Consider the following 57,165-nt stretch of genomic DNA (forward strand, 5'->3'; position numbering starts at 1 on the left):
GGTCGACTTCGGCGAACGCGAGCTGGCCGTCCTGGTCGAGGACGACGGACGCGGCAGCACCGACGAGAAGCTGACCGCCGGCGGCGCGGACGGTCTGGGCCACGGCCTGATCGGCATGCGCGAACGGGTCGGCATGGTCAGCGGAAGCCTCGACGTGGGCCCCCGCCCCGGCGGCGGCTTCCGCATCCGCGCCATCCTCCCGCTCAAGGCCGCACACTGACCCACCGCCCCCCCTTTAGGAGCCACCTTGACCATCCGCGTGATGCTCGTCGACGACCAGGAACTGCTGCGCACCGGCTTCCGGATGATCCTCCAGTCGCAGGGCGACATCGAGATCGCCGCCGAGGCGGGCGACGGTGTGCAGGCCCTGGAGCTGCTGCGGCACACGCCGGTGGACGTGATCCTGATGGACGTACGGATGCCCCGCCTGGACGGGGTGCAGGCGACCCGCCGGATCTGCCTGGCCGAGGACGGCAGCCCGCTGCCGAACGCCCCGCACGTGCTCATCCTCACCACCTTCGACCTGGACGAGTACGCCTTCGCCGCGCTCAAGGCCGGGGCCAGCGGCTTCCTGCTCAAGGACGTCCCGCCGACCGAGCTGGTGGCCGCGATCCGCGCGGTGCACGGCGGCGACGCGGTGGTCGCCCCGACCACCACCCGCCGGATGATCGACCGCTTCGCCGAGGTGCTGCCCACCCCGCACAGCGCGCCCGGCTCGGACGTCCTCGGCCCGCTGACCGAGCGCGAGCGGGAGGTGTTCCTGCTGGTCGCCCAGGGGTTGTCGAACGGCGAGATCGCGGCCCGGCTGGTGCTCTCCGAGGCCACCGTGAAGACCCACGTCGGCCGGATCCTGGCCAAGCTCGGGCTGCGCGACCGGGTCCAGGCCGTGGTGCTGGCGTACGAGGCCGGGCTGATCCGGGCCGGGGCGGCGGACTGACGCGCCCGTACACTGGGGCGGTACGTCCGGTACCCGCAGGTGGACTGGAACGGATGATCAGGGACAAAGCGTGAGCGAGCGCAGCGAGCGAATCATCGAAAGGCGCGCGTGGGCGAATGCCCCTGCCGAGCGCAGCGAGGCGGGCGCATGAGCGAGCGCAGCGAGGCGGGCGCATGAGCGAGCGCAGCGAGCGAATCATCGAAAGGCGCGCGTGGGCGAATGCCCCTGCCGAGCGCAGCGAGGCGGGCGCATGAGCGACTTCGCTGGCTTCGGCGAGTTCGCCCCGCTCGCCGACGGCCTCGGCGACCCGAGCGACCCCGGCAACCGACCGGCCAGGCTGGCCGTCGGCGTGGTCGGCACCGGCCGGGTCGGCCCCGCGCTGGGCGCCGCGCTGCAGCTCGCCGGGCACACCGTGGTCGCCGCCTCCGGGGTCTCCGCCGCCTCCCGCCGCCGCGCCGAGTCGCTGCTGCCGGGTGTGCGGATCGTCACCCCGCCGCAGGTCATGGCCGCCGCCGACCTGGTCCTGCTGACCGTGCCGGACGACGCGCTGGCCGACCTGGTGACCGGCCTCGCCGCCACCGGTGCCGTCCGCCCCGGACAACTGCTGGTGCACACCTCCGGCGCGCACGGCGTCGGCATCCTGGAGCCCGCCACCCGGGCCGGGGCGCTGCCGCTGGCCCTGCACCCGGCGATGACCTTCACCGGCACCTCCGTCGACCTGGCCCGGCTGGCCGGCTGCCCGTTCGGCGTGACCGCCCCCGAGGAGCTGCGGCCGGTCGCCGAGGCCCTGGTGGTGGAGATGGGCGGCGAGCCCGAATGGGTGCCCGAGGAGGTCCGCCCGCTCTACCACACCGCCCTCGCGCACGGCGCGAACCACCTGGTCACCCTCGTCGCCCAGGCGATGGACCTGCTGCGCACGGCCGGCGTCGCCGAGCCCGGCCGGATGCTCGGCCCGTTGCTCGGCGCGGCCCTGGACAACAGCCTGCGCTCCGGCGACGCGGCCCTCACCGGCCCGGTCGCCCGGGGCGACGCGGGCACCGTACGGCGTCACCTGGCGCAGCTCAGTACGGTGTCCCCGGACATCCCGGCGGCCTACCGGGCGATGGCCCGCGCCACCGCGCAGCGGGCGCTCGCCAACGGGACGATCGACGAAACGTCGGCGGCGGAGCTGCTGGACGTACTGAACGAGGAGAAGCCTGATGGCACGCGGTAAGCAGCCGAGCAAGCCCCAGCGGACGCCGAAGGTCCACCGGGCCGTCGTCACCCGCACCGTGGACGACTTCGAGGCCGCGTTCTGGCCGGACGAGCAGCCGGTGGACAACGCCGTCGTGATGACCATGGGCGCGCTGCACGAGGGCCACGCCGCGCTGATCCGGGCCGCCCGCAAGCAGGTCGGCCGGGAGGGCCGGGTCGCGGTGACGGTCTTCGTCAACCCGCTGCAGTTCGGCCCGTCCGAGGACCTGGACCGCTACCCGCGCACCCTCGACGACGACGTGCGGCTGGCCGAGGAGAACGGCGCCGACGTGGTCTTCGCGCCCTCCGTCGAGGAGGTCTACCCGAACGGCGAGCCGCAGGTGCGCCTGGCGGCCGGCCCGATGGGCGAGCGCTTCGAGGGCGCCACCCGCCCCGGCCACTTCGACGGCGTGCTGACCGTGGTCGCCAAGCTGCTGCACATCACCGACCCGGACTTCGCCTTCTTCGGCGAGAAGGACGCCCAGCAGCTGGCGGTCATCCAGCGGATGGTCGCCGACCTGGACTTCGACGTCGAGATCGTCGGCGTGCCGACCGTCCGCGAGGAGGACGGCCTGGCGCTGTCCTCGCGCAACCGCTACCTCTCCGAGGAGGAGCGCACCCGCGCCCTCGCCCTGTCCAAGGCCCTGTTCGCCGGCCGGGACGTCGCCGCGCAGGGCCCGAAGGCCGTGCGCGAGGCGGCCGCGGCTGTCCTGGACGGCGCCGAAGGTGTCACCCTTGACTACCTCGCGCTGATCGACCCGCACGACTTCTCGGAGGCGGCGGACGACTTCCAGGGCACGGCGGTGCTGGCCGTCGCCGCGAAGGTGGGCTCGACCCGCCTGATCGACAACGTCCACGTCATCTGCCGCTAGGCGGATGCCCGTCCAGCACGGAACCGTTCGCTGAACCGGTAGCAAGAACCCCTTCTAGGCATGCACTCACTGGAGGCGTGACCCCATGCTCCGCACCATGCTCAAGTCCAAGATCCACCGGGCCACCGTGACCCAGGCCGACCTGCACTACGTCGGCTCCGTCACGGTGGACGAGGACCTGCTCGACGCCGCCGACCTGCTCCCCGGCGAGCTGGTCCACATCGTCGACATCAACAACGGCGCCCGGCTGGAGACCTACACCATCGCCGGCCCGCGCGGCACCGGCGTGATCGGCATCAACGGCGCCGCCGCCCGTCTGGTCCACCCCGGCGACCTGGTCATACTCATCGCCTACGGGCAGATGGACACGGCCGAGGCCAAGGGCTACGAGCCGAAGATCGTCTTCGTGGACGAGCACAACCGGATCACCGGCCTGGGCGGCGACCCCGCCGAGGCCCAGGAGGGCACCGGACTGCTCCGCGGTGACCAGGCGTACGGTGGCGACGGCGCGGCCGCCGCGGCCACGCGCTGAAGGAGCCGCTGAGCCATGTCCGTTACGCATCGCCTCACCGCCCCGACCCCCGGTTGGACCGCCACCACCGACGTGGTCGTGGTCGGCTCCGGGGTGGCCGGTCTCACCGTCGCCCTCAACGTCCGCAAAGCCGGCCTGCGGGCCATGGTGGTCACCAAGGCGATGCTGGACGAGGGCTCGACCCGCTGGGCCCAGGGCGGCGTCGCCGCCGCCCTGGGCGAGGGGGACACCCCCGAGCAGCACCTCGACGACACCCTGGTGGCCGGCGCTGGCGTCTGCGACGAGGAGGCCGTCCGCACCCTGGTCACCGAGGGCCCGGACGCCGTCCGCCGGCTGATCGCCGCCGGCGCCCTGTTCGACCGGGGCGAGGACGGCGAGGTCCTGCTGACCCGCGAGGGCGGCCACCACCGCCGCCGGATCGTCCACGCGGGCGGGGACGCGACCGGCGCCGAGATATCGCGCGCCCTGGTCGCCGCCGTCCGCACCGACCCGGACATCGAGCTGATCGAGCACGCGCTCGTCCTCGACCTGCTGACCGACGCCGACGGCCACGCCGCCGGGCTGACCCTGCACGTGATGGGCGAGGGCCAGCGCGACGGGGTCGGCGCCGTCCGGGCCCGCGCGGTGGTGCTCGCCACCGGCGGCATGGGCCAGGTGTTCTCCGCCACCACCAACCCGGCGGTCTCCACCGGCGACGGCGTGGCCCTGGCACTGCGGGCCGGCGCCGCCGCCACCGACCTGGAGTTCGTCCAGTTCCACCCCACCGTGCTCTGGCTCGGTCCGGACGCCGAGGGCCAGCAGCCGCTGGTCTCCGAGGCGGTCCGCGGCGAGGGCGCCCACCTGGTCGACGCGGACGGCGTCCGCTTCATGGTCGGGCAGCACGAGCTGGCCGAACTGGCCCCGCGCGACATCGTCGCCAAGGCGATCACCCGGCGCATGCAGGCGCAGGGCGCCGAGCACATGTTCCTGGACGGGCGGCACTTCGGCGCCGAGATGTGGGAGCACCGCTTCCCCACCATCCTGGCCTTCTGCCGCGCGAACGGCATCGACCCGGTCACCGAGCCGATCCCGATCGCCCCGGCCGCCCACTTCGCCTCCGGCGGCATCCGCACCGACCGGCACGGCCGCACCACCGTCCCCGGCCTGTACGCCTGCGGCGAGGTCGCCTGCACCGGGGTGCACGGCGCCAACCGGCTGGCCTCCAACTCGCTGCTGGAGGGCCTGGTCTTCGCCGAGCGGATCGCCGCCGACCTGGCGGAGCTGCACGCCGCCGGCGAGCTGCCCGAGCGCACGGTGGACGTCACCGCGGCGCGGGCCGCCCGGCCGGTGCCGCTGCCGCCGTCCGAGGCCCGGGCCGAGATCCAGCGGCTGATGTCGCGCGGCGCGGGCATCCTGCGCTCCGCCGCGTCGATGGCCGACACCGCCGCCGGGCTGGCCCTGCTCGCCGAGCAGGCCCGCTTCCACGTGGCCGAGGAGAAGCCGGCCGACCCCCGGGTGGAGACCTGGGAGGCCGCCAACCTGCTGCTGGTCGCCACCGCGCTGGTCGCGGCCGCCGCGCAGCGCGAGGAGACCCGCGGCTGCCACTGGCGCGAGGACTTCCCCGAGCGCGACGACGCCCACTGGCGGCGCCACCTGATCACCACCCTGACCGCCTCCGGCGACCCCGTCAGCACCCCTGAGGAGCAGTAGAACCATGACCCACTCCCACGAGGAACTCCCCCTGGCCGACCAGGCCGGCGGCTGCGGCGACGGCTGCGCCTGCGGGGACGGCGAGGGTTACGAGACCGGCCTGGACCCGCAGCTGGCCGAGCTGCTGGAGCAGGCCGGACTGGACCCGGTCGAGGTCGAGGACGTCGCCACCCTGGCGCTGGCCGAGGACCTGGCCGGCGGCGAGGACGTCACCTCGGTGGCCACCGTGCCCGCCGACGCCGTCGCGACCGCCGACTTCACCGCCCGCCAGGCCGGCGTGGTGGCCGGTCTGCGGGTCGCCGAGGCGGTCGTCTCGCTGATCTGCGAGGAGGAGTTCGAGGTCGAGCGGCACGTCCAGGACGGCGACCGGGTCGAGGCCGGCCAGGTGCTGCTGTCGGTCCGCTCCCGCACCCGCGACCTACTGACCGCCGAGCGCAGCGCGCTCAACCTGCTCTGCCACCTGTCCGGCATCGCCACCGCGACCCGGGCCTGGGCGGACGCCCTGGAGGGCACCGGCGCGGTGGTCCGGGACACCCGCAAGACCACCCCCGGCCTGCGCGCGCTGGAGAAGTTCGCGGTGCGCTGCGGCGGCGGCGCCAACCACCGGATGGCGCTCTCGGACGCCGCCCTGGTGAAGGACAACCACGTGGTGGCGGCCGGCGGCGTGGCCGAGGCCTTCCGGGCCGTCCGGGCCGCGTACCCGGAGCTGCCGGTCGAGGTCGAGGTGGACGACCTGGAGCAGATCCCGCCGGTGCTGGAGGCCGGTGCGGACCTGATCCTGCTGGACAACTTCACCGTCGAGCAGCTGAAGGAGGCCGTCGCGCTGGTGGCCGGCCGGGCGAAGCTGGAGGCCTCCGGCGGACTGACCCTGGCCAGCGCGCGCGAGGTCGCCCAGACTGGTGTCGACTACCTGGCCGTGGGCGCGCTGACCCACTCCTCGCCGATCCTGGACATCGGCCTGGACCTGCGCGCCTGACCGTCAGGTCGAGAGCAGACCTGTCCCGACTCGCAGAAAGCGCCCCATGCTCCTCACCATCGACGTCGGCAACACCCAGACCACACTCGGCCTGTTCGACGGCGAGGACGTGGTGGAACACTGGCGGATCTCCACCGATCCGCGCCGCACCGCCGATGAACTGGCGGTACTGCTGCAGGGGTTGATGGGCAACCACACCGCGGTCCGGGAGGCCTCGGTGGAGGGCCTGGCGATCTGCTCCTCCGTTCCCGCCGTGCTCCACGAGCTCCGCGAGGTGACCCGCCGCTACTACGGCGACGTCCCCGCGGTGATCGTGGAGCCCGGCGTGAAGACCGGGGTGCACGTCCTGATGGACAACCCCAAGGAGGTCGGCGCGGACCGGATCGTCAACGCGCTGGCCGCCAACCACCTGTACGGCGGCCCGTGCATCGTGGTCGACTTCGGCACCGCGACCACCTTCGACGCCGTCAACGCCCGCGGCGACTACGTCGGCGGGGCGATCGCCCCCGGCATCGAGATCTCGGTCGAGGCGCTCGGCGTCCGGGGCGCCCAGCTGCGCAAGATCGAGCTGGCCCGCCCGCGCAACGTGATCGGCAAGAACACCGTCGAGGGCATGCAGTCCGGCATCCTCTACGGCTTCGCCGGGCAGGTCGACGGCCTGGTCGAGCGGATGGCCCGGGAGCTGGCCAAGGACCCGGACGACGTTCAGGTGATCGCCACCGGCGGCCTCGCGCCGCTGGTCCTCGGCGAGGCCACCACCATCGACGTGCACGAGCCCTGGCTGACGCTGGTCGGCCTGCGCCTGGTGTACGAGCGCAACCGGCCGAGCTGACCCTCCGCCGAGGCCCCAATGGAGGGGAATTCCGCGCGACGTTACCGACAAATCGGATATTCCTCACGTAGTGTCAACCCATGCCTACGCCACACGGATCGCGCGGCGGCATGGCCTTCAGCGCCGACGAAGTCCGCGTGCTGCGCCGAGCCCTCGCCCAAGCCCTGCACCCCGCCGTCCCCGTCCACCTCCAGGAGCCCGACCGAACGGCGTTCGCCGGGCCGGGCGCCGAGCTGTGGGCGGAGGACGTCCAGGACGCCCTGCGCCTGACCGAGGCGATCGACGAGGCCGTCCAGGAGGGCGGCCGACTGCGCGCCTTTCTGCTCGCCGACCTCGGCCGCTACCGCTCCGCCCTGCCCGGCAGCGCTCCCGGCTACCTGGAGCGTCTGGAGGAGGCCGTGGCCGGCGGCTACCTGCCCGGACCCGAGGACCTCACCGCGCTGCGCGGACTGACCCGCCAACCCTGCGGCCACGGCGAACGGGCCCGCCGCTCCCGGTTGGCTGGGCGCTGCCACGCGCTGGCCGAGACCGCCGTCCGCGAACGGCTCGCCCTCACCACCGGGCAGCCGCGCCACCTGGTGGCCGTACCGAACCCCGCCGCACCACCGAGCAGTCACCCCACCCCTGTAGGAGGACGGACCACGATGAGCAGCACCGACTCCCGCGACTCCCGCCCGGAGCAGCCCGCCGCCGCGCAGACCCCGACCCGCCCGCACCGGATGCCCACCCCGGCCGAGCTCTTCGGCCGCCGCCCCAAACCCCCGGCCCACCCCACCACGCCGGCCGACGAGACCCCGGAGGAGACCGAACTCCGCACCGGCACCGGCTGAGCCGACCGCGCCCCCGAGGGGAGACCGCCGCCACGGTCTCCCCTCTCCGGTAATCCGGTCGCGGAGCACGGTGTACGGCTGGCTACCCTTGTGGGGTGAGCGATCAGAGCCTTTTTCCCGCGACCGACGACCTCCCCGAGCAGATGCGCGTCCGGCGCGAGAAGCTGGACCGGCTCCGGGCGGCCGGTGTCGACCCGTACCCGGTCGGATTCCCCCGCACCACCACCATCGCGGACCTGCGTGCCAAGCACCCGGACCTCGAACCCGACACCGCGACCGGTGAGCGGGCCGGCATCACCGGCCGGGTGATCCTCTCCCGCACCGGCGGCAAGCTCTGCTTCGCCACCCTGCGCGACGGCACCGGCGACCTCCAGGTGATGTTCTCCCTGGACAAGCTGGGCGCCGAGCGGCTGGCCGCCTGGAAGTCCGACATCGACCTCGGCGACCAGGTCGGCGTCGAGGGCGAGGTGATCACCTCCAAGCGCGGCGAGCTGTCGGTGATGGTGGACCGCTGGGAGCTCACCGCCAAGTGCCTGCGCCCGCTGCCGGACAAGCACAAGGGCCTGACCGACCCGGAGGCCCGGGTCCGCCAGCGCTACGTCGACCTGATCGTGAACCCCGAGGCCCGGGAGATCCTGCACCTGCGCAGCAAGGTCGTCCGCTCGATCCGCCGCACCTACGAGGACCGCGGCTTCATCGAGGTCGAGACCCCCATGCTGCAGCCGGTGCACGGCGGCGCCAACGCCCGTCCGTTCAAGACGCACATCAACGCGTACGACATCGACCTCTACATGCGCATCGCCCCCGAGCTGTACCTCAAGCGGCTGGTGGTCGGCGGCGCCGAGAAGGTCTTCGAGATCAACCGCAACTTCCGCAACGAGGGCGCGGACGCCACCCACAACCCCGAGTTCACCTCGCTGGAGTCGTACGAGGCCTACGGCGACTACAACACCCAGGCCGAGCTGATCCGCGAGACGATCATCAACGCCGCCCGGGACGCCCTGGGCACCACGGTGATCAAGGGCGTGGACGCCCACGGCGTGGAGCACGAGATCGACCTGGCCGAGCCGTGGGAGGAGGTCAGCGTCTACCCGGGCATCTCCGCCCACCTGGGTGTCGAGGTCACCCCGGAGACCGGCGTCGAGGAACTGCGCAAGCTCGCCACCGACCACGACATCCCGTTCGAGAAGAACTGGGGCCACGGCCAGATCGTGCTGGAGATGGTGGAGCGCCTGCTGGAGGAGAACGCCGTCCGGCCGACCTTCATCAAGGACTACCCGACCGAGGTCTCCCCGCTGACCCGCCAGCACCGCTCGGTCGCCGGCGTGGCCGAGAAGTGGGACCTGGTGATCTTCGGCACCGAGATCGGCACCGCCTACTCCGAGCTGATCGACCCGGTCGAGCAGCGCGCCCGCTTCACCGCGCAGTCCCTGCTGGCGGCCGGCGGCGACGTCGAGGCGATGCAGCTGGACGAGGACTTCCTGCGCGCGCTGGAGTACGCGATGCCCCCGACCGGTGGCCTCGGCCTCGGCGTGGACCGCCTGATCATGCTGCTGACCGGCAAGAACATCCGGGAGACCGTGCTCTTCCCGCTGGTGAAGCCGGAGCCGAAGGCTTCCGTCGCGACGGCGGAGAAGACCGAGGAGGAGTGACCTGATGGACTACGTCAGCGCGATCGTGCCGCCGTTGGTCATGGCGATCGGCTTCGGATTCCTGGTGCGGGCCATCTTCCGCAGCCAGGGCGGGGCCCAGAAGGCCAAGGAAGACATCGACTGATCCCCCGGGGTCGGGGGCCTTCCCGGGGCCTCGGGGGCCTTCCCGGGGCCTTCCCGGGGCCTTCCCCGCGAACGAACCCGCGACTGACACCGTCAGCCGCCGCAGAACGACCCGCGCGCCGCCATTCCCGATTCCCGGGGGTGGCGGCGCGCCGGTTTGGCGCACTTCACAAGATTTGCCCCATTCACTCCCTATCCTGGCCGCACTATGGTCCGGCAACTCGGCGAACTTGAGAACGCCATCATGACCCGGGTGTGGCGGTGGAACCGACCGGTGACGGTTCGCGAGGTTCTCCTGGATCTGCAGTCGGAACGCGAAATCGCGTACACCACGGTGATGACCGTCCTGGACAAGCTGCACAGAAAGGGCTGGCTGCGCCGCGAGCGGGTCGGCCGGGCCTATCGATATGAACCGGTCTCCTCGCGCGAGGCGTACACGGCGGCCCTGATGAACGACGCATGGGCCACCAGTGACAATCCGGCGGCGGCCCTGGTGCACTTCTTCGGCCTGATGTCGCCGGAGCAACGCGAGGCACTCCGGGACGCCTTGCGGGTGGCAGCGTTGTTCCCATCCGATCCAGCAGCAGCTCCGCCCGCCGCGGATTCCGCGGGCGACCCTCCGGATAGCGCCGGACCGGATACCGGGGCGACCGGACCGGGGACGACGCGATAGCGTCCCGCCATGGAGGTCACCATCCGCCGCGCGCGGACCACGGACGTACGGGCCGTACGCGGGCTCATCGACGCCTACTCGCGCGACGGCATTCTGCTCGACAAGCCCACTGTCACACTGTTCGAATCCGTCCAGGAGTTCTGGGTCGCGGAACGCGACGACAACGGCGTGGTGGTGGCGTGCGGTGCCCTGCACGTGATGTGGGAGGACCTCGCCGAGGTCCGCACGCTCGCGGTCGACCCGTCCTGCCGGGGCTTCGGGATCGGGCATCTGCTGCTGGAGAAGCTGGTGCAGACGGCACGCTGGCTCGGCGTCCGTCGGATTTTCTGCCTGACGTTCGAGGTTCCGTTCTTCGCGAAACACGGTTTCGTCGAGATCGGGGAGCTTCAGGAAACCGATGATGGTACGACAGACCCGGCGGCGATCGCTACGGATGTCTATGAAGAACTCCTCCGCTCGTACGATGAAGGTGTCGCGGAGTTCCTTGACCTGGAGCGGGTGAAGCCCAACACACTGGGCAACTCGCGCATGCTGCTGCACCTCTGAGCGGCTCCGTGCCGGTCAAGGGTTTGTGTTTTCCGGAGAAAGGCGCTTTCCTTTCCTTAGGCAATGGGTCGTTTAGCGGAAAGGGAAGCCCGTGGCACAGAGGGTGCAGGTCATTCTTGAAGACGATCTCGAAGGCGGTTCGGCGGACGAGACGGTGACGTTCGCGCTGGACGGCGTTGCCTACGAGATCGACCTGAAGAGCGTCAACGCGGACAAGCTGCGCGGTCTGCTGGCGCCCTACGTGGAGAAGGGTCGCAAGCAGAGCGGCCGACTCGCCGGCTCCCGGCGTCCGGGCCGCAGCGCCGCGGCGCGCCCGTCCGGCAGCGCTCCCGACACCGCGAAGATCCGCGCGTGGGCCAAGGAGCAGGGCATGGAGGTCAACGACCGCGGCCGGGTGCCGAGCAACGTCCGCCAGGCCTACGAAGACGCCAACGCGTCCTGACCCCGGCACCGCCGGCCCGCCGGAGCGGATGCGGGCCCCGGCGACCGCGTACGGCGCCGACGACACACGCGCGGGGCGCGGAGGAGGCTCCTCCGCGCCCCGCGGCGCGTGCCAGGACGGCCGCCGCGCCGCCGCTACCGGGGTCGTCCGGGGCGGCTGGCTCGGGCGGCGGAACAATCACGAGCTGTGCAACGCTGTAGGAGCGAAGCGGTAACGAGGACACCACCGGGATGGCGTACCGGCCCTCCCGGCCGCCGTTGAACCACCGTCACCGCGGCCCGACTTCTCGGCGGCCCGACTTCTCGCCAGGCGAACACCGTCACCGCGGAAACTGCGCGAGAACCGCCTCGATACCGGGTATGAATGCTGATGGACGGGTTCTAGGCCCGTCCAGGGGCAGTATGAGTGACCGGCCGGAGAGGGTCCGGCTCCGCCCCGGCGACTCTTGTTCGCCGATGGCGTAGCGGTTTCCGGTGCATCCGGCCCACTAGTGGGAACACCGATTCCCAGCATCAGGTTGGGATTGGTGTCGGCTGGTCGCGCAGCATCTCGCTCCTCTACCGGGGAGTGAATCCGTGGGCCGCGCCGCTGAGCGGGACTAGCATGCGGAAGGACAGGGCGGGGACGGACCCCGAACTGCCCGACCGCTCTGAGGAGCGATAAACGATGTTCGAGAGGTTCACCGACCGCGCGCGGCGGGTTGTCGTCCTGGCTCAGGAAGAAGCCCGGATGCTCAACCACAACTACATCGGCACCGAGCACATCCTCCTGGGTCTGATCCACGAGGGCGAGGGCGTCGCCGCCAAGGCCCTGGAGAGCCTCGGGATTTCTCTTGAGGCCGTACGCCAGCAGGTCGAGGAGATCATCGGCCAGGGCCAGCAGGCCCCATCCGGTCACATTCCCTTCACCCCCCGGGCCAAGAAGGTCCTGGAGCTGTCGCTCCGGGAGGCCCTGCAGCTCGGCCACAACTACATCGGCACCGAGCACATCCTGCTCGGCCTGATCCGCGAGGGCGAGGGCGTCGCCGCCCAGGTCCTGGTGAAGCTGGGCGCCGACCTCAACCGGGTGCGCCAGCAGGTCATCCAGCTGCTGTCCGGTTACCAGACCGGCGGCGGCAAGGAGTCGGCCACGGCCGGCGGGCCCGCCGAGGGCACCCCGTCGACCTCGCTGGTCCTGGACCAGTTCGGCCGCAACCTCACCCAGGCCGCCCGTGAGGCCAAGCTCGACCCGGTCATCGGGCGCGAGAAGGAGATCGAGCGGGTCATGCAGGTGCTGTCCCGCCGCACCAAGAACAACCCGGTCCTGATCGGTGAGCCCGGCGTCGGCAAGACCGCCGTGGTCGAGGGCCTGGCGCAGGCGATCGTCAAGGGCGAGGTCCCGGAGACGCTCAAGGACAAGCAGCTCTACACGCTGGACCTGGGCGCCCTGGTGGCGGGCTCGCGCTACCGCGGTGACTTCGAGGAGCGCCTGAAGAAGGTGCTCAAGGAGATCCGCACCCGCGGCGACATCATCCTGTTCATCGACGAGCTGCACACCCTGGTCGGCGCGGGCGCCGCCGAGGGCGCCATCGACGCAGCCAGCATCCTCAAGCCGATGCTGGCCCGCGGCGAGCTGCAGACCATCGGTGCCACCACCCTGGACGAGTACCGCAAGCACCTGGAGAAGGACGCCGCGCTGGAGCGCCGCTTCCAGCCGATCCAGGTCGCGGAGCCCTCGCTGCCGCACACCATCGAGATCCTCAAGGGTCTGCGCGACCGCTACGAGGCCCACCACCGGGTCTCCATCACGGACTCCGCCCTGGTCGCCGCCGCCACCCTGGCCGACCGGTACATCTCGGACCGCTTCCTGCCGGACAAGGCGATCGACCTGATCGACGAGGCCGGCTCCCGGATGCGCATCCGCCGGATGACCGCGCCGCCGGACCTGCGCGAGTTCGACGAGAAGATCGCCGACGTGCGCCGCGAGAAGGAGAGCGCGATCGACGCGCAGGACTTCGAGAAGGCCGCGTCCCTGCGTGACGACGAGAAGCAGCTCCTGCAGGCCAAGGCCAAGCGCGAGAAGGAGTGGAAGGCCGGCGACATGGACGTCGTCGCGGAGGTCAACGAGGAGCTCATCGCCGAGGTCCTGGCCACCGCCACCGGCATCCCGGTCTTCAAGCTGACCGAGGAGGAGACGTCCCGTCTGCTCCGCATGGAGGACGAGCTGCACAAGCGCGTCATCGGCCAGAAGGACGCCATCAAGGCGCTCTCCCAGGCCATCCGGCGCACCCGTGCGGGCCTCAAGGACCCGAAGCGCCCCGGCGGTTCGTTCATCTTCGCCGGCCCGTCCGGCGTCGGTAAGACCGAACTGTCCAAGACGCTGGCCGAGTTCCTCTTCGGCGACGAGGACGCGCTGATCGCGCTCGACATGTCCGAGTTCTCCGAGAAGCACACCGTCTCCCGGCTGTTCGGCTCCCCGCCCGGATACGTGGGCTACGAGGAGGGCGGCCAGCTGACCGAGAAGGTCCGCCGCAAGCCGTTCTCGGTCGTCCTCTTCGACGAGGTCGAGAAGGCCCACCCGGACATCTTCAACTCGCTGCTGCAGATCCTGGAGGACGGTCGCCTGACCGACTCCCAGGGCCGCGTGGTCGACTTCAAGAACACCGTCATCATCATGACGACCAACCTCGGCACCCGGGACATCTCCAAGGGCTTCAACCTGGGCTTCGCGGCCACGGGTGACTCCCAGACCGGGTACGAGCGGATGAAGGCGAAGGTCGGCGAGGAGCTCAAGCAGCACTTCCGCCCCGAGTTCCTGAACCGTGTCGACGACATCGTGGTGTTCCACCAGCTGTCCGAGGACGACATCATCCAGATCGTCGACCTGATGATCGCCAAGGTGGACGAGCGGCTCAAGGACAAGGACATGGGCCTGGAGCTCAGCGTCGAGGCCAAGAAGCTGCTGGCCAAGCGCGGCTACGACCCGATCATGGGCGCCCGCCCGCTGCGCCGCACCATCCAGCGCGAGATCGAGGACCACCTCTCCGAGAAGATCCTCTTCGGTGAGCTGCGGGCCGGCCACATCGTCGTCGTCGACGTCGAGGGCGAGGGCAAGGACGCCAAGTTCACCTTCCGAGGTGAGGAGAAGTCGGCCGTCGCGGACACCCCTGCCGCGGTCGCCTCGTCCGGTCCGGACCTGACGAAGTAAGGCAACATTTAACAGACAACCTCACAGCCACCGAGCCCCCGGCGTTCACGCCGGGGGCTCGGTGCGTTCGGGGGCGGACGACCCCGCAGTCGGCGTGGCCCTGGGCGGGCAGCCTGCCGGCCGGTTCGTGCGGGTGCGTCCCATTTCTCAGCAAGCTTTAACCAGGATGCGGTTGACACTTTGTCGACTGATGTGAAGTCGGGGAGGATAGCGCCGTGACCATGTCATGGTCAAGGTCTATCTTTTGCGGCCTCACTTCGGTCAAATGACGTCCACCTGTCTTTCATATTGGTTTACCGGGCCTTGGCCAAGAGTCGGCTCGGTCGGGGAGGACGTCACACCGTTGAAGACCACCAGGAGAACCGCTGCGATCACCACTGCCGCAGCGGTCATAGTCACGCTCGGCGCGGGCCTGTTCCCGAGCGCCGCCGTCGCCGCCGGCTCCGCACCGGCGCCGAGGGACCCCGCTGACGCCGTTCAGTCCGTCAACACCGAGCACAACATCCCGGGTCCGCTGACCGCCAAGGTGGAGGCCGAGCAGAAGGCCGCCACCGAGCAGCTGCTCAACGGCACCGCCCAGGTCGAGCAGCACAACGGCAGCACCAGCGTGAAGCTCGGCAAGGACAAGTACGTGGAGCTCGCCCGCGAGCGCACGGACAAGATCTTCACCATCCTGGTCGACTTCGGCGACCAGGTGGACAACACCACCAAGACACCCGACGGCAAGATCAAGTTCGGCGGCGAGCCCGGCCCGAAGCACAACGAGATCGAGAAGCCGGACCGCGCCACCAACAACTCGACCGCCTGGCAGGCCGACTACAACCAGCAGCACTACCAGGACCTGTACTTCGCCAAGGACAAGCCCTCGCTGAAGACCTTCTACGAGAAGCAGTCCTCGGGCCGCTACTCGGTCGACGGCGTGGTCTCGGACTGGGTCCGGGTGCCGTGGAACGAGGCCCGGTACGGCTCGGACTACTGCGGCTCCAACGTCTGCCCCAGCGCCCAGGACCTGATCCGCGACGCCGTCGACATCTGGTACAAGGACCAGCTGGCGAAGGGTCAGACCAAGGAGCAGATCAAGGCGACGCTGGCCTCGTACGACCAGTGGGACCGCTACGGCTCGCACCACGACGGGAACTTCAACCAGCCCGACGGGTACATCGACCACTTCCAGATCGTGCACGCCGGCGAGGACAAGTCGGCCGGTGGCGGCAAGCAGGGCAACAAGGCCCTGTGGGCGCACCGTTCGTACGCCTACGGCAACCTGAACGGCCAGGCCGGCCCCGACGGCAACAAGCTCGGCGGCGTGCCGGTCGGTGACTCCGGCTTCTGGATCGGCGACTACACGATGCAGCCGGAGAACGGCGGCCTCGGCGTCTTCGCCCACGAGTACGGCCACGACCTCGGTCTGCCGGACCTCTACGACACCGCGGGCAAGGGCATCGACAACTCGGTCGGCTTCTGGTCGCTGATGTCCTCCGGCTCCTGGCTCGGCGAGGGCAAGGACAGCATCGGCGACATGCCGAACGACCTCGACGCCTGGAGCAAGTACAAGCTCGGCTGGCTGAAGGCGGACCACGCCAAGGCCGGCACCGAGTCGACCCACCACATCGGTCCGGTCGAGTACAACAGCAAGCTCCCGCAGGCCCTGATCGTCGACCTGCCGAAGAAGAGCATCACCACCGACATCAACAAGCCGTTCAGCGGCAACACCGAGTGGTGGAGCGGCAGCGCCGACAACCTCAACGTCACGCTGACCCGGGACATCGACCTCACCGGCAAGACCAAGGCCAGCATCAACGCCAAGGCCTGGTACGAGCTGGAGCCGGACTTCGACTACGCCTTCGGCGAGGTCTCCACCGACGGTGGCAAGACCTGGACCGTGGTGGACGGCACCTGGAACGGCGCCGCGCTGCCCAAGGAGAACGGCCGTCCGGCCCTCAGCGGCCTGACCGCTGCCTGGGGCGACCTGTCCTTCCCGCTGGACGCCTACGCCGGCAAGCAGATCAAGTTCCGCTACCACAACACCACCGACGGCGGCCTGCACTACCGCGGTCTGGCGGTGGACGACGTCTCGGTGACCGCCGACGGCGCCACCGTGTTCAGCGACGACGTCGAGAAGGGTGACAACGGCTGGGCGGCCGACGGCTTCACCCGTTTCGGCGGCTCGTACACCAAGGACTACGCGCAGTACTACATCGCGGAGAACCGGCAGTACGTGTCGTTCGACGAGACCCTGAAGACCGGCCCGTACAACTTCGGCTTCGGCACCGCCAAGCCGAACTGGGTCGAGCACTACGCGTACCAGCCCGGTCTGCTGATCTGGTACTGGGACGAGTCGCAGACCGACAACAACGTCAGCGCCCACCCGGGCCAGGGTCTGATCCTCCCGGTCGACTCGCACCCGACCCCGCTGAAGTGGGCCGACGGCACCCTGATGCGTCCACGCATGCAGGGCTTCGACTCCACCTTCGGCTCGCGTCGCGTCCCGGCGCTGACGCTGCACAAGAACGGCGTCGAGACGGTCATCCCGAAGTCCAAGGGCGTCGACGAGTTCTCGGACCTGAAGGAGTACTGGTCCAAGGACAACCCGTACAGCAGCGTGATCGTTCCGAAGACCGGCACCAGCATCGAGGTCGAGAACGAGTCCGCGAACTACCTGGAGACCTGGATCCGGGTCCGCCCGGTCGACAACTGATCGTCCTGACGGTCAGGCCGTGATCGCACGGCTCTGAAGTCTCCACGTCCGGCCCGTCCCCGCGTTCGCGGGGACGGGCCGGACGCTTTCGCCCGGGCGGATCGGACCGGTCGTGGGCGATCCGATCCCGTGATCGTTGCTCCGTCGGATTGAATCTCCGGCGCCACGCTGACTACACGCCGTAGTACCTCGCCCCGTTTGGGACTCCACTCGGTGACGGTTACATCTGAGTGGTCCCCCGCTCAGCACGCGCCCGATCGGGCGCTTCGTGCTGCCCCCCGCACGACCGTGAGGTACGTCGAGCGATGTCCACCGTCCCGCCCGTGGGTCCGGCCCTGCGCCGGCTCGCCGCCCGTACGGCGGCCCAGGCGGCCGCCTGGCAGCCCCGGATCGGCCGTGCCGTCCGCACCCATGCCGCGCCACCGCCGCGCGCGCTCGTCACGCCCCGGCACGCCACCCTGCCGGGCGGCCGGCAGCGGGCCGAGCGCGACCACGCGGTGGTCTCCGCCGGAGCGGCCGCGGTGCTGCTGGCGGGTGTGATGCTGGCGGCCGCGCCGGGCAGCGCCGTGGCGCAGACCGTGCTGCCGACCACGCCGGGCAGTTCGGCCTTCACGGCTCCGCAGGCGTCGGTGCCCGACCCGGGCCTGGTCCAGGTGGCCGGCCCCAGCCCGTACAAGCTGCCCGACGACGGCGCCTCGGCGCAGGCGTTCGTGGCGGTGGCGCCCAATCTGCTGCCGGCCGAGCCGCCGGCCGCCGCTTCAACCCCTGTTCCCGCGCCGGAGCCCGCATCGGCCCCTGCTCCCGCCCCTGCTCCCGCCCCGGAGCCCGCACCGGAGCCGGAGCCCGCACCGGCCCCCGCGCCCGACTGGTCGCCGCCGGTGCCGGACGCGCCGATCAGCAATCCGTACGGGGTGGCCGAATCCGAGTACGCCGCCGGCTACCACACCGGGGTGGACTTCGCCGTCGCCCCGGGCACCCCGGTGCTGGCGGTCGGCGACGCGACCGTGGTCTCGGCCGCCCGGGACGGCGCGTACGGCAAGGAGGTCGTCCTGCGGCTCGTCGACGGGCGCTTCGCGCAGTACGCCCACCTGTCCGCGCTCTCGGTGTCGCCGGGCGACCACGTGTCGGCGGGCGAACGGGTCGGGCTGTCCGGGAACACCGGCAACTCGACCGGGCCGCACCTGCACTTCGAGATCCGCACCCGCAACCGCTACGGCGCGGTGGTCAACCCGATCGCCTATCTCTCCGAGCGCGGCGTCACGGCGTTCTGACCGGGGATCAGCCGCTGGCCCGGGCCGGGTGGCTGATCCGGCCGCCGATCTCCAGCGCGACCGTCCGGGCGGCCTCCAGCGCCTCGTCCAGGTCGGCCACCGGCACCTTCTCGCCCCACACGTTCTCGGCGTGACCGCAGTCCTTGCTGTCCTGCTGGAGCAGGAACATCGACGAGTGGATGGTGAACAGCGTCATCGCGGCGCGCAGCCGGTCCTGAAAGCTCGCCTCCGGCCCGTGCACCAGCTGCATCATGGTGATGATCCGCTCCCGGAAGGCCAGTCCGGCCGGGGACTCCCGCAGCGCGGGCTGGTTCTCGTGGAAGAAGCGCAGCAGCGGGGCCCGCTCGGCCATCCCGTCCGCGAAGCGGCGGATCAGCTCGTCGCGCGTCTGCGGGCTCCAGGCCTGCTTCCGGCCCCACTCGATGGTCTCGTCGATGGGCGCGGCCATCCGCTCGACGATGCCCAGGACGATGTCGTCCTTGGTCTTGAAGTGGTAGTAGAGCGCGGCCTTGGTGACGCCCAGGCGGTCGGCGATCTCGCGCAGTGAGGTCTGCTCGTAGCCCTGCTCGGAGAAGAGCTCCAACGACACCTCGATGATGCGAGCCCGGGTGTCGCTGCGGGGGCTGTGCGGAGTGCCCATGGCCTGCCTCATGACTGCGTCGGTGACTGCTGCGGACCCCAGGGTGGCGTCCGCCCCGGGCCCATTCTCCCTGCCCAGGCGGCCGTTCGGAAAACTGGCTTGACGACCGGCTAGGAAACAACTTACCGTGCCGACGATCGATAAACTAGCCGGGCGACAAGTAAGTGAGCCGCCGCACGGCGCGACGCTCGTCCGAACCACCCCTCCGGGAGACCCCACCCCATGTCACAGTCCAAGACCGCCGGCCCGGTACCGGAGGACAAGACGGCCGAGGAGGAGCAGCCGCGGTCGCCCCGCGAGATCCGCCTCGTGATGGTCGGCTTGGTCGTCACGATGCTGCTGGCCATGCTCGACAACCTGATCGTCGGCACCGCGATGCCGACCATCGTCGGTGACCTCGGCGGTGCCGAACACCTGTCCTGGGTGGTCACCGCGTACACCCTGGCCACCGCCGCCTCCACCCCGATCTGGGGCAAGCTCGGCGACCTGTACGGCCGCAAGGGCACCTTCCTCACCTCGATCGTGATCTTCCTGGTGGGCTCGGCGCTGTCGGGCCTGTCCCAGAACATGAACGAGCTGATCGGCTTCCGCGCCCTGCAGGGCCTGGGCGCCGGCGGTCTGATGGTCGGCGTCATGTCGATCATGGGCGCGCTCGTCCCGCCGCGCGACCGCGGCAAGTACCAGGGCATGTTCGCCGCGGTGATGGCCCTGGCCACCATCGGCGGCCCGCTGGTCGGCGGCTTCATCACCGACCACCTGAGCTGGCACTGGACCTTCTACATCAACCTGCCGCTCGGTGTGATCGCGCTCGCCGTGGTCGTCGTCACCCTGAAGCTGCCGAAGGTCCGCAACACCGCCCGGATCGACTACCTGGGCGCGATCCTGCTCACCGCCGGCATCACCTCGCTCGTACTGATCACCACCTGGGGCGGCCAGCAGTACGCCTGGGGCTCCAAGGAGATCCTCGGCCTGGCCGCGCTCGCCGCCGCCTCGCTGATCGCCTTCTGCTACGTGGAGCAGCGGGTCGAGGAGCCGATGCTGCCGCTGACCCTGTTCAAGAACCTGAACTTCACCCTGGTCTCGATCATCGGCTTCGTCGTCGGCTTCGTGATGTTCGGCTCGACCGTCTTCCTGCCGCTCTACCAGCAGATCGTCCAGGGTGCCTCGGCGACCAACTCCGGCCTGCTGCTGATGCCGATGATGTTCGGCATGCTGGTCGTCTCGCTGGTGGTCGGCCAGGCCGTCACCAAGACCGGCAAGTACCGGATCTTCCCGATCATCGGCACCCTCGTGATGACCGGCGGCCTGATCCTGCTCTCCACCATGGGCACCGAGACCAGCAGCTTCACCTCGGCCTGCTGGATGATCGTTCTCGGCGCCGGCATGGGCTTCCTGATGCAGATCACCATGCTGGTCGCGCAGAACAGCGTCGAGCTCAAGGACATGGGCGTGGCCAGCTCCACCGCCACCCTGTTCCGCACCATCGGCGGCTCCTTCGGTGTCGCGCTGTTCGGCGCGCTGTTCAACAACCGGGTGAAGGACACCATGGGCGAGCTGCTGGCCGGGAAGCCGACCCCCCCGGGCGGCATGAAGGACCCGGGTCAGACCAGCCCGGCCGAGCTGCGCAAGCTGCCCGACTACATCCAGGACGCCTACCACCACGCGGTGTCCAACGGCATGCACACCGTCTTCCTGTGGGGCGCCGGGGTGGCCGTGATCGCCATCGCCGCCGCGCTGTTCCTGCGCGAGGTGCCGCTGCGCGGCACCGGCAAGGGTGAGAAGCCGGCCGAGTCCTCGCTGGAGGCGGCGGCCGTCTGACGGTCCTCGTAGGGTCCGCTCCACACGGTCCCGCTTCGCACGGCGCCCCCGGGAGGTTCTCCTTCCGGGGGCGCCGTCTTCGTCCGTTGCGGGGTGCGACTACCGGGGCAGTCGGTAGACACCCTGCTCGACCGGCTCGACCAGGCCGTCGGCGACCAGACCGTCCAGGGCGCGGGCCCGCTGCACGGCGTCCGGCCAGACGGCGTCCAGGCGGGCCTGCGGGACCGAGCCGTGTGCCTCGCGCAGCACCGCGAGCAGCTTGCCGCGCACCTGGCGGTCCGTCCCCTCGTAGGACTGACCGCGCCGGGCCGGCCCCTCGTACGCCGGGCGGCCGGCCCGCTGCCAGGCGCAACCGGTGAACAGCGGGCAGTCCCCGCACTCCGGGCCGCGGGCGGTGCAGACCAGTGCGCCCAGCTCCATCACGCCGACCGCCCAGGTGGCGGCGGTCTCGGCGTCGTCGGGCAGCAGCGCGGTCGCGGTACGGCGCTCGGCGGCGGTGGTGGCCTGGGCCGGGTACTCGACGCCGGTCACCGCGCGGGCGAAGACCCGGCGGACGTTGGTGTCCAGCACCACGTGCCGCTGGCGGAAGGCGAAGGAGGCGACCGCCGCGGCGGTGTACTCCCCCACCCCGGGCAGCGAGAGCAGCGTGGCGTGGTCGTCCGGGACCTCGCCGCCGTGCTCCTCGGTGATCGCCACGGCGGCCGCGTGCAGCCGCAGCGCGCGGCGCGGGTAGCCCAGCCGACCCCACATCCGGACCGCCTCGCCGGACGCCTCGGCGGCGAGGTCGGCAGGGGTGGGCCAGCGGGTCATCCAGGCCTGCCAGGCGGGTAGCACCCGCTTCACCGGGGTCTGCTGGAGCATGAACTCGCTCACCATAACCGCCCAGGGCGTCGCGTCGGGGGTCCGCCAGGGCAGGTCGCGCTTGCTGGCCTCGTACCAGTCGAGGACGGTCGAGTGCAGCAGCGGCAGGGGCATCGGCAGCCGGGGCGCGGTACCGGTTCCGGCGGTCGTTTCGGTGGCGGTGATGGCAGTCATGGCCCTTCGATCCTCCCATGGCGGGGGACGCCGCCGAAGTGGAGGATCTAATTCCGAATGTCCGGAAACCGCTCGGAAATCCCGGTTCGACCGCTCCCTCGAACGGATCAAATGGCGGATCATGTGAAAGAAGGGGCGACTGTGCGGTGTTGGTGAGTCAATCGCCACACGCAGTCTCGTAGAGTTTGATCGTGCCCTCTCTGCGTCAACCCGTGGGACCGCTGCCGGCCTCGATCTACTGGCGTCGGCGCGTCGTCGTGCTCGCCGCCGTCGCGGCGGTCATCGCCCTGATCGCCTGGCTGATGACCGATCAGGGCGGGGGCGGTGGCGACGGCTCACAGAGCAAGGCCGCGCAGGCCGTACCGCCCCAGTCCCAGTCCCAGACGCCCGCTCAGGCGATCACGCCCGGCGCCTCCCCGAGCGGCCCCGCGGCGCGCCCCGGCGGCGGCAGCGCCGGGGGCACCGGCGGCCCGGTGAGCGGCGGCGGCAGCGAGGTCGGCCTCAGCGGCGGCACCGGCGCCGGCGCCAACCCCGCGCCGGCGGGCGGGTCCGGCGGCTCGGGTGGTCCCGGCGGGACCGGCGGCGGCAACGGCGGCGGGGCGTCCGGCGGCTCGGGCGGCGGCGCTCCGGCGGTGAACACCCCCGAGGTGATGGCGCTTCCGGTCTGCGCCTCCTCGCAGGTGGCCCTTGAACTGAACCCGAGTCAGAACTCGTACCAGCCCAAGGACAAGCCGAAGCTGGCCCTGACGGTCAAGAACTCCTCCGGCACCAACTGCCGGGTGGACCTGGGCCGCACCACCTCCGTGATCACGGTCAGCGGCAACAACAACGACCGGGTCTGGTCCTCCGGCGACTGCCCGCCCGACAAGGGCGACATCTGGGTGCAGATCCCGGCGAACGGCAGCCAGACCGAGACCTTCACCTGGGACCGCAGCCGCAGCAAGCCGCAGTGCGCGACCGCCGACCAGGCGGCGCCGGCGAACGGGACCTACGTGGTGCTCGCGGAGCTCACCGGGCTCTCCGCCGACAAGGTGTCGGCCCGGACCTCGATCCGGCTGGACGGCTGAGGACCGGTCAACTTCGTTCGGAGCCCCCGACCGCGCGCGGTCGGGGGCTCCGGCGTTCCCGGGACCGGAAACGCGGAACGGCCCCCGGGGAAGCGTTTCTCCGGGGGCCGTCCGTCGATTGTGCGTCGGTCAGACGTAGCGCTCCAGGATGGACGATTCGGCAAGGCGGGACAGGCCCTCGCGGACCGAACGGGCCCGGGTCTCGCCGACGCCCTCGACCGTCTGCAGATCGTCGATGCTGGCGGCGAGCAGCTTCTGCAGGCCGCCGAAGTGCTCGACCAGGCGCTCTATCACCGTGTTGGGCAGGCGCGGGATCTTCGCCAGCAGGCGGTAGCCGCGCGGGGAGACCGCGGAGTCCAGGGACTCCGGCGAGCCGGAGTAGCCGAGCGCCTTGGCGACCGTCTGCAGGTCCAGCAGCTCGGCGTGGGTGAGCGCCTCCAGGTCGGCCAGTACCTCGGTGACCGTCCGGCCCTTCTTGGCGGCCCGCTCCGGGAAGTAGTCCCGGGCGACCAGTTCGCGCTCCGGCTCCACGCCCGCGATCAGCTCGTCCAGCTGGAGCGAGAGCAGGCGGCCGTCGATGCCGAGCTCCAGCACGTAGCCGGCGATCTCGGTGGCGATCAGCCGGACCATCTCCAGGCGCTGGGCCACGGCCGTGACGTCCCGGACCGTCACCAGGTCCTCGATCTCCAGCGCGGAGAGCGTGCCGGCCACCTCGTCCAGGCGGAGCTTGTAGCGCTCCAGGGTGGCCAGCGCCTGGTTGGCGCGGGACAGGACGGTGGTGGAGTCCTCCAGCACCCGGCGGGTGCCGTTGACGTACATGGCGATCAGCCGCATCGAGTGCGAGACCGCGACCACCGGGTAGCCGGTCTGCCGGTTGACCCGCTCCGCGGTGCGGTGGCGGGTGCCGGTCTCGTCGGTGGGGATGGTCGAGTCCGGCATCAGGTGGACGCCGGCCCGGACGATCTTGGTGATGTCCTTGTCGAGCACCACCGCGCCGTCGAGCTTGCACAGCTCGCGCAGGCGGGTCGCACTGAACTCGACGTCCAGGACGAAGCCGCCGGTGCACAGGGACTCGACGGTCTTGTCGAAACCCAGCACGATCAGGCCACCGGTGTTGGCCCGCAGGACCCGTTCCAGGCCGTCACGAAGCGCGGTACCGGGCGCGATGGCGGTGAGGGAGGCGCGCAGCAGGGCCTCCTCGCGGGAGGCCTTGTCCGCCCCCCGGTCGCTGGCTGCCACGTGACTCCTCCGGTCGACCCCGTGCCGCGCGCCTCGCGCCGTGCGCCGGTCCGCGGTCTGTTGCTCTGTCGCTCAGTACCGCTTCGGTACTGCCTTCTGGCCAATGAGACTGGGGAAAGTCTAACTGCGTGCGGCTTCGGCAGGGCTTGGGTCAGCGCAGTTCGTCGGAGTCGAGCGGCTCCCAGCCGTCCATCAGCTCCTCCGGGAAGGCCGGGACCCGCGCCGCACGGGGGGCCGGCGGGGCCGACGGGGCCTCACCACGCCCCTCGCCGCGCGGCTTCGCGGAGGCCCGACGGCGGCCCGGGATGGCCCGCAGCGCCTCGCCGATGTCGGCCACCTCGACCACCTTCATGCCCGGCGGCACCTTGCCCGGGTCCGGCGGGACCAGGGCGTGGGTGAAGCCCAGCCGGTGCGCCTCGGCGAGCCGGCGCTGCACACCTGTCACCCGCCGCACCTCGCCCGCCAGGCCGACCTCGCCGATCGCCACCAGGTTGCTGGGCAGCGGAGTGTCGGTGGAGGAGCTGGCCACCGCGAGCGCGACCGCGAGGTCGGCCGACGGCTCGGTCAGCTTCACCCCGCCGACCGTCGCGGTGTAGATGTCCTGCTTGCCGAGCTTCACCCCACCGTGCCGCTCCACCACCGCCAGGATCATCGCGATCCGGGGCGACTCCAGGCCCGAGGTGGTCCGGCGCGGGGAGGGGATCTGCGAATCCACCATCAGCGCCTGCACCTCGGCCACCAGCGGACGCTTGCCCTCCAGGGTGACGGTGAGGCAGGTGCCCGGGACGGGCTTGTCACGCCTGGTCAGGAAGAGGCCGGAGGGGTCGGCCAGGCCGACGATGCCCTCGTCGTGCAGCTCGAAGCAGCCCACCTCGTCGGTGGCGCCGTAGCGGTTCTTGATCCCCCGGATCAGCCGCAGCCGGGCGTGCCGGTCGCCCTCGAAGCTCAGCACCACGTCCACCAGGTGCTCCAGCAGGCGCGGACCGGCGATCTGACCGTCCTTGGTGACGTGGCCGACCAGCAGGGTGGCCATGCCGCGCTCCTTGGACGCCCGGATCAGCGCGTTCGCCACCTCGCGGACCTGGGCCGGACCGCCGGGGGCGCCGTCCAGCTCGGCGGAGGCGATGGTCTGCACCGAGTCCAGGATCAGCAGGCCCGGGTTGACCGCCTCGATGTGCCCGAGCACCGCGCCGAGGTCGGACTCGGCGGCGAGGTAGAGGTGCTCGGAGAGGGCGTTGATCCGGTCGGCGCGCAGCCGCACCTGGCCGGCCGACTCCTCGCCGGTGACGTAGAGCGTGCGGTGCTGGGCGGTGGCCGCCTTGGCGGCGACGTCCAGCAGCAGGGTCGACTTGCCGACGCCGGGCTCGCCGGCCAGCAGGACCACCGCGCCGGGCACCAGGCCGCCGCCGAGCACCCGGTCCAGCTCCGGCACGCCCGTCGAGCGGGCCGTCGCGACCTGGCCGTCCACCTGGGCGATCGGGCGGGCGGGCGCGCTGACGGGCCCGGCCGCGGTGGTGCGGATCGGCACCGCGCCGTACTCCTCGACCGTGCCCCAGGCGTTGCACTCCGGGCAGCGGCCGACCCACTTGGGCAGCTGGTTGCCGCACTCGGTGCAGCGGTAGGCCGGACGCGGCTTGGCGGTGGTCTTGGAACGCGGAGGCATGCGGCCCACCGTAGCGCCTGGGTACGACAGCGCCGGTCCCCGTTGCGGGACCCACACAGATGGGCGATGCCGTTACCCGAAAGAAGTACATGCGCGGCGAATGACGGGGCCGGGCGGCCCGGTGTCCCTACCGTCGGACGGGTGACAACGCGAACTGTTGGGGCCGGGCCCGGGTCGCCGGCCGCCGCCGTGCCTACGGCGTACGACCGGCAGGTGGACGGTCTGTTCACCTACTGCCTCTCGGTGCTGTGCGAGCACGACGCGGCCGCCGACGCCCTGCGCGAGGTCGGCGAGCTGGCGCGGCGGCACGGCGCCCGACTGGCCGAACCCGGGCTGATGCGGGCCTGGCTGTTCTCGCTGGCCCGGTACTGCTGCCTGCGACGGCTGGCCGACGGGGCCGTCCGGGAGCCCCGGGCGGAACCCGACGAGGCCGAGGCCGCCCGGCGGCGGCGCGAGCTGGCCTCGCTCGCCTGGCCGGAGGCGGCCGGCACCGACCCCGAGCAGCGCGAGGCGCTGGAACTGTCCGTACGGCACCGGCTGACCCCGCTGGAGGTGGCGGCGGTGCTGGGCCTGCCCTTCGAGCGGACCCGGGCACTGCTCGCCGCCGCCGAGGCCGAGGTGGCCAGGACCAGGGCGGCACTGCTGGTGCTCGGGGTGGGCAGCTGCCCGGAGCTGGACCGGCTCGGCGGGGCCGGGGCGGAGTCCTGGCGGGACTGGGTGCTCGGGCCGGCGCTGCGGCGGGAACTGGTGCAGCACGTGGTGGACTGCCCGACCTGCCGGGGGACGGCGGAGCGGGTGGCCGCCGGGGAGGCGGCGGACGGTACGGCGGGGCTTTCGGGGCTGCCGTTGCTGACCGCGCCTGCTCCGTTCTCCCCGGCGGACGGGGTGGCGTACCTGCCGTCGGCGGCAGCTGCTGCGGCCGGGCGGTGGGGCTCGGTGGCCGCCGAGCCGGAGCTGCGGTTCGACCACGGCGGCTTCCCCCGGCACCGGGCGCCGGACGTGGGCCGCGGCCTGGCGGTCCGGCGGCGGGTGGTGACCACCGGGGTGCTCGCGGCGGTGCTGGCGGCACCGGTGGTCGCGCTCTGGGCCGGACACCGGGGCGGCGGCGGGTCGGGGTCGGCGGCCTCGGTCTCGGCGGTGCGGGTGGACGAGTCCGGGCAGGAGGCCGGGCAGCGTCCGCCGCAGCCGTGGCCGGGGGCTCCGGCGGACGCGGCCGGCGGGGCCGGGACGCCGGGGTTGGAACTGGCGGGCGCCGGGGTGGGTCCGGGGGGTCCGGCCGGTTCGGGTTCGGGCGGTGCAGAAACGTTGCTGCCGGGTTTTCCACGGCTCACCTTCCAGGGCCCGCTGGTCCCGGTCCCGAGCCGGGACGCGACCCCGCTCAACAGCCCGACGCTGGTCGCCGCTCCGGCCCCCGCGGTCGAACGGGTCTCCGTCCCGGGCCCGGCCGACCCGTCCCCGGCCGGACCGTCCCCGGCCGGACCGTCCCCGGCCGGACCGTCCCCGGCCGGACCGCTCACCGTCGAGGCCGCCGAGTACGGCAGCCGGACGGTGCTCACCCTCACCAACTCCGGCACCACGGAACTCCGTTGGCGCGCCGTGACGGACGCCGGCTGGCTCCGGCTCAGCCGCGACGCGGGGACACTGGCGCCGGGACAGCGGATCACCGTGATCGTCACCGTGGACGAGGACCTCGCGCCCACCACCCACTGGACCGCCCGCATCGCGCTGCCGCCCTCGCAGGCGGTGGTCACCCTGGAGGGCGGACCGCAGAACCGGGGCGGGTCGGCGTCCTCGTCGGCGGAGCCTTCGGCGACGCCGAGCGGCAGCGCTTCGCCCACGACGGGGGCGACGGCTACGGCTACCGCTACGGGGTCGCCTTCCTCGTCGCCGTCGCCGAGCCGGACGGGGGCACCGTCGCCGTCGGGCTCCGGCTCGCCGACGCCTGCGCCCTCGCACTCCGGAACGCCGAGCGGCACGCCCACGCCCTCGGCGACCCCGACGGGCACCGCGTCCCCGCACCCGACCGGGACGGCGACGGCGTCGCCGTCGGGGCGCTAGGGATCCGGCTGCCCTCGGCTGCCGGGAGCGTGGGCTGGGCGCTGACGGGCAGCCGAGCGGCTCGCGGGCAGCGACGGGGCGGGCGCTCCCGTCAGGCGCGGTGGATCGGGGGGACCTGGTAGGTGCCGTCGAGGACCGCCGGCTTCGGTTGGTAGAGGCGGATGATCGGGCGGAACTCACCGAGGGGGGTGGGGAGCCAGTTGGCGGCGGCCACCGGGTCCTCGGGTGGTTCGTGTTGGAGGGTGAGGGTGAGGGAGCCGTCCTCGCCGTAGGCCAGGCCGGGGGTGCGGTCACCGATGGAGTAGCGGTCGATCGGGTTCTCGACCAGGTAGTAGTCGGGGACGGAGTACATCGTGACGGACCAGAAGGCCTCGGCGGGCGGGGGTTGGTCGAAGTGGAGGGTGTAGCTGTTGGCGCCGGTGAGCGGGCGGCCGTCGGAGTCGTCGTAGGTCATCGCGAAGAAGGCCTCGTAGGCGTGGCTGCCCCAGAGGCCGGCGCGGGCGGCGGCGGCGCGGCTGAGGTAGGCGGCGCGGCGGTCGGGGATGCGCCACTCGGGATCGTCGAGGGTGCCGGGGCCCAGGTGGTCGAGGTTGTAGTCGAAGAGGTGGAGTGCGGAGCGCCATTCGCCGGGCGGGTGGTCCTCGGGCGGGCGGATGGCGTCCTCGACCCGTTCGCGGCCGGCGGCCAGGCCCTTGGCGAGGGCGAGGGTCCACTCCGGGGCGGCCGCGCGGTACGGCGAGGCGCCGTCGTCCAGCAGGCCGAGCGGGGCGAAGCGGCGCTGGTACTCGATGTCGGGGGTGGCGGGCGGGAAGGCCTGCATCCACACCCGCAGGCGCTCGAAGAAGGCCAGCCGTTCGGGGACGTCCTGGTCGGGCTCGGGCAGTCCGGCGACCAGGCCGCCGGGCTCCAGCGGCTCCAGGACGAGTTCGGCCTGGAGCGCCTGGACCCGGGGCAGGTCGCCGGGTCCGGCGCAGGCGAAGCGGCCGACGACGGTGCCGACGGTGGCCGGTAGTTCGATCACCCGGTCGGGGTCCGGCGGGGTGCCGTGCCAGTCGGGCGGGACGATCAGCCAGGTCTGCGCGTCGGTGCCGGTGGCGCGGCTGCCGAGGTAGGCGACGTTGTCGGTCCAGGCGCCGATGAACTGCAGCACGTAGTAGGCGCCGGCGGTGTCCGGGACGTGCAGCACCTGCGGGCCCTCGGAGAGGTCGAGGTGGGCGATCGAGTAGGTCGTGTCGTTGTTGACCGAGACGAAGTGGTCGCCCGGCCCGGCCAACCGGGTGGCGTGGCTGAAGTGGTTGAACGGCGCCGCCGGGAGGGTGCCCAGGCCGCCCTTGGCGAAGCGCTCGACCATGGTGAGGCCGGCGACGAGCGGGTAGCCGTAGACGTAGGCATCGGCGGCCAGGGCCTCCAGCTCGAGCTGGTTCATCGGGGGTCCTTCGTACGGTCGGTCGGGGTCGGTCCGGCGGGCGGGGCGGTCAGCGCGGGTCGAGCGGTGGGAGCTGCCAGCGGCCGTCCAGGACGGACGGGTCCGGCCCGTAGAGCCGGATGACCACGGTGAACGGGCCGTCGGGCGCGGGCAGCCAGTTGGCGGAGTGCTGGGCGTCGGCGGGCCGCTTGTGCTGGACGTAGAGGGTGAGTCCGCCGTCCGGGTCGCGGACCAGATCCGGGGTGCGGTCGCCGATGGAGTAGCGGTCCAGGGTGTTGTCGACCAGTTGGCGCCCGGGCAGGGCGTACATGGTGGCGGACCAGAAGAAGCGGGCCGGCGGCAGGTCGTGCGGGCCGAAGCGGATAACGTGGTCTCGGTCGCTGGCGTTGGGCGGCTGGTGGCCGGCGCTGTCCGTGGTCCAACCGCCGTACCAGGCCTCCTCGACGGGCAGCCCGTACAGGCCGAGCTTCGCCCCGAGCGCCTGGTGCGGGAAGTCGGCGCCGACCTGTTCGCGGGTGCCGAACAGGGCGGTGGCATCACGGGGTTCACCGGCGGCGTGCTCCAGCCTGGCCCGACCGTCGGCGATGCCGCGCTCGATCTCGGCGCGGACGTCCAGCGGGAGGGCTGCGGGCTCGAACTCGCCCCGGCCGTCGATGCCGAGGTCGACGAGGCGGCCGCGCAGCTCGGCCTCGACGGACGGGAGTTCGTCGGTCAGCGGGAAGAAGCCGAGCAGGAAGTCGAGGAAGCAGAGGAACTCGACGGTATCCATCACCTCGTCGCGCCAGACCGGCCAGACCATCTCCGGGGCGGGGGCGGGCGCGGGGGTGCCGGCGTACCGGTGCAGCGGGTGCAGCCGGTACTGCTGCTGGACGGCTGCGAGTTCGGCGATCTCGGCGGGGGTGGGGCCGGCGAGGTGGGTGCGGCCGACGATGCCGACCAGCCGGGTGGCGGCGCGGATGACGCCCTTGATGCCGGGTGGGGTCTCGCCCTGCCAGTCGGGGCCGGCCACCAGGTAGTCTCCGGCCTCCCGGCCGGTGGTCCGGGCGCCGACGAACCCGGCGTAGACGGTGTCGAGTTCGTGCACCGGGAGGACGTAGTAGCGGTCCTCGGCCGGGACGGAGACCACCCAGGGCTCGGCGCGCAGGTCGAGCCAGGCCCAGGAGTGCAGGGTGTCGTTGTTGGGGGTGACGAGATCGGTGTCGGCGGGGGTGAAGGGCTGCGGGTAGTGGCGGAAGACGCCGAAGCCGCCGACGTACGTCGGGTCCGCCTCGTCCAGGGCCTGGGCGTAGAGGGTGCGGTAGTTCTGCAGGATCGGGTAGCCGCGGATCCAGGCCTCGGCGGCGGTGGCGCGGACGGTGGCCGGGTCCACGAGTGCCGGGTTGACCATGCTGCGCTCTCCCAGTGCCGAATCCAGTGCCGAATCATGACAGATCGGTACATATGGCATGCTAAGTGGGGCGGGATGGGGCGGCATGTCGGTTGCTCCACGTACCACCGGGACCGCCGGGCTTCTCCCGCGCCTCCGCCCGTTCCACCGCCCATTCCTCCGCCTGTTCCTCCGTCCGCTCCTCTGCCCAGCGCGAATCCGGGCGTACGGGCGGGGCGGCCGGGAGAGGCTGTGCGGCATGAAGATCCTTCTGCTCGGGGGCTCGTCCTTCCTCGGACGGGCCTATGCCGCCGAGGCCCTCGCCCGCGGCCACCAGGTCACCACCTTCAACCGCGGCCGCAGCGCCGCCGACCTGCCCGGGGTCGAGGCCGTCCGGGGCGACCGCGACCGCGCCGAGGACGTCGCCCGGCTGGTCGACGGCCGCGGCTGGGACGCCGTCGTCGACACCTCCGGCCGACAGCCCGCCCAGGCCGCACTCACCGCGCGGCTGCTGCGCGAGCGGGCCGACCACTACACCTTCGTCTCCTCGGTGCACGCCTACGCCGACTGGGCCGCCCAGGTGATCGACGAGAACTCCACGCTCCTCCCCTGCCCCGCCGACACCCCGCCCGACCAGCCCTTCGGCCGCGAGCTGAAGGCCGGCGCCGAGCGCGCGGTGCTGGAGGGCTTCGGCGCCGAACGCTCGCTGATCCTCAGCAGCGGGCTCCTGATCGGGCCGCACGAGTTCGGCGGCCGACTGCCCTGGTGGCTGGAGCGGATGGCGCGCGGCGGTCGGGTGCTCGCCCCCGGCGATCCCGGGCGGACCATGCAGGTGATCGACGTCCGGGACTTCGCCGCCTTCGGGCTCGACCGGCTGGAGGCCGACACGGCGGGCCGCTTCCTCACCACGGCGCCGCCCGGGCACCTCACCTTCGGCGAGTGGCTGGAGACCTGCCGGGAGGTCGCGGGCGCGGCGGACACCGAGCTGGTCTGGGTCGAGGACGACCTGTTGCTCGCCGAGGGGCCGGACAAGGTCGAACCCTGGCTCGAACTCCCCTTCTGGGCACCGGATCTGCCGGAGTGGAAGTACATCTGGCTGGTCGACTCCGACCGCGCCCGGGCGGCCGGGCTGCGCTGCCGCCCGTTCGCGGAGACCGTGCGGGACACCTGGGAGTGGCTGCGCGTTCGCGGGCCCGCGAACGACACGGACGCCGAGGGGCGCACGCGGGTGCCGGGTTCGACGTTCCGGCAGGGCATCGAACCGGCCAAGGAGCAGCGGCTGTTGGCCGCCTTCGGATGACGTGCCGGAGTGGGAGGTCGGACCGGCCGACTTCCCCCTGCGGAAGGAATCAGTGGGTGCGGCGGGTCACCAGCTCGGCGAGCGCCAGCAGTTCGTCGGCCGCGGACGGCTCCGGCACGGCCACGGCCAGCTGGGCCATCGCCGCCGCCATCCGCTCGCAGGACTCGCCCTGCGCCCAGCCGCGCCCGCCAGCTCCCTCGACGGCGGCCGCACACTGCGCCAACTCCTCAGGGGTCAGCGGGCGTTCGAGCGTGTACAGCTCGGCGAGCCGGTCGCCCTCGGGGGTCCTGGAGCCCAGCGCCTTGACCACCGGCAGCGACTTCTTCCGGGCGGCCAGGTCCGCGCCGACCGGCTTGCCGGTGACGGCCGGGTCGCCCCAGATGCCGATCAGGTCGTCGATCAGCTGGAAGGCCAGGCCGATCTCGCGGCCGAAGCCGTCCATCGCCTGAGCGTCCTCCTCGGATCCGCCGCCGTACAGCGCGCCCATCGCGCAGGCGGCGCCGAGCAGGGCACCGGTCTTGGCCTCGGCCATCGCCAGGCACTCGTCGAGCGAGACGTCGTTGCGCTGCTCGAAGGCACAGTCGATCTGCTGGCCCTCACAGAGCTCGACCACGCAGTCGGCGAGCCGGCGGATCGAGCCGCGGGCGGCCCGGTGGGCGTCCTCGGCGACCAGGCGCAGCGCGAGGGAGTGCATGGCGTCGCCGGCCAGGATGGCCTCGGTGGTGCCGAACACCCGCCAGGCGGTGGGCCGGTGGCGGCGGGTGTCGTCCCGGTCGATGACGTCGTCGTGGAGCAGCGTGAAGTTGTGCACCAGCTCCACTGCGGCGGCCGCGGCGACGGCGGTTCCGGGGCTGCCGCCGAGGGCCTGGGTGGCGGCGAGGACCAAGGCCGGGCGGATCGCCTTGCCGGAGGAGGCCTCGGCGGGCGTGCCGTCCGCCTCCCACCAGCCGAAGTGGTAGCCGGCGACCTTGCGCATCGTGCCGGGCAGCGAGTCGACGGCGGCCCGCAGGACCGGGTCGACCAGCCCGCGGGCACGGGCGAGGATGTCCGCCGCCTCGTGGCCCTCTTTGCGGTCCCGCTCCAGCGTGGAGCTCGTCATGGGTTTCTCCCCCCGTAGGGCGCCTGTCGTGGGATGGCCCGCCGTGTCGGGCGGCCGGGTCGCACCGAAGCGGCGGACCGGTGACCGTACGCGTCGCGGCGCGCCGCCCGGCCGGGTGGGTTCCCCGGCCGGGCGGCGCGGATGGTGCGGATATCGGGCTCGGATATCGGGTGGGTCCGGTCGTCAGCGCTGGGCGACGTCCACGTTCTCCAGCACGCCGATCGCGTCCGGCACCAGGATCGCGGCCGAGTAGTAGGCGCTCACCAGGTAGGAAATGATGGCCTTTTCGTCGATTCCCATGAACCGCACCGAAAGGCTCGGCTGGTATTCGTCCGGAAGCCCGGTCTGGTGCAGACCGATGACACCCTGGTTGTCCTCGCCGACACGCATCGCGATGATCGAGCTGGTGTGCCCGCCGACGACCGGGATCTTGTTGCACGGGAAGATCGGCACCCCGCGCCAGGCGTTGACGTGCTTGCCCTCGACCTCGACGGTGCCCGGGTTGAGGCCGCGCTTGTTGCACTCCCGACCGAAGGCGGCGATGGCCGTGGGGTGGGCCAGGAACATCTTGGTGCTGCGGCGGCGGCTGAGCAGCTCGTCCATGTCGTCCGGGGTGGGCGGGCCGGAGTGGGTCTGGATCCGCTGGTCGTACTCGGCGCTCTCCAGCAGGCCGAACTCGGGGTTGTTGATGAGTTCGTGCTCCTGGCGCTCGCGCAGGGCCTCGATGGTCAGCCGGAGCTGGTGCTCGGTCTGGTTCATCGGCTGGTTGTAGAGGTCGGCGACGCGGCTGTGCACCTTGAGGATGGTCTGCGCGACGCTGAGCTCGTACTCGCGCGGCTTGAGCTCGTAGTCCACGAAGGCGCCGGGCAGGTCGTACTCGCCCTGGTGGCCGGCGGAGAGGTCGATCGCGGCCTCACCGTGCTTGTTCTGCGCCTGCTGGAAGCCGTTCAGGTACTCCATGATCTGCAGCTGGAGCGACTCGGAGCGGTCGTGCAGCTCCTGGAAGGACGGCCAGGCGAGCACCATCACCGTGCCGGAGGTCGCGGCGCGGACGGTGTAGGGCCAGGTGCCGTCCTCCTCCTGGAGCGCCTCGTCACCCAGGTGGTCGCCGTCGGCGAGGGTGCCGACCACCGTCTCCTCGCCGTACTTGCCGGTGCCGAGCCGGTCCAGCTTGCCGTGCGCGATCAGGAAGACCTCGCTGATCGGCGAACCGGCGGTGACCAGTACGTCGCCCGCGGCGAACTGGCGCTGGGCGAAGCGCCCGGCCAGTTCCTCCAGGACGGCCTCGTCCTGGTAACCGCGCAGCACCGGCACCTCGGCCAGGGTCTGCGGGATGATCCGCACCTCGGAACCGGTCTTGGCGAAACCCACCCGACCACGGCCGACCTTGTGGCGCAGGCGGCGGTTGACCCGGTAGGTACCGCCGGACACCTGAACCCAGGGCAGCATCCTGAGCAGCCAGCGCGGGCTGATGCCCTGCATCTGCGGCGCGGACTTGGTGGTCGTGGCGAGGTTCCGCGCGCCCGCCGTGCTCAGTGACTGCTGCTGCCGGATCTCCGGCTGCGCACCCGGCGCAGGAATTCCGGCATTGGTTTCGGTCGACATATGGGGAGCCCTTCGCAAACCCGATGAAGTGTCGCCTTGCACATTCATGTTGCCGCTTCATGGTGGGCCCGTTCGGGGGAAGGTCGCAATCACTCATTCGAGTGGTTCGGAATAACCGAACAAATAGTACGACTAGATCACTCGATCGATATCTGTTCGACTATTCATTCGAACCTGTCGGCATGCCGCGCCCCATCCTCCCCCATCGACCGCCCGGCCGTGCCACGAATTGACATCTCCCGTACCCGGCGACCCTGCCGTTCGAAGCCGCCGAACGGCCCGCCGGGGCTCCCGCCCCTTCGCCACCTCGGGCCCCGGGTGGGCCACATGAGCTCACCCGTGAGCTCACCCGTACGCGTCCGGCCGCGGGAGCGCTACAGCGGGCCGTTCCAGTCCAGCGTCGGCTCCACCACCCCTTCCAGGGTGAGCAGCCAGCGCTTCACCTCGATCCCGACCCGGCCGCCGCCGAAGCCGCCGATCCCGTCCGCCGCCACCACCCGGTGGCAGGGCACCAGCAGGGCGACGGGGTTGGCTGCCATCATCTGCCCGACCGTCCGGGCCGCCAGGCCCGGCTCGGTGACGTCCTCGAACACCCCGCTGCGCGCGGCCAGTTCGCCGTAGGTGACGGTCGCGCCGTACGGCACCTCGCGCCACAGCGTCTGCAGGACGGCACGGTGCGGCCCGGAGCTGAGGCTCCAGTCGATCGGCAGGCCCAGCTCGCGGGTGCGGCCGGCCAGGTAGGCGCCGATCCGCTCGGTGACAGCGCCGGCCTTCGCCGGGTCGGTGCACGGCGGCGTCCCGTCCTCCCGGCCGCCGTAACCGGCCGCCGCGACGCCCAGCGGCGTCACCGCGATGTGCATCGGGCCGCTGGGCAGCGGCGTCGGCACGGTCAGCCAGGACAACGACCAGGACTGCGACACGCTCGGGCCCCCACCCTCCACCGGACCGGCCGCCGGCAGGCCCGGCACCCGGGGGCCGGACCGGACCTGCCCGCCCCGCGCGCCATCGTACGGCGGGGCCGCGGGGCGGCGGGGCCTTCGGCGGGGACCTCCGCGGTCAGAGCCGACCCTTCAGCTCGGCGGACAGCGCCCGCGACCAGCGCGACAGTTCGGCGCGGTCCGGGGTGCGGCCCTCGCACAGCACGGCGAGCTGAGCCTCGTTGATCCGGTTCGGCCCCGGGATCTCCAGCAGGTACGCCAGCTCGGCCAGTACCGTGGCCAGCCGTGCCGCGTCCGTGTGGTCCAGGGCGACGGCGGCCTCGTGGTGGCTGATGGTGAGCGAACCGGGCATGGTCAACCTCCTCACGTCCACCCCCGCACCCTCCACGGTACGACCGGCCCGGCCACCCCGCCCGCCGCGGAGGCACGCACGCGCGGGCGGAGCGACCGGCTGCGCTCCGAGGCCGGCCGGGCACGGTGCGCGGTGGGCCGCACCGGGTGGCCGGGGGTGCGCCCCGGAGCCGTCCGAGGGGTGAGTCAGTTGTCCGGGCCCTCCTCCCAGCGACGATTCCGTACGGCCGGTACGCCCAACACTACGACCCCGGCCACAACTTGCCAGACCGCCCCGAGCAGCAGCACCCCGCCGGTACCGAGCCGGGCCGCCAGCGGGCCGGCCGCCGCCAGGCCGAGCGGGCCGAGGACGAAGGAACCGAGTGATCCGAAGGAGGTCAGCCGGCCGAGCAACTCGGCCGGGATCCAGCGCTGCATGGTGGTGGAGAACAGCGTTCCGCAGACCGTCGAGCCCACCCCGGCCACCAGCGCCCCGGCGACCAGCCAGACCAGTGGGGCCCCGGCCCCGAGCGCGGCGGAGGGCAGCGCCCAGCCCAGTCCGGCCACGGTGGCCACGGCGAGCGGGCGCCCGGGGCTGCGGCCGAGCATCAGCAGACCGCCCAGCACCGCACCCGCGCCGTACACGCCCATCACCAGGCCCCAGGCCCGGGCGCCGCCGAGCTCCCGCTGCGCGGTGAGCGGGCCGAGCACCAGGAACGGCGCCCAGACGAGCAGGTTGAACAGGCCCATCTGCGCGGTGGTGATCCACAGCCACGGACGGGCGGTGAACTCCGACCAGCCGGCCCGCAGTTCCCGCAGCATCGAGCCCCCGCCGTCCACCCCCGGGCGGTCCGGCAGCCGCAGCCCGGCCAGCGCGAGGGCGCCGACGCCGTACGTCACCGCGTCGATCAGCAGCACCGCCGCCGGGCCCCGGGCTTCGGTGACCAGGCCGGCCACCGCGGGGCCGGCCACCGCGGACACCGAACGGGACAGCCCCAGCAGGGTGTTGCCGTCCGCCAGCAGGTCCTTGCGGCGCACCAGGTCGGGCACGATCGCCCCGAAGGCGGGCATGAACAGCCCCTCGCCGATCCCCCACACCGCCACCAGGGCGACCATCACCCAGACCGGCGCGCGCCCGGCCGCCAGCAGTCCGGCGAACAACGCCTGGACGACGCCGCGCAGGAGGTCCGCGCCCAGCATCAGGCGGCGGCTGCCGAACCGGTCGGCGATCACCCCGCCGGCCAGCAGCACCAGCACCACCGGGAGGATCCGGGCGGCCATCACCCCGCCGACGTCGGTGCCGGTGCCGCCGCCCCCGCCCCCGTCCCCGTCCCCGCCGTCCAGGACCGCGAAGGCCACCGCGACCGGGGCCATCGAGGAGCCGAGGAGGGAGGTCGTGTAGCCGATGAAGAATCGGCGGAAATCGCGCTCGCCCAGCACGGCGAGACGGTCTCCCAGGCGCCGGGGGCGGGCCGGGATCCGTTCTGTGTCCACTGCCATGGGCAGCAGTCTGCGAGCGGCCGGGAACGCGGATCAAGGGTTTGCGGAGAAAAACTTGAGCCTTTTGGCATCAATTTTAGCGGCACACCCTACTGCCGCAGTAAATATGCCAGAAAACCTGTTCCCACCTGCTGTTTACTGCACTTTCCGGATATCCTGAGCGCACAAGGGATTCGGTGATTTACTGCGGAAGAAGGCGGTCGTGACAGAGCTCCCACCGGTCGAGTACGGCCTCGCCGTCGAGCGCTACCTGGCCGCCTCCGGGCTCGCCGAGGGCTCCCGGCGGATCTACCGGATCGCGCTGAACACCTGGGCCTGGGCACTCGCCGACCGGTCCGCCCCCACCGGCCCCGAGCGGCGGCGCGCCCGGCCGCCCGTGCTCCCGCTCGCCCTGCTCGACCACCCGGACGCCGCCGAGCGACTGCGCGCCGCCGTGGTGCTGCGCGGCGCCGGCACCGATCCGCGCACGCTCAACCGCGAGCTCTCCACCCTGCGCGCGGCGGTGGCCTGGTGGCGGACCCAGGGCTGGATCGACGACGACCCGACCGTCGAGCTGCGCCCCGTCCCGCTGCCCGCACCGGCCGAGGCCGCCGCCCCGCCGGCCGAGGAGCAGCTGCGCGCCCTGTTCGCCCTGCGCGTGCCGCTGCGCGAACAGACGCTGTGGCACCTGCTGCACGAGTCCGGCGCCGCCATCGAGACCGTCCTCGCGCTGAACACCCACGAACTCGACCTGCCCCGCCGCCGCAGCCACCCCCGGCCCGACCGCCGCTGCGTCCGGTGGCAGTCCGGCACCGCCAGGCTGCTCCCGCTGCTGATCGTCGGCCGCTCCGGCGGCCCGCTCTTCCTCACCGACCGCCGCGCCCCGGCCGGCACCCCGACCGCCGACCGCTGCCCGCACACCGGCCGCGCCCGCCTCTCCTACCGGCGCGCCGCCGAGCTCTTCACCCTGCACACCCGGACGCTCACCGCGACCCCCACGGGCTGGACCTTGCGCCAACTGCGCGGACTTCTGTAGGGCCGCCGGTTCCGTCATGTCCGTCCCGGCCTATCCCGAGGCCATCGGAGTCGCTCTCCCGCAAGGCGTCGCCGAGCTCTTCCCGGTCTCCGGCCTCGGCGACCCCTCCGCCGCCGGGTGACGCCCGCCGCTCTGCTCGCTCGGTGGCGCGACGCGGCGACCCAGCGGGAGCAAGTCGTCCAACGTGTCCGCCAGTTGGGCCAGGGACGGCCGGGCGGCCGGGTCGAGGCGCAGGCTGGCGTCGATCGCCCCGGCGAGCGGGCGGGGCAGGCGACGGCGCCGGGACACCGGGGGAACCGGGCCGGGCGGTGCGCCGTCGAAGGGCAGTTCGCCGGTGGCGGCCTCGTAGAGGGTGATGCCGATGCCCCAGACGTCTGCGGCGGCGGTGAGGTGGGCGCCGGCGGCCTGTTCGGGAGCGAGGTAGCCGTCCGTGCCGATGCCCGGGACGCCGGGGCCCGGTGGGCGGGCGATGCTCAGGTCGAGCACCTTGGCGCGGCGGCAGTCGATCACGATGTTGGAGGGCTTGAGGTCGAGGTGCAGCAGGTTCTTGCCGTGCAGGTAGCGCATCGCCGAGCAGAGGTGCAGCCCGAGCAGGGCCAGGTCGGTGGCGGCCGGCCGGCGCGACTGCCGGTCGAGCAGGTGGGCGAGGGTCTCGCCGGTGAGGGTCTCCAACACCGCGTACGGCTGCGGGCGTTCGCCGGTTCCGTAGCCGCGCACCAGGTGGGGATGGGTGAACTCGGTCAGCCAGCGGCCCTCCCGGAGCAGACGCTCGCGCAGTCCGCGGTCGCGGCGGCGGTCGGGCCGGAGCACCTTGACCACGCAGCGGCAGTCCCGCTCCTCGCTCCAGGCGTCGTAGACGTCCAGCCAGCCGGTGCGACACAAGTGGGCCAGCACCCGGTGGCCGGGGGCGATCTCCGCCCCGGCCGGCAGCGGCTCGCGGATCCTCATGCGCCGCTCCTGACGGCTCCGCTCGCTCATGTGCCCACCTCGCTGCGCTCGGCAGGGGCATTCGCCCACACGCACCCCTCGACGGTTCGCTCGCTCCGCTCACTCACGCGCCCACCTCGCTGCGCTCGGCAGGGGCATTCGCCCACACGCACCCCTCGACGGTTCGCTCGCTCCGCTCACTCACGCGCCCACCTCGGTCAGGGTCGCGGCCCGGTCGAGCCGGGCGTAACCGTCGTCCCGGACGAGCAGTTCGGCGTGGCTGCCGCAGGCGGCGACGCAGCCCTCGCGCAGCAGGACGATCCGGTCCGCGTTCCGTACGGTCAGCAGGTTGTGCGAGATGACGATCGTGGTCCGCCCGTTCATCAACCGCCCGAGCGGCTCCAGGATCCGCCGCCCGGACTCCGGGTCCAGGCCCGTGGTCGGCTCGTCGAGCAGCAGCACCGGGGCGTCCCGGATCACCGCCCGGGCGATCGCGATCCGCTGGCGCTGCCCGCCGGACAGCAGCCGCCCGTGCTGTCCCACCACCGTGTCGTAGCCCTCCGGGAGCCGGCTGATGAACTCGTGGGCGTCGGCGGCCCGGGCAGCGGCCACCACCTGCGCGTCGGTCGCGCCGGGCCGGCCGTAGGCGATGTTCTCCCGGACGGTGCCGTGGGTCACCAGCGTCTCCTGCAGCAGCACGGCGATGTGCTCCCGCAGGTCGGTCAGCGCCAGTTCGCGCAGGTCGATGCCGTCCAGCCGGACGGCTCCGCGCTCCGGGTCGTAGAAGCGCAGCAGCAGTTTGGCGACGGTCGACTTGCCCGCCCCGCTCGCCCCGACCAGCGCCACCGTCTCGCCCGGTTCGGCGCGGAAGGAGACGTCGTACAGCGCCACCCGGGTGGTGCCCGGGTAACGGAACCGGACCCCGTCGAAGGTCACCGCGCCGTGCACCCGGGCGGGGCGCAGCGGCGTCGGCGGATCGGCCACCTGCGGCTGCTGGTCGAGCAGTTCGATGATCCGCTCGGCGGCGGCCGAGGCCGAGTAGAAGCCGTTGCTGAGCCGCGAGATGCCCCGGATCGGGCTGTACAACCGGCTCAGCAGGGCGACGAAGACCAGGAGTTCGCCGAGGGTGAGCCGGCCGCGGGTGAGTTCCCAGGCCCCCAGCCCGAGCACGATCAGCGCGCCGACCAGCTCCAGCAGCTCCACGATCGGCGCGAACAGGGCGCGCAGACGGGTCGCCGCCATGGTCGCCCGGAACCGTGCCAGATTCTCCCGGCGGAAGCGTTCCTGCTCCCAGTCCTGCCGGTTGTACGCCTGCACCAGCGCGATGTTGCCCAGCGTCTCCTCGGCGAGGGCGCTGACCGAGCCGCTGCGGCGCCGCCGTTCCCGGGACGCCGCCTTCACCCTCGCCGAGAAGCGCCGGGCGGTGATCCAGAACATCGGCGCGACCACCAGCGCCGTGAGCGCGAGGTCCCACCGCAGGTAGAACAGCACGCCCAGGTAGACGGCCAACTCGGCGACGTACGCGACCGCGTCGAGGACACCCGAGAGCAGGAAGGTCTCGACCGCCTCGACATCCGCGGTCAGCCGCGACAGTACGTCGCCGAGCCGCCGCCGCTCGAAGAATCCCAGCGGCAGGCCCTGCAGATGTCGGAACACGTCCGTGCGCAGGGCGAGCAGGAAGCGCTCGCTGACCCAGGCCGAGGTCGTCTCGTCGGCGAAACGCAGGCCCCCTGCCACCAGGGTCAACCCGGCATACCCGAGCGCGACCGGCAGGAACAGCCCGAGCCTGCGCGGCACCAGCACCTCGTCGACGACGACCTTGAAAAGCCAGATCGCGGCCACGTCGACCACCGGGCCGAGCAGGACGAACCCCAGCAGAAGGGCCGGCCAGCGCCGTCCCCCGCGCGTGTAGGGCCAGAACCGGGCGAAGGTCCGCCGCAGCGACACGGCCGGGGCCGGTGCGACGACCGGGTCCGCCCGGCCGTCACCGTCACCCGAGTCGACGGCCATCAGCCGTCTCAGTGACCACACGTGCTCGTCCTGGCCCGGGACCATGACCGGTGCGATCAGCCGTCAGTGCCGCGTGTGCTTGCGGCTCCGGCGGCGGTGACCGGTCGTCTCCTTCGTCTCTCCGGTCTCCTCGCCGGAACCGGCCCGCTTGCGCGAGTTCCGCATCGCCGGCAGGAGGTTGGCAAGCATGCTCATCGCCGCCACCTCTCTCTCGGTTACTCCCCACACCCGGGGATACGGACGGGCGGGCAGGGGTGCTCAGTGAGGCGCGTGGGCCGCAGTCGGCGCCCAAGCGATCACGGATGGCGACGGACCTCGCAAGACATACAGACCTGTAGGTCTGTTCGGCGAACCGAAGGCGGGGGCCGGAGGGGGATGCGCACGCGAGTCTGCAACACCGCCGGGGTGAGCCGTGGTGCGCTGTACCACCACTTCCCGTCCATCGCGAAGTTGCCGGCAGAGGTCCACACGCAGGCCAGGGAGCGCGTCCTCGCGCCGGCCGACGACAGCATCGTGAACCGGCGCGCCGGCGCACCGGCGCCGCCCTCGGCAAGGCGCTGACGAAAGATCGACTGGTGCGCGCGGGGCTGCGGTCAGCGGCCGACGGCCCCGAGGATCCGCCCCGGTTGCGGGACGACGTCCTGGCCCGGGTGTGCGCCGAGGTCCTGACGAAAGCCCCCGGATGCCCCGTCGGCCGACGACGCCCCGGGCCGTGGACGGCCCGGGGCGTTCTGCGTTCTCCGGCGCTCTGACCCGGGCCGGAAGCTGAGCCCCCTGTCGGGTTCGAACCGACGACCCCCGCTTTACAAGAGCGGTGCTCTGGCCAGCTGAGCTAAGGAGGCACGGTGGCCGTCCGCGATGGATCACGGCGGCACCGGGGGCAGTCTACCGGGCCGAGGTGGCGGGGTGGGGGGATATCCGGGGGTTGGCGGGGCGGGTGGGCGTGATGGAACCGATGCCGAAAACGGGGCGGAGGGGGCTGACAAGCGGCGAAAGCGCAGGTAGCGTCGCCGGGAGTCGGTTCTCTTAGTGGTTCAGACCACTGACGGACCGGCGGAGACGAACCAACCCCCCTTTACTCGGATCGTCCGGCACGTTCCTGCCGGTGAAGGAGAGCACAACCATGGCTTCTGTCACGTACGACCAGGCGACCCGCATCTACCCCGGGGCGACCAAGCCCTCGGTGGACGCGCTGGACCTGGAGATCGCGGACGGCGAGTTCCTCGTTCTGGTCGGCCCGTCGGGCTGCGGCAAGTCGACCAGCCTGCGCATGCTGGCCGGCCTGGAGGACGTCAACAGCGGCGCCATCCGGATCGGCGACCGGGACGTCACCCACCTGCCGCCGAAGGACCGGGACATCGCCATGGTGTTCCAGAACTACGCGCTCTACCCGCACATGACCGTCGCCGAGAACATGGGCTTCGCGCTCAAGATCGCCGGCGTCAACAAGGCGGACATCCGCACCAAGGTCGAGGAGGCGGCGAAGATCCTCGACCTCACCGACTACCTGGACCGCAAGCCGAAGGCGCTCTCCGGCGGTCAGCGCCAGCGCGTCGCGATGGGCCGCGCGATCGTCCGCCAGCCGCAGGTCTTCCTGATGGACGAGCCGCTGTCGAACCTGGACGCCAAGCTCCGCGTCTCGACCCGCACCCAGATCGCCGGTCTGCAGCGCCGCCTGGGCATCACCACGGTGTACGTCACCCACGACCAGACCGAGGCACTCACCATGGGCGACCGAGTCGCGGTGCTCAAGGACGGTCTGCTGCAGCAGGTCGACACCCCGCGCAACATGTACGACAAGCCCGCCAACCTCTTCGTGGCCGGCTTCATCGGCTCGCCGGCCATGAACCTGGTCGAGGTGCCGCTGGTGGACGGCGGCGTGAAGTTCGGCGGCTCGGTCGTCAACATCTCGCGCGAGAACCTGGCCGGCGCCGGCTCCGACAAGACGGTGATCGTCGGCATCCGCCCCGAGCACTTCGAGATCGTCCCGGCCGGCGGCATCGAGGGCGTCGCGGTGACCGTGAACGTGGTCGAGGAGCTCGGCTCGGACGGCTTCGTCTACGGCACCACCCAGATCGGCGGCGTGGACAAGGACCTGGTCGTCCGCGTGCCCGGCCGCCAGATCCCGACCCGCGGCGAGACCATCCACGTCGTGCCGATCGCGCAGGAGACCCACGTCTTCGCCACCAGCACCGGTGTGCGCCTGAGCGTCTGCGACTGACGCGGACTGACGCGGACTGACGCGCCAGCGGACCACCTCGACGGAGCCCGTCGGACCCTCCCGGTCCGGCGGGCTCCGTCCGTACACCCCCACGTCAACACGGTGCAGGGACGAACCCGGACATCGCGTCACTCGATGGTGTAACGGAGGGCGATCCTGCCCGCACCCACCGCTACTCTCCTGAGGGTGAAGCAGCTTGTGCGCCGTATCGGCCAGACCGTCGCCCTGACCCTGCCGGTCGTCCTGGTGACCACCGGCACCCTCGCCGTGACCCGGGTCCCGTGGGCCCCACCGACCGGGCTCGACCAGCAGGTCGTGGCGGCGTCCAGCGGCGACGGCGCCGGGATCGGGCGTTCCGCCGCCACCACCAAGACGGACGGGCTGGCCCCGCAGGAGTCCCTGCGGGTGGCGCTGCTGGACGAGCTGCGCGCCAAGAACCCGTCGGCCGCGCTGGACCTGCTGGAGCGCTCGATGCGCGAGCAGCCCTCGCTCACGCCGTACTGCGCCTCGCTGGCGACCGAGCTGGGCAAGGCCGCGGTGCGCAAGTACCAGGGCGACGTCCAGCGAGCCCGCTCCTTCGCCCGCCCGGTCTGCGACGGCTCCTTCGCGGCGGGCGTCGTCGGCTGAGGGTAGACGACGAAAGGGCCGACGAAAGACGCCGCAGGCGCCTTATCGTTCAGGCATGACCGCTGACTCCGGCCCCACCACCGACCTCGTGTCCCCACAGTCTCACCAGCCCCGGCCGACCACGACGCCCGTCACCCAGACCGTCATCCTGGCCGGCGGGCAGGGCTCCCGGTTGCGCCCCTACACGGACGACCGCCCCAAGCCGCTGGTCGAGATCCCGGGGACGGGCACTCCGATCCTCGGCCACCAGCTGGCCTGGCTGGCCGCCGAGGGCGTCACCGACGTCGTGGTCTCCTGCGGGCACCTCGCCGACGTGCTGGAGGAGTGGCTCGACAGGGCGGACCTGCCGCTGCGGGTCCGTACGGTGGTCGAGGCGGAGCCGCTCGGGCGCGGCGGCGGCCTCAAGTACGCGGCCAAGGCGCTGCCCCGCCCGGACGAGCCCTGGTACGCCACCAACGGCGACATCTGGACCCGCTTCAGCCTGCGCGACATGGCCGCCTTCCACCACGAGCGGGACGCCGTCGCGACGCTCGCGCTGGCCCGGCCGCGGATTCCCTGGGGCGCCGTGGAGACCGACCAGTTCGGCAATGTGCTGGACTTCATCGAGGCCCCGCCCTCACCCTTCCTGATCAACGCCGGCCTGTACGTGTTCAGCCCGGAGTTCGCCGAGCTGCTGCCGGACGTGGGCGACCACGAGCGCACCACCTTCCCCCAACTCGCCCGCGGCAAGCGGCTGGCGGGCTACCAGCTGCCGCAGGGCGTGTACTGGCGCGCCATCGACACGGCGAAGGACCTCACCGAGGCGGCCAAGGAGCTCGCCGCGCACCGCGACATCTCCCGCTGACGGCACGACTCCGCCGACAGCACGACGGCGGGGTGCTCCCCCACGGAGCACCCCGCCGTCGTGCCGGGGGACGGGGACGGGACGGGACGTCAGGTCGCCGTCGGTGTCCCCGGCCGGGAGGAGTTCCCGCCACCGGACAGGTCGGCCAGCGGGCCGCTGCCCAGCACCCCGCCGAGCAGCCCGGAGCCGCTGCTCGGGCTCGGCTTGGACGCGGCACCCGAGCCGCCGGCGGCCGGGGTGCTGCGCTGGGCCGGCGCGGAGCCGCCCGCGGAGGCCGCGGACGGGGCCGCCGACGCCGGGGAGGAGCCCGCCCCGTTCTCCGTCTTGCCGGAGTGCTTGCCGCTCGGCGTGGCACCGGTCGACTTGGCGCCGGGGGCGCTGGACGAGGCGGTCGCGCTCGGCGTCGGGGTGGCCGGGCGCGGGGCGGCGGGCGAGGGCGAGGTGGACGTGCCCTGGCCGCCCGGGGCGCCGGACGGGCTGCCCGACGGCCAGACCGGGGTGCCGTAGTCGGTGGCCGGGCGGGCCGGTGCCTGCTGGTGCGGCCGGGCGCCGGTACGGACGGCCGCGCCCAGCATCGAGCCGAGCAGCAGGGTCAGGCCGACCACGACGGTGGTGACCACCGAGCCCCGGCGCAGCACCCGGCGGCGCAGCGCGCCCGGCGCGCCCGCGCCGACGCGGCGCCAGGCCTCCAGGTTGAGCCGCCCGTCCAGTGAGGCGAACGGCGCCCCGGCGATCAGCAGCGGACTCCACGCCGCGAGGAAGATCAGGTCCGGCGCGTCGTAGACCGGCACGGCCCGCCAACTGACGGTGAACAGCAGCACCGCGGAGAGCAGCATCGCCGCCCCGGCCGCGAGCCGCTGCCACAGGCCCAGGACGGTCAGCACGCCGGCCACGATCTCGGTGAACGACACCACCAGGCCGGAGCCCACCGGGTGCGCCATCGCGAACGCGAGCAGCGGCTCGGCGACCTTCCACGGGTGCAGCGAGGAGAGCCAGCGCATCATCGAGCCGCGCTCGCCGCCGTCGAAGTACACCGGGTCGCAGAGCTTGCTGAACCCGGCGTAGACCGAGAGCGAGCCGAGCACCGCGCGCAGCGGCAGCAGCACCAGGCCGAGGTCGACCCGGCGGCCGGGGTACCAGGGCTGCTTGCCCTCGGCCTCGACGGCGGAGACCTCGGGCAGCTCGCCGCTCGGGGTCCAGCCGTGCGGCTCGCCGACCGGGCCGACGCCCGCGTCGGTGGCGGTGCCGGTGCCCTCGCGCGGCTGGCGCGGAACGGTCCGGGCGCCGGCGTAGGCCGGGAGCACCTGGGTGTCCACCTCGGCCAGGCCGATACCGCCGCCGGTCGGGGAGCCGTTCTGGCGCACCGCCTCCAGCAGCCGGGTGGCCGCGAGGTCCCCGGGGGCCGCCTGGCCGGTCCAGGTGACGGCGGTGACCCGGCCCTTGCGGCGCGGCGCACCGCCGGCCCCGACCAGCACCGGGACGGCGGAGGCGGGCACGACGACCTGCGGGGTGACCAGCGGACGGCGGATCAGGCCCTGGTTGGCGTACGGGTCGCCGAACGCGGCGCCGCTGGACAGCAGTCCGGCCGGGGCCTCGATCAGCGGCGCCGTCGGGGTGCCGAGCCGGAGCCGGAAGCTCGCCTGGGTGCTGCTGAGGCGCGCCGGGTCCGACGGCACCTTGACGGTGTCGAGCCCGGGGCCCGCGTCTATCCCGGTACTGCCACCGCCGAACAGGGGGCGCCGAGGTGTTCTGGTGTCCACGCCCGTCTAACCGGGCGACAGCCGCTTTGGACACTCTCCCGGGTGGATGTCCGGCGCACACTTGAAGTGATCATGAAAAAAGCGATCGGACCCGGTCGGGCCCGATCGCTTTTCACCGGGATCGCGGAGAATTCAGAAGATCTCCTGCGGAGAGAACACCGGGTGTGCTCAGCGCTTGGCGCGCAGCCGCGCGGCCTCGTACAGCACGATGCCCGCCGCGACACCGGCGTTCAGCGACTCGGTCAGCCCGGACATCGGGATCCGCACCCGCATGTCGCAGGTCTCCGAGACCAGCCGGGACAGGCCCTTGCCCTCGCTGCCCGCGACGATCACGACCGGGCCGGTCAGCAGCTCCAGGTCGCCCAGCTCGGCCTCGCCGTCGGCGGCCAGGCCGACCACCATCAGACCGGCCTTCTGGTAGGCCTCCAGGGTGCGGGTCAGGTTGGTGGCGCGGGCCACGGGCAGCCGGGCCGCGGCACCGGAGGAGGTCTTCCAGGCACCGGCGGTCATGCCGGCCGCGCGGCGCTCGGGGATGACCACGCCGTGCGCGCCGAAGGCGGCGGCGGAACGGACCACGGCGCCCAGGTTGCGCGAGTCGGTGACCCCGTCCAGGGCGATGATCAGCGCGTCCTGGCCGGCGTCGGCGGCCTCCTCCAGCAGGTCCTCGGGGTGCGCGTACTCGTACGGCGGGACCTGCAGCACCAGGCCCTGGTGGTTGAGCCCGCCGGTCATCTGGTCCAGCTGCGGGCGCGGGGCCTCCATCAGCGGGATGCCGCGGTCGTTGGCGGCCTGGAAGGCCTCGCGCACGCGGTCGTCGGTGTCGATGAACTGCTGGACGTACAGCGCGTTGGCGGGGACGCCGCCCTGCAGGGCCTCGACCACCGAGTTGCGGCCGAAGACCAGCTCGGCGCTGCCCGCGCCGCCGCGACCACCGCGACCGCCACCGCCGGCCCGGCGCATGCCGGCCCGGGCCTTGGCGTCCCGCTCGCGCTTCAGCGCGGCGTTGGCGGCCCGCTGCTTGGGGTGGCCCTTGCGCTCCTCACCGGGCGGGGTCGGGCCCTTGCCCTGCAGCGCCTTCCGGCTGTGCCCGCCGGTACCGACAGACGCACCCTTCTTCGATCCGGGGTTGCGGCGGTTCCTGCGCTGGCTGTTGCCGGCCATGGCTGTACTTCCTGTCTGTCCGGCATGCCCGACCGCTCCGCTCGGTGCGGCGGCGGCCGACGGCATGCGCTACGTCATGCGGGAGGGCCGCACCGGTCCGGTACGGCCCACCCATCACCCCGATCGTCGGATGGGGTTACTGGCTGTTGATCGTCCAGCGCGGGCCGGACGGGGTGTCCTCGATGGCCAGCCCGGCCAGGCCGAGCTGGTCGCGGATGGCATCCGCGGTGGCGAAGTCCTTGCGCTCGCGCGCCGCCTGCCGCTGGTCCAGGACCAGGCGGACCAGCGAGTCGACCACGCCGTGGAGGTCCTCGCCACGCTCCGCCCCGGCCCAGTGCGGGTCGAGCGGGTCGAGGCCCAGTACACCGAGCATCGCACGGACCTCGGCCAGTCGCGCCACCACGCTCTCCTTGTCGTCCGCGTTCAGGGCACTGTTGCCCTGGCGGACCGCGGTGTGCACGACGGCGAGCGCCTGCGGCACGCCGAAGTCGTCGTCCATCGCCTCGGCGAAGGCCGGCGGCACCTCGGGCGCCGCGTCGACCTTGCCGCAGCGCTCGACGGCACGCTGGATGAAGCCCTCGATCCGGCCGAACCCGGCCTCGGCCTCGCGCAGCGACTCCTCGCTGTACTCGATCATCGAGCGGTAGTGCGGGGCGCCCAGGTAGTAGCGGAGCACGATCGGCCGCCAGCGCTGGACCATCTCGGAGACCAGCACCGAGTTGCCCAGCGACTTGCTCATCTTCTCGCCGGCCATGGTGACCCAGGCGTTGTGCGCCCAGAAGCCGGCGAAGTCGTCGCCGTAGGCCTTGGACTGGGCGATCTCGTTCTCGTGGTGCGGGAAGATCAGGTCCAGCCCGCCGCCGTGGATGTCGAAGGCCGGGCCCAGGTACTTGTGGGCCATCGCCGAGCACTCCAGGTGCCAGCCCGGACGGCCGCGACCCCACGGGGTCTCCCAGCTCGGCTCGCCCGGCTTGGCGGTCTTCCACATCGCGAAGTCGCGCTGGTCGCGCTTGCCGGTCTCGCCCTCGCCCTCGGGCTGGCGCAGGTCGTCCAGCTTCTGGTTGGAGAGCGCGAGGTAGTCGGGGTACGACTTCACGTCGAAGTAGACGTTGCCGTCGGCCGCGTAGGCGTGGCCCTTCTCGATGAGCCCCTGCATCATCTCGATCATCTCGGGGATGTGCCCGGTGGCCCGCGGCTCGACGGTCGGCGGCAGGCAGCCGAGCGCGTCGTAACCCTCGTTGAAGGCGCGCTCGTTCTCGTACCCGATCTGCCACCACGGAGTGCCGAGCTCGCGCTCCTTGGCGATGATCTTGTCGTCGATGTCGGTGACGTTGCGGACGAAGGTCACCTGGTAGCCGCGGTAGGCGAACCACCGTTGCATGATGTCGAAGTTGAGGTAGGACCGGACGTGCCCGATGTGTGGCGCCGACTGGACGGTAGCGCCGCACAGGTAGATCGAGACACAACCCGGCACAAGCGGGACGAAGTCGCGTACCTGGCGGGTGCTGGTGTCGTACAGACGAATGCTCACAGCGTCAAGCGTAGTGGGCAGCGGGGGGTGCCCCGCGACATCCCCCGGGAATGACGGGCCGCACCCCCGGGGAAACGCGACTCGGCCGTGCCGGTCAGATGCCGCCGACCACCTTGCGCGGGCTGAGCCGGACGACCACCCGGACGTCGTCCGGGCCGTCCCAGGTGTAGGCGTCCACGCCGCGGTACTTGGCGGCCAGCTCGTTGATCAGCTCCCGGCCGCCCTCGGTGGTCATCGTCACCGAGCCGCGCGCCTCCAGATACTCGTACGGGCTCTCCGGCGGGTTGATCACCAGCGAGACACGCGGGTCCTTCACCAGGTTGAGGTGCTTGCGGCGACCCTCGACCGTGGAGAACAGGATGTCGTCGCCGTCCCGCTTGACCCAGACCACGGAGGACTGGGGGCTGCCGTCGGGCTGGATCGTGGAGATCACGGCGAAGCTCTTGCCGTCGATCAACGCCTTGGCCTTGTCGGAAAGTTCGACTCCCATCGGAAACCTCTTCTCGTCGGCGGCGGTACGGACCCGAGGCGAGCTCCGCGCGGGCCCGTCTCGCACATTAGCGATCCGGTCCCCGCGGCACCTGGTGAACACCCGTCAGCAGTCGGGTATTTCCGCCCCGCCGACCGAAACCCCGCTCAACGCCGTTCGTACACCAGGGCGGTGGCGATCGCGGCCAGCCCCTCGGCCCGGCCGGTCAGGCCCAGACCGTCGGTGGTGGTGCCGGAGACCGAGACCGGCGCACCGGCCGCCCCGGACAGCGCGGCCTGCGCCTCGGCCCGGCGCTTGCCGATCTTCGGCCGGACGCCGATCACCTGGACCGCGACGTTGCCGATCTCGAAGCCCGCCTCGCGGACCAGCCGGGCCGCCTCGCCGAGCAGCTTCACCCCGGAGGCACCGGCCCACTCCGGGCGGTCGGTGCCGAAGTGGGCGCCCAGGTCGCCGATTCCGGCGGCCGAGAACAGCGCGTCACAGGCGGCGTGCGCGGCGACGTCCGCGTCCGAGTGCCCGGAGAGCCCGAACTCGGCGTCCGGCCACTCCAGTCCGGCCACCCAGAGCGGGCGGCCCGCCTCGAAGGCGTGCACATCGGTACCGATCCCGACCCGGGAGATCAACGGCTCAGTAGGCATCGGCGGCCCTCCGGCGGGCGAGTACGGCCTCGGCGAGCACGAGGTCCAACGGACGGGTGACCTTGAACGCCTCCTCGTGGCCGGGCACCACGACGACCCGGCCGCCGTAGCGCTCCACCAGACCGGCGTCGTCGGTGACGGCCGGGGCGTCGGCGCCGCCCGCGGCCTCCTCGGCCAGCGCCTTGGCGTGCACCTCGACCAGGGTGGCCCGGTCGAAGCCCTGCGGGGTCTGCACCGCGCGCAGGGTGGCCCGCTCGGGCGTGTCGACGACCGGCTCGGGACGGCCCGGGTTCGGCTCGACCCGCTTCACGGTGTCGGCCAGCGGCACCGCGGGCACCACCGCCTCGGCCCCGGCCCGGACGGCGGCCGCGACGGCGTCCACCACCTCGACCGGGACGAGCGGGCGGGCCGCGTCGTGCACCAGGACGATCTCCACGTCCTCCGGGATCGCGTCCAGTCCGAGCCGGACCGACTCCTGGCGGGTCGCGCCGCCGGCCACCACCCGGATGTCCTTGCCGTCCAGCCCGTGGCTGTCCAGCAGGGCGACCACCTCGGCCACCCCGTCGGCGGGCGCGGCGACCACGACCAGGCCGACCGCCCGGCTGCGCGCCAGGGCCCGTACGGCGTGCACCAGGAGCGGCACGCCGCCCAGTTCCCGCAGGGCCTTCGGGGCTCCGGGCCCCAGCCGCTCACCGCGTCCGGCGGCGGGCACCACTGCTGCTGCGACTGCTGCTGAGGCGTTCAGGTTTCACTCCTTCGGCGAAGTGGGTATGGCCTTGGCGTGCCCGGCGGGCGCCCGGGCCCCTTCCGAAGAACCATGGTCCACCGCCCGCCGCACAACTCCGCGAAAACGGTCTTGCAGGCCTGGACCGGCTCGGGTGGGAGGCGTCGTCCGGACACGCCTCAGCGCCCGAAGTGCCACTGCACCACCCTTGGACACTTCGTCCTGGGAGCGGCGCGCCGGCACCGGGCGCTGTGAGCGGTGGGCGGCAGCCCGACTGCACTACGAGGCCGACTGCACTACGAGGCGAGGACCTCGTCGAGCAGCGTCTCCGCCTTGTCCTCGTTGGTGTTCTCCGCCAGCGCGAGTTCGCTGACGAGGATCTGGCGCGCCTTCGCGAGCATCCGCTTCTCGCCGGCCGAGAGGCCGCGCTCGCGCTCGCGACGCCAGAGGTCGCGCACAACCTCGGCGACCTTGATAACGTCGCCCGAAGCGAGCTTCTCCAGGTTCGCCTTGTAGCGACGGGACCAGTTGGTCGGCTCTTCGGTGTACGGTGCGCGCAGCACCTCGAAGACCCGGTCCAGACCCTCCTGGCCGACCACATCGCGCACGCCGACGAACTCCGCGTTCTCGGCGGGCACGCGGAGCGTCAGGTCTCCCTGCTGCACCTTGAGCACCAGGTAGGTCTTGTCCACACCTTTGATCTGGCGAATTTCGATGGCCTCGATCAGCGCGGCCCCGTGATGGGGGTAGACCACCGTGTCGCCAACCTTGAACGTCATGTGACAGGACCCCTTCCGTGGCTTTCCAGAATAACACGCCTCGCGGTGCACCCGAAGGGCGTTTTCGCAGGTCAGGGCCGGTCTCGGGGCTTGACAAGGACCCCCATGACGTGCTGCGACCGATGTTCGAGACGGGCTTCCCGCAGGTCGGAGGCGGTTCCGGCGCCCGATGAAACCCTTGCGCAACACCCCCGCAACCGTGATTGGATCTTGAGCTTTCGCCATCTTTCGAGCCGCGACCCAATCGTTATTCGATCTTGGTCGAAGCTTGTCCCCGTCGTGACCCGGACATGACGCCGGTACCGCCGGACGGCCCCGGAGCGGCCCCGGGAGTGCGACACGGGGACCACCCCGTGAGGAGCGCATAAGTGAGGTCGATAATCTGAGACCTGACCTGATCGACACGTGACCTAGGGAGAAGCCGCCGCCGTGAGCCGCAGCCTTCGACGCGGCAGCATCGCCGCCATCGCCGCCATCGCCATCGCCTCGCTGTCGTCCTGCGCCGCAAGCACCACGCCGGACACCCTGCAGATCAAGCCCGACAACGCGGCGGCGACCATCGGGACGAACCTCCGGCTGAACAACATCGTGGTCGTCACCGGGGTGGGTGCCTCGGGTGACTACACGGGCGCCGCCAACGTGGTCGTCACCATCTCCAACACGGCCGCCGTCCCGGCCGAGCTGCAGTCGATCACCGTCGGCACCAGCAGCGCCTCCCTCGCGGACGCCGCGGGTGCTCCGCTGCCCGGCATCGTCATCCCGGCCGGCGGCTCAGTGGCGATCGGCGGTCAGGGCAACCCGTCCGCCACCGTCGCCTCGGCCGCCGTGCACGTCGGCGGCTTCGCCACCACCACCTTCACCTTCAAGGACGGCCAGAAGGTCGACGCCCAGGCCGGTGTGAGCCCGAACGCGGGCATCTACGCGGGCTTCGGCCCGACCCCGGCGGCCGTCCCGACCCCGGCGGCCGTCCCGACCAAGAGCGTCACCCCGGCCTCCCCGGCCGCGACCGCCCCGGCGGCCGCCCCGTCCGCCGGCGCCACCACCCCGGGCGCCACCGGCACCCCGATGGCCGGGACCACCACCGGTGCGGCCACTCCGATCGCTCCCGCCACCGCGTCGGCGACCGCTCCGGCCGCGCACTGACGCAGCACACCGCCTCCCGCGGGCCCTTCCCGGGCCCGCGGAAGGCCGCTCACGCGGAGGGCCCCCGCCAGTGCCGGCGGGGGCCCTCCGCGTCCGTACGTTCCCGCGGTCTACGGCTTACGGCTCGAACTTGTAGCCGAGGCCGCGGACGGTGACCAGGTAGCGCGGCGCGCCCGGGTCGGGCTCGATCTTGGCCCGCAGGCGCTTCACGTGGACGTCCAGGGTCTTGGTGTCGCCGACGTAGTCCGCGCCCCAGACCCGGTCGATCAGCTGCATGCGGGTGAGCACCCGGCCCGCGTTGCGCAGCAGCATCTCCAGCAGGTCGAACTCCTTGAGCGGCAGGTCGACCTTGGCGCCGTCCACGGTCACCACGTGCCGGTCCACGTCCATCCGGACCGGGCCCGCCTCCAGGGCACCCGGACCGCCGCCGTTGTCGCCCGCGCCGCCGTCCTCGCCGCGGCGGCGCAGCACCGCGCGGATCCGGGCGACCAGCTCACGGGTGGAGTACGGCTTGGTGACGTAGTCGTCAGCGCCTATCTCCAGCCCGACGACCTTGTCGATCTCGCTGTCCTTGGCGGTCACCATGATCACCGGGACGTTGGAACGCACCCGGAGCTGGCGGCAGACCTCGGTGCCCGGCAGGCCCGGCAGCATCAGGTCGAGCAGGACGAGGTCCGCGCCATTGCGTTCGAACTGCTCCAGGGCGTCGGGGCCGGTGGCGGCGACGGCCACCTCGAAGCCCTCCTTGCGAAGCATGTACGAGAGGGCGTCGCTGAACGACTCCTCGTCCTCGACCACCAGTACTCGGGTCACGATCAGGCCTCCGGGGCACGCTGGGTTGTGGTTGTCAGGGGTTCTTCCCGCTCCCCGGCGGGGAGCGAACGGGCCGTACCGTGCGTACGGTCCGCGGTGAGAGTTCGGGGTACGGCGGCGGGCCGGGCGGTGTGGTCGCCGGGCTCGTCGTCGAGTCCTTCGGTGTCGCGGTCCTCGGTGTCGAGGTCCTCGTCGAGCCGGTCGTCGTCGAATTCGTCGTCGGCGGGCGCCTGTCCGGCGGGCAGGCGGACGGTGAAGGTCGACCCCTGGCCCTCGACGCTCCACACCGAGACGGTGCCGCCGTGCGAGGCGGCGACGTGCTTGACGATGGACAGGCCGAGGCCGGTGCCGCCGGTCTGCCGGGAGCGGGCCGGGTCGACCCGGTAGAAGCGCTCGAAGACCCGCTCGCGGTCCTTCTCGGAGATCCCGATGCCCTGGTCGGTCACCGAGATCTCGATCAGCTCGCCGTCCGCCTCGCCGAGCGCCGCGGCGCTGGAGATCCGGCGGGTGGCGATCGCCACCCGGGTGCGGGGCGGGCTGTAGTTGACGGCGTTCTCCACCAGGTTGCCGAGCGCGGCGGCGAGCTGGCCGCGGTTGCCGTGCAGGTAGAGCCCGGCGATGCCGCCGGCCGCGATCAGGATCTGCTTGGTGGCGGCCTGCTGGCGGCAGCGGTCGATCGCCTCGGCGATCAACTCGTCCACCGCGACCGGCTCCGGGTCGACCATCAGCCGGTCGTCCTGGACCCGGGAGAGGTCGATGATCTCCTGCACCAGGCTGGCCAGCCTGGTCGCCTCGACCTGCATCCGGCCGGCGAAGCGCTGCACCGCCTCCGGGTCGTCGGCCGCGTCGGCGACCGCCTCGGAGAGCAGCGACAGGGCGCCGACCGGGGTCTTGAGCTCATGGCTGACGTTGGCCACGAAGTCCCGGCGGACGGCCTCCACCCGACGGCGCTCGGTCTGGTCCTCGACCAGCACCAGCACCAGCCGGGAGCCCAGCGGGGCGACCCGGACGGACACCGCGAGCGGCTCGGCCGCGCGGGCCGCTCCGGGGCGGGGCACCTCCAGCTCGACCTGCCGGATCTCGCCGTCCCGGCGGGTGGCGCGGGCCAGCGCGAGCATCTGGTCCACGGCGACCGCGCCGCCGCGCACCAGGCCCATCGCGTACGCCGCCGAGCTGGCCTTGACCACCTCGTCGCCCTCGCCCAGCACGATCGCGCAGGAGCGGAGCACGGAGAGTACGGTGTCGACCCCCGGCGGCAGCGGGGGTTCCGGGGTGCCGGCGCCCAGTGCCTGGTACCGGCCGTAATGCCTGCCGCCGGTGTGCTTGCCCTTGGCCTGCTCGCGCTCGCTCCAACGGAAGGCGATGGAGGCGGTGAGGCCTACGCCGAGCCCGGCTATGGCACAGGCGGCGGCAGCGGCCACGTTCACGTCCATGTGGCCAGCGTAAGCGCACGGCCAGGCCACTCCCCAAGGGCTGGATCAAGGCATCGACCACGCGTTGCCGAGAATTCACCTTCACGTAGCTGCTGATTCACCGCACCGGCCGTGCGTCGTCGCCCGAACGGCACAGAGTTGGCCGCGCAGCCCGTGTGGGAGAGAACCGTGTGCCGGACAGCGGCCACGGTCTCAGGTGTGCGCGTACCATTCGCGCCACCAGCAGCGGTCGCCCGAACGCCGAAACGACGGTCGGACGGGCCGACCGGTCGGCACCGCCACCGACACAGCTACTGAGGAGAGAACATGCGCGACGCGTACCACGAGGAACTGGACTCGATCGGCGACAGCCTGGTCGAGATGGCGCGACTGGCCGGCTCGGCCATGGGCCGGGCCACCACCGCACTCCTCGACGCGGACCTGGCGCTGGCGGAGAGCGTCATCGCCGCCGACGAGAAGATCAACGACCTCCACCACGAGCTGGAGAACCGCGCCATCGATCTGCTCGCCCGGCAGCAGCCCGTCGCCACCGACCTGCGCATCGTGGTCACCTCGCTGCGGATGAGCGCCGACCTGGAGCGCTGCGGCGACCTCGCCCGGCACGTCGCCAAGGTCGCGCGGATGCGCTACCCCGAGTCGGCCGTGCCCGCCGACCTGCACTCCACCGTCCTGGAGATGGGCCAGCTCGCCCAGAGACTGGTCGCCAAGGCCGGCCTGGTGATCGCCACCAAGGACGTCGACAAGGCCCTGGAGCTGGAGCAGGACGACGACGCCATCGACAGCCTGCACCGCGAGCTGCTGTCGCACCTGATCGACGAGCGCTGGCACCACGGCATCGAGACCGCCGTCGACATCACCCTGGTCGGCCGCTACTACGAGCGCTTCGCGGACCACGCCGTGTCGGTCGCCAAGCGCGTGGTGTACCTGGTGACCGGCGAGCACGTGGCCGAGTTCGTGGCCGCCACCGAGGCCGCGGAGGCCGCCGGGGCGGAGTGACCGCCGCTCACCCCCGGGGGTGAGTAAACCTGCGGCGAGGGTGGTGTGGGTGCACGGCCTTCCGCGCACCCCACCACTGCGCGCCCATTGACGCTCCCTCCGATCGGCGGCTTCACTCGACGTTGGGGGCACAGGAGTGTGCCCGTCAGAAGGAGGGAAGAGCTCGATGAAGGCCAACCCGACCCGACCGGCACCAGCCCACAACACCGTCGAGCCGCCCACCCCGAAGCTGTTGCCCGTCCTCGCGGCCGGCTGCGGCTGCGGACCGGGCTGCGGCTGCGGCTGCCAGTCCGGCGCGCCCTGCCAGTGCGGCGGTGCGGACGGCGGCTGCTGCGGCGGCCACTGAGGCATCCGCCGCCGAGGAGTCACGAGGTGCACGGCCGCCGGGCGGCCGTGCACCTCGTCCGTTCCGGCGGTCAGGTCCGTTTCGGTGGCCGGAACCGTCAGAACTGGACGTCGGTGCAGGAGTAGAAGGCA

At 72.2% G+C, this 57,165-nt stretch carries 51 protein-coding genes, 1 tRNA gene and 1 pseudogene (1 of these 53 only partly in view); 28 read left to right on the forward strand and 25 right to left on the reverse strand.

Features of this window, described 5'->3' with window-relative positions; all coding sequences use genetic code 11:
* The 16 genes from ABZW30_RS18080 to ABZW30_RS18155 form a co-directional block, all read left to right on the forward strand.
* Positions 1–220, forward strand: a 220-nt coding sequence (locus ABZW30_RS18080) for an ATP-binding protein (protein WP_355672089.1), incomplete at its 5' end; no start/stop codon positions are given.
* Positions 221–247: 27 nt separating this feature from the next.
* Positions 248–937, forward strand: coding sequence for a response regulator transcription factor (locus ABZW30_RS18085; RefSeq protein ID WP_355672090.1), 690 nt, complete (start codon positions 248–250; stop codon positions 935–937).
* Between the two features lie 250 nt (positions 938–1,187).
* Complete coding sequence (locus ABZW30_RS18090) at positions 1,188–2,150, forward strand: DUF2520 domain-containing protein (protein WP_355672091.1); 963 nt, start codon at positions 1,188–1,190, stop codon at positions 2,148–2,150.
* Positions 2,137–3,042: a pantoate--beta-alanine ligase gene (gene panC, locus ABZW30_RS18095; RefSeq protein ID WP_355672092.1), complete on the forward strand. Its 906-nt coding sequence runs from the start codon at positions 2,137–2,139 to the stop codon at positions 3,040–3,042. The genes ABZW30_RS18090 and panC overlap by 14 nt, the downstream gene beginning before the upstream one ends.
* A gap of 85 nt (positions 3,043–3,127) precedes the next feature.
* Positions 3,128–3,574: an aspartate 1-decarboxylase gene (gene panD, locus ABZW30_RS18100; protein ID WP_355672093.1), complete on the forward strand. Its 447-nt coding sequence runs from the start codon at positions 3,128–3,130 to the stop codon at positions 3,572–3,574.
* Positions 3,575–3,589: 15 nt separating this feature from the next.
* A complete protein-coding gene (locus tag ABZW30_RS18105; RefSeq protein ID WP_355672094.1) occupies positions 3,590–5,263 on the forward strand; it encodes an L-aspartate oxidase in 1,674 nt (557 codons plus the stop codon).
* Positions 5,264–5,267: 4 nt separating this feature from the next.
* On the forward strand, positions 5,268–6,239 hold the full coding sequence (gene nadC, locus ABZW30_RS18110) for a carboxylating nicotinate-nucleotide diphosphorylase (protein WP_355672095.1): 972 nt from the start codon (positions 5,268–5,270) through the stop codon (positions 6,237–6,239).
* A 46-nt stretch (positions 6,240–6,285) separates the two neighbouring features.
* The gene (locus ABZW30_RS18115; RefSeq protein ID WP_355672096.1) at positions 6,286–7,071 is read left to right on the forward strand and encodes a type III pantothenate kinase; all 786 of its coding nucleotides are present in this window, start codon (positions 6,286–6,288) and stop codon (positions 7,069–7,071) included.
* Positions 7,072–7,151: 80 nt separating this feature from the next.
* Positions 7,152–7,901 (forward strand): hypothetical protein, encoded by a 750-nt coding sequence (locus ABZW30_RS18120; RefSeq protein WP_355672097.1) that lies wholly within the window; start codon positions 7,152–7,154, stop codon positions 7,899–7,901.
* Positions 7,902–7,996: 95 nt separating this feature from the next.
* Positions 7,997–9,553 carry a bifunctional lysylphosphatidylglycerol synthetase/lysine--tRNA ligase LysX gene (gene lysX, locus ABZW30_RS18125; RefSeq protein WP_355672098.1) on the forward strand — a complete coding sequence of 519 codons (1,557 nt, stop codon included), beginning with the start codon at positions 7,997–7,999 and terminating at the stop codon, positions 9,551–9,553.
* Positions 9,554–9,884: 331 nt separating this feature from the next.
* A complete protein-coding gene (locus ABZW30_RS18130) occupies positions 9,885–10,349 on the forward strand; it encodes a BlaI/MecI/CopY family transcriptional regulator (protein WP_355672099.1) in 465 nt (154 codons plus the stop codon).
* A 9-nt stretch (positions 10,350–10,358) separates the two neighbouring features.
* Positions 10,359–10,895 carry an amino-acid N-acetyltransferase gene (locus ABZW30_RS18135; protein WP_355672100.1) on the forward strand — a complete coding sequence of 179 codons (537 nt, stop codon included), beginning with the start codon at positions 10,359–10,361 and terminating at the stop codon, positions 10,893–10,895.
* 91 nt (positions 10,896–10,986) lie between these two features.
* Positions 10,987–11,337 carry an Lsr2 family protein gene (locus ABZW30_RS18140; RefSeq protein WP_355672101.1) on the forward strand — a complete coding sequence of 117 codons (351 nt, stop codon included), beginning with the start codon at positions 10,987–10,989 and terminating at the stop codon, positions 11,335–11,337.
* A gap of 666 nt (positions 11,338–12,003) precedes the next feature.
* Complete coding sequence (locus ABZW30_RS18145) at positions 12,004–14,523, forward strand: ATP-dependent Clp protease ATP-binding subunit (RefSeq protein WP_355672102.1); 2,520 nt, start codon at positions 12,004–12,006, stop codon at positions 14,521–14,523.
* Between the two features lie 343 nt (positions 14,524–14,866).
* Positions 14,867–17,221, forward strand: a complete 2,355-nt coding sequence (locus tag ABZW30_RS18150) for an immune inhibitor A domain-containing protein (protein WP_355672103.1) — start codon at positions 14,867–14,869, stop codon at positions 17,219–17,221.
* A gap of 305 nt (positions 17,222–17,526) precedes the next feature.
* Positions 17,527–18,492, forward strand: a complete 966-nt coding sequence (locus ABZW30_RS18155; RefSeq protein WP_355672104.1) for a M23 family metallopeptidase — start codon at positions 17,527–17,529, stop codon at positions 18,490–18,492.
* A gap of 7 nt (positions 18,493–18,499) precedes the next feature.
* On the opposite strand, the gene ABZW30_RS18160 is transcribed toward ABZW30_RS18155, so the two are convergent.
* Positions 18,500–19,132 carry a helix-turn-helix domain-containing protein gene (locus tag ABZW30_RS18160; RefSeq protein WP_355672105.1) on the reverse strand — a complete coding sequence of 211 codons (633 nt, stop codon included), beginning with the start codon at positions 19,130–19,132 and terminating at the stop codon, positions 18,500–18,502.
* Positions 19,133–19,354: 222 nt separating this feature from the next.
* On the opposite strand from ABZW30_RS18160, the gene ABZW30_RS18165 reads away from it, so the two are divergent.
* Positions 19,355–20,950 carry an MDR family MFS transporter gene (locus ABZW30_RS18165; protein ID WP_355672106.1) on the forward strand — a complete coding sequence of 532 codons (1,596 nt, stop codon included), beginning with the start codon at positions 19,355–19,357 and terminating at the stop codon, positions 20,948–20,950.
* Positions 20,951–21,049: 99 nt separating this feature from the next.
* Here ABZW30_RS18165 and ABZW30_RS18170 read toward each other — a convergent pair whose 3' ends face one another.
* Positions 21,050–21,925, reverse strand: a complete 876-nt coding sequence (locus ABZW30_RS18170; RefSeq protein ID WP_355672223.1) for an A/G-specific adenine glycosylase — start codon at positions 21,923–21,925, stop codon at positions 21,050–21,052.
* A 251-nt stretch (positions 21,926–22,176) separates the two neighbouring features.
* Between ABZW30_RS18170 and ABZW30_RS18175 the strand changes: the two genes are divergently transcribed.
* The gene (locus ABZW30_RS18175) at positions 22,177–23,052 is read left to right on the forward strand and encodes a hypothetical protein (protein WP_355672107.1); all 876 of its coding nucleotides are present in this window, start codon (positions 22,177–22,179) and stop codon (positions 23,050–23,052) included.
* A gap of 129 nt (positions 23,053–23,181) precedes the next feature.
* Here ABZW30_RS18175 and disA read toward each other — a convergent pair whose 3' ends face one another.
* Together disA and radA are read right to left on the reverse strand one after the other, a co-directional pair.
* Complete coding sequence (disA, locus tag ABZW30_RS18180) at positions 23,182–24,240, reverse strand: DNA integrity scanning diadenylate cyclase DisA (RefSeq protein WP_188306273.1); 1,059 nt, start codon at positions 24,238–24,240, stop codon at positions 23,182–23,184.
* Positions 24,241–24,442: 202 nt separating this feature from the next.
* Entirely contained in the window at positions 24,443–25,954 is a 1,512-nt protein-coding gene (gene radA, locus ABZW30_RS18185) for a DNA repair protein RadA (RefSeq protein ID WP_355672108.1), read from the reverse strand.
* A gap of 213 nt (positions 25,955–26,167) precedes the next feature.
* Between radA and ABZW30_RS18190 the strand changes: the two genes are divergently transcribed.
* Positions 26,168–28,012, forward strand: coding sequence for a sigma-70 family RNA polymerase sigma factor (locus tag ABZW30_RS18190; RefSeq protein ID WP_355672109.1), 1,845 nt, complete (start codon positions 26,168–26,170; stop codon positions 28,010–28,012).
* Between the two features lie 91 nt (positions 28,013–28,103).
* Here the strand turns inward: ABZW30_RS18190 and ABZW30_RS18195 are convergent, their stop codons facing one another.
* Both ABZW30_RS18195 and ABZW30_RS18200 read right to left on the reverse strand, forming a co-directional pair.
* Entirely contained in the window at positions 28,104–29,438 is a 1,335-nt protein-coding gene (locus tag ABZW30_RS18195; RefSeq protein WP_355672110.1) for a DUF1254 domain-containing protein, read from the reverse strand.
* Between the two features lie 49 nt (positions 29,439–29,487).
* Positions 29,488–30,825, reverse strand: a complete 1,338-nt coding sequence (locus ABZW30_RS18200; RefSeq protein WP_355672111.1) for a DUF1254 domain-containing protein — start codon at positions 30,823–30,825, stop codon at positions 29,488–29,490.
* Positions 30,826–31,063: 238 nt separating this feature from the next.
* On the opposite strand from ABZW30_RS18200, the gene ABZW30_RS18205 reads away from it, so the two are divergent.
* Positions 31,064–32,104 (forward strand): NAD-dependent epimerase/dehydratase family protein, encoded by a 1,041-nt coding sequence (locus tag ABZW30_RS18205; RefSeq protein ID WP_355672112.1) that lies wholly within the window; start codon positions 31,064–31,066, stop codon positions 32,102–32,104.
* A gap of 49 nt (positions 32,105–32,153) precedes the next feature.
* On the opposite strand, the gene ABZW30_RS18210 is transcribed toward ABZW30_RS18205, so the two are convergent.
* The 5 genes from ABZW30_RS18210 to ABZW30_RS18230 all read right to left on the reverse strand — a co-directional run bounded on the left by ABZW30_RS18210 (position 32,154) and on the right by ABZW30_RS18230 (position 37,576).
* Positions 32,154–33,203, reverse strand: a complete 1,050-nt coding sequence (locus ABZW30_RS18210) for a family 2 encapsulin nanocompartment cargo protein polyprenyl transferase (RefSeq protein WP_355672113.1) — start codon at positions 33,201–33,203, stop codon at positions 32,154–32,156.
* A 183-nt stretch (positions 33,204–33,386) separates the two neighbouring features.
* Positions 33,387–34,808 carry a family 2B encapsulin nanocompartment shell protein gene (locus ABZW30_RS18215; RefSeq protein WP_355672114.1) on the reverse strand — a complete coding sequence of 474 codons (1,422 nt, stop codon included), beginning with the start codon at positions 34,806–34,808 and terminating at the stop codon, positions 33,387–33,389.
* Positions 34,809–35,182: 374 nt separating this feature from the next.
* Positions 35,183–35,728, reverse strand: coding sequence for a methylated-DNA--[protein]-cysteine S-methyltransferase (locus ABZW30_RS18220; protein WP_355672115.1), 546 nt, complete (start codon positions 35,726–35,728; stop codon positions 35,183–35,185).
* Positions 35,729–35,864: 136 nt separating this feature from the next.
* Entirely contained in the window at positions 35,865–36,098 is a 234-nt protein-coding gene (locus tag ABZW30_RS18225; protein ID WP_355672116.1) for a hypothetical protein, read from the reverse strand.
* Between the two features lie 185 nt (positions 36,099–36,283).
* Positions 36,284–37,576, reverse strand: a complete 1,293-nt coding sequence (locus tag ABZW30_RS18230) for an MFS transporter (protein WP_355672117.1) — start codon at positions 37,574–37,576, stop codon at positions 36,284–36,286.
* A 202-nt stretch (positions 37,577–37,778) separates the two neighbouring features.
* Here ABZW30_RS18230 and ABZW30_RS18235 point away from each other — a divergent pair, with 202 nt between their 5' ends.
* Positions 37,779–38,591 (forward strand): hypothetical protein, encoded by an 813-nt coding sequence (locus ABZW30_RS18235; RefSeq protein ID WP_355672118.1) that lies wholly within the window; start codon positions 37,779–37,781, stop codon positions 38,589–38,591.
* A 30-nt stretch (positions 38,592–38,621) separates the two neighbouring features.
* Here the strand turns inward: ABZW30_RS18235 and ABZW30_RS18240 are convergent, their stop codons facing one another.
* The 3 genes from ABZW30_RS18240 to ABZW30_RS18250 form a co-directional block, all read right to left on the reverse strand.
* Entirely contained in the window at positions 38,622–39,569 is a 948-nt protein-coding gene (locus tag ABZW30_RS18240) for a protein kinase (protein ID WP_355672119.1), read from the reverse strand.
* 150 nt (positions 39,570–39,719) lie between these two features.
* Positions 39,720–41,549 (reverse strand): ABC transporter ATP-binding protein, encoded by a 1,830-nt coding sequence (locus ABZW30_RS18245; RefSeq protein ID WP_355672120.1) that lies wholly within the window; start codon positions 41,547–41,549, stop codon positions 39,720–39,722.
* Positions 41,550–41,591: 42 nt separating this feature from the next.
* Complete coding sequence (locus ABZW30_RS18250) at positions 41,592–41,723, reverse strand: hypothetical protein (RefSeq protein ID WP_355672121.1); 132 nt, start codon at positions 41,721–41,723, stop codon at positions 41,592–41,594.
* Positions 41,724–41,903: 180 nt separating this feature from the next.
* On the opposite strand from ABZW30_RS18250, the gene ABZW30_RS18255 reads away from it, so the two are divergent.
* A complete protein-coding gene (locus ABZW30_RS18255; RefSeq protein ID WP_355672122.1) occupies positions 41,904–42,089 on the forward strand; it encodes a TetR family transcriptional regulator in 186 nt (61 codons plus the stop codon).
* A gap of 207 nt (positions 42,090–42,296) precedes the next feature.
* Here the strand turns inward: ABZW30_RS18255 and ABZW30_RS18260 are convergent.
* Positions 42,297–42,370: transfer RNA gene (locus ABZW30_RS18260), tRNA-Thr, on the reverse strand.
* 281 nt (positions 42,371–42,651) lie between these two features.
* Here ABZW30_RS18260 and ugpC point away from each other — a divergent pair.
* From ugpC to ABZW30_RS18275, 3 genes are all read left to right on the forward strand, one after another.
* A complete protein-coding gene (gene ugpC, locus ABZW30_RS18265; RefSeq protein WP_355672123.1) occupies positions 42,652–43,749 on the forward strand; it encodes a sn-glycerol-3-phosphate ABC transporter ATP-binding protein UgpC in 1,098 nt (365 codons plus the stop codon).
* Positions 43,750–43,935: 186 nt separating this feature from the next.
* A complete protein-coding gene (locus tag ABZW30_RS18270) occupies positions 43,936–44,376 on the forward strand; it encodes a hypothetical protein (protein WP_355672124.1) in 441 nt (146 codons plus the stop codon).
* A gap of 55 nt (positions 44,377–44,431) precedes the next feature.
* Positions 44,432–45,220, forward strand: coding sequence for a nucleotidyltransferase family protein (locus ABZW30_RS18275; RefSeq protein WP_355672125.1), 789 nt, complete (start codon positions 44,432–44,434; stop codon positions 45,218–45,220).
* A gap of 89 nt (positions 45,221–45,309) precedes the next feature.
* Here the strand turns inward: ABZW30_RS18275 and ABZW30_RS18280 are convergent, their stop codons facing one another.
* The 7 genes from ABZW30_RS18280 to ABZW30_RS18310 form a co-directional block, all read right to left on the reverse strand.
* Positions 45,310–46,980, reverse strand: coding sequence for a DoxX family membrane protein (locus tag ABZW30_RS18280; protein WP_355672126.1), 1,671 nt, complete (start codon positions 46,978–46,980; stop codon positions 45,310–45,312).
* A 168-nt stretch (positions 46,981–47,148) separates the two neighbouring features.
* Positions 47,149–48,141, reverse strand: coding sequence for a 23S rRNA (guanosine(2251)-2'-O)-methyltransferase RlmB (rlmB, locus tag ABZW30_RS18285; protein ID WP_355672127.1), 993 nt, complete (start codon positions 48,139–48,141; stop codon positions 47,149–47,151).
* Between the two features lie 136 nt (positions 48,142–48,277).
* Entirely contained in the window at positions 48,278–49,672 is a 1,395-nt protein-coding gene (gene cysS / locus ABZW30_RS18290; RefSeq protein WP_355672128.1) for a cysteine--tRNA ligase, read from the reverse strand.
* 94 nt (positions 49,673–49,766) lie between these two features.
* Positions 49,767–50,162 carry a PPOX class F420-dependent oxidoreductase gene (locus ABZW30_RS18295; RefSeq protein ID WP_355672129.1) on the reverse strand — a complete coding sequence of 132 codons (396 nt, stop codon included), beginning with the start codon at positions 50,160–50,162 and terminating at the stop codon, positions 49,767–49,769.
* Positions 50,163–50,308: 146 nt separating this feature from the next.
* Positions 50,309–50,800 carry a 2-C-methyl-D-erythritol 2,4-cyclodiphosphate synthase gene (gene ispF, locus ABZW30_RS18300; protein WP_355672130.1) on the reverse strand — a complete coding sequence of 164 codons (492 nt, stop codon included), beginning with the start codon at positions 50,798–50,800 and terminating at the stop codon, positions 50,309–50,311.
* Complete coding sequence (gene ispD, locus ABZW30_RS18305; protein ID WP_355672131.1) at positions 50,790–51,515, reverse strand: 2-C-methyl-D-erythritol 4-phosphate cytidylyltransferase; 726 nt, start codon at positions 51,513–51,515, stop codon at positions 50,790–50,792. The genes ispF and ispD overlap by 11 nt, the downstream gene beginning before the upstream one ends.
* Before the next feature lie 305 nt (positions 51,516–51,820).
* Entirely contained in the window at positions 51,821–52,303 is a 483-nt protein-coding gene (locus ABZW30_RS18310; RefSeq protein WP_030244332.1) for a CarD family transcriptional regulator, read from the reverse strand.
* 429 nt (positions 52,304–52,732) lie between these two features.
* Between ABZW30_RS18310 and ABZW30_RS18315 the strand changes: the two genes are divergently transcribed.
* On the forward strand, positions 52,733–53,446 hold the full coding sequence (locus ABZW30_RS18315) for a DUF461 domain-containing protein (RefSeq protein WP_355672132.1): 714 nt from the start codon (positions 52,733–52,735) through the stop codon (positions 53,444–53,446).
* A 117-nt stretch (positions 53,447–53,563) separates the two neighbouring features.
* Here ABZW30_RS18315 and ABZW30_RS18320 read toward each other — a convergent pair whose 3' ends face one another.
* Complete coding sequence (locus tag ABZW30_RS18320) at positions 53,564–54,259, reverse strand: response regulator transcription factor (RefSeq protein ID WP_031069385.1); 696 nt, start codon at positions 54,257–54,259, stop codon at positions 53,564–53,566.
* Between the two features lie 2 nt (positions 54,260–54,261).
* On the reverse strand, positions 54,262–55,692 hold the full coding sequence (locus tag ABZW30_RS18325) for an ATP-binding protein (protein ID WP_355672133.1): 1,431 nt from the start codon (positions 55,690–55,692) through the stop codon (positions 54,262–54,264).
* 306 nt (positions 55,693–55,998) lie between these two features.
* On the opposite strand from ABZW30_RS18325, the gene phoU reads away from it, so the two are divergent.
* Together phoU and ABZW30_RS18335 are read left to right on the forward strand one after the other, a co-directional pair.
* The gene (phoU, locus tag ABZW30_RS18330; protein WP_355672134.1) at positions 55,999–56,688 is read left to right on the forward strand and encodes a phosphate signaling complex protein PhoU; all 690 of its coding nucleotides are present in this window, start codon (positions 55,999–56,001) and stop codon (positions 56,686–56,688) included.
* Between the two features lie 166 nt (positions 56,689–56,854).
* A complete protein-coding gene (locus tag ABZW30_RS18335; protein ID WP_355672135.1) occupies positions 56,855–57,034 on the forward strand; it encodes a hypothetical protein in 180 nt (59 codons plus the stop codon).
* A 97-nt stretch (positions 57,035–57,131) separates the two neighbouring features.
* Here the strand turns inward: ABZW30_RS18335 and ABZW30_RS18340 are convergent.
* A pseudogene (locus ABZW30_RS18340) lies at positions 57,132–57,165 on the reverse strand (lytic polysaccharide monooxygenase); its annotated part runs 80 nt beyond the window's last position; the annotation flags it as partial.

It is taken from the genome of Kitasatospora sp. NPDC004669, from assembly GCF_040609455.1.
Taxonomy (GTDB): Bacteria; Actinomycetota; Actinomycetes; order Streptomycetales; family Streptomycetaceae; genus Kitasatospora.

Coding starts and splice junctions, on each gene's coding strand:
- ABZW30_RS18155 (WP_355672104.1), top strand. CDS start 17,527: ATGTCCACCGTCCCGCCCGTGGGTCCGGCCCTGCGCCGGCTCGCCGCC.
- ABZW30_RS18105 (WP_355672094.1), top strand. CDS start 3,590: ATGTCCGTTACGCATCGCCTCACCGCCCCGACCCCCGGTTGGACCGCC.
- radA (WP_355672108.1), bottom strand. CDS start 25,954: ATGCCTCCGCGTTCCAAGACCACCGCCAAGCCGCGTCCGGCCTACCGC.
- ABZW30_RS18205 (WP_355672112.1), top strand. CDS start 31,064: ATGAAGATCCTTCTGCTCGGGGGCTCGTCCTTCCTCGGACGGGCCTAT.
- ABZW30_RS18240 (WP_355672119.1), bottom strand. CDS start 39,569: ATGAGCGAGCGGAGCCGTCAGGAGCGGCGCATGAGGATCCGCGAGCCG.
- ABZW30_RS18200 (WP_355672111.1), bottom strand. CDS start 30,825: ATGGTCAACCCGGCACTCGTGGACCCGGCCACCGTCCGCGCCACCGCC.
- ABZW30_RS18335 (WP_355672135.1), top strand. CDS start 56,855: ATGAAGGCCAACCCGACCCGACCGGCACCAGCCCACAACACCGTCGAG.
- ABZW30_RS18295 (WP_355672129.1), bottom strand. CDS start 50,162: ATGGGAGTCGAACTTTCCGACAAGGCCAAGGCGTTGATCGACGGCAAG.
- ugpC (WP_355672123.1), top strand. CDS start 42,652: ATGGCTTCTGTCACGTACGACCAGGCGACCCGCATCTACCCCGGGGCG.
- ABZW30_RS18325 (WP_355672133.1), bottom strand. CDS start 55,692: ATGGACGTGAACGTGGCCGCTGCCGCCGCCTGTGCCATAGCCGGGCTC.
- ABZW30_RS18250 (WP_355672121.1), bottom strand. CDS start 41,723: ATGAGCATGCTTGCCAACCTCCTGCCGGCGATGCGGAACTCGCGCAAG.
- ABZW30_RS18195 (WP_355672110.1), bottom strand. CDS start 29,438: ATGAACCAGCTCGAGCTGGAGGCCCTGGCCGCCGATGCCTACGTCTAC.
- ABZW30_RS18120 (WP_355672097.1), top strand. CDS start 7,152: ATGCCTACGCCACACGGATCGCGCGGCGGCATGGCCTTCAGCGCCGAC.
- ABZW30_RS18225 (WP_355672116.1), bottom strand. CDS start 36,098: ATGCCCGGTTCGCTCACCATCAGCCACCACGAGGCCGCCGTCGCCCTG.
- ABZW30_RS18145 (WP_355672102.1), top strand. CDS start 12,004: ATGTTCGAGAGGTTCACCGACCGCGCGCGGCGGGTTGTCGTCCTGGCT.
- panC (WP_355672092.1), top strand. CDS start 2,137: ATGGCACGCGGTAAGCAGCCGAGCAAGCCCCAGCGGACGCCGAAGGTC.
- ispF (WP_355672130.1), bottom strand. CDS start 50,800: ATGCCTACTGAGCCGTTGATCTCCCGGGTCGGGATCGGTACCGATGTG.
- rlmB (WP_355672127.1), bottom strand. CDS start 48,141: ATGGCCGGCAACAGCCAGCGCAGGAACCGCCGCAACCCCGGATCGAAG.
- panD (WP_355672093.1), top strand. CDS start 3,128: ATGCTCCGCACCATGCTCAAGTCCAAGATCCACCGGGCCACCGTGACC.
- ABZW30_RS18210 (WP_355672113.1), bottom strand. CDS start 33,203: ATGACGAGCTCCACGCTGGAGCGGGACCGCAAAGAGGGCCACGAGGCG.
- ABZW30_RS18255 (WP_355672122.1), top strand. CDS start 41,904: ATGCGCACGCGAGTCTGCAACACCGCCGGGGTGAGCCGTGGTGCGCTG.
- ABZW30_RS18230 (WP_355672117.1), bottom strand. CDS start 37,576: ATGGCAGTGGACACAGAACGGATCCCGGCCCGCCCCCGGCGCCTGGGA.
- ABZW30_RS18135 (WP_355672100.1), top strand. CDS start 10,359: ATGGAGGTCACCATCCGCCGCGCGCGGACCACGGACGTACGGGCCGTA.
- ABZW30_RS18215 (WP_355672114.1), bottom strand. CDS start 34,808: ATGTCGACCGAAACCAATGCCGGAATTCCTGCGCCGGGTGCGCAGCCG.
- ABZW30_RS18115 (WP_355672096.1), top strand. CDS start 6,286: ATGCTCCTCACCATCGACGTCGGCAACACCCAGACCACACTCGGCCTG.
- ABZW30_RS18170 (WP_355672223.1), bottom strand. CDS start 21,925: ATGCCCCTGCCGCTGCTGCACTCGACCGTCCTCGACTGGTACGAGGCC.
- ABZW30_RS18160 (WP_355672105.1), bottom strand. CDS start 19,132: ATGGGCACTCCGCACAGCCCCCGCAGCGACACCCGGGCTCGCATCATC.
- ABZW30_RS18130 (WP_355672099.1), top strand. CDS start 9,885: ATGGTCCGGCAACTCGGCGAACTTGAGAACGCCATCATGACCCGGGTG.
- ABZW30_RS18165 (WP_355672106.1), top strand. CDS start 19,355: ATGTCACAGTCCAAGACCGCCGGCCCGGTACCGGAGGACAAGACGGCC.
- ABZW30_RS18275 (WP_355672125.1), top strand. CDS start 44,432: ATGACCGCTGACTCCGGCCCCACCACCGACCTCGTGTCCCCACAGTCT.
- phoU (WP_355672134.1), top strand. CDS start 55,999: ATGCGCGACGCGTACCACGAGGAACTGGACTCGATCGGCGACAGCCTG.
- nadC (WP_355672095.1), top strand. CDS start 5,268: ATGACCCACTCCCACGAGGAACTCCCCCTGGCCGACCAGGCCGGCGGC.
- ABZW30_RS18090 (WP_355672091.1), top strand. CDS start 1,188: ATGAGCGACTTCGCTGGCTTCGGCGAGTTCGCCCCGCTCGCCGACGGC.
- ABZW30_RS18310 (WP_030244332.1), bottom strand. CDS start 52,303: ATGACGTTCAAGGTTGGCGACACGGTGGTCTACCCCCATCACGGGGCC.